Genomic DNA, 57,671 nt, shown 5'->3' on the forward strand with positions numbered 1-57,671 from the left:
GATTTACTCCACTTTTTCTAAATGCTGCACGCCATCTTTTTCCACATGATTGAACACGCTTTAAACCTAAAATATCTATATTAAATCCACATTCTTCGAATATTTTTCGTGGAAATTTTCCATTTTTATTTTCCATAATAAATAATCTTTTAAATTCATCAGTATATGTAATTCCTTTACAACTAACCTTTTTTACAAATTTATTTTCAGATAGTATCGCTATTTCATTTTCAGTAAATATTTTTTTACTCATTACAGTTCTCCTAATATCAATTATTCTTTATTTAATTATACACAAAAGTACCCTACGGGATAGACTTTTTTTAGAGTGTCTATTCTATAGGGTACATTTTATACATCAATAGCCTAGATTTTTTTATTGATTCACCCCCGGGGGTCATGAACAAATTGTAAACAATGCAAAAGTTTGAGTAACCAAAAAGCAAACTACAATTCCAAACAACGTAGGAAGTAGGAAGGAAACCAAAGTCCATTTTAAACTACCTGTTTCTTTTCGTATAGTTAAAAGGGTGGTACCGCAGGGGAAATGCATAAGTGTAAATATCATTACATTTATTGCTGTAACAATAGTCCAACCATTAGCAATTAAAAGATCTCTTAAAGTTGAAAGACTTTGAAATTCTATTAAAGCACCAGCAGACATATAGCTCATAATTATAATAGGTATTACGATTTCGTTAGCTGGAAGTCCTAGTATAAAGGCTAAAAGAATATATCCATCCATACCAATGGCTTGAGCAAATGGATTTAAAAAGTTGGCACATATTTGAAGAATACTGTTATCTCCCACATAGGTATTTGCAAAAAACCATAGTATTAAACCAGCAGGGGCAGCTACTATTATAGCTCTAGCTAAGACAAAAAGAGTTCTATCTAGTATTGATCTTACTAATATTTGTCCAACCTTTGGTTTTCTATAAGGTGGAAGTTCTAAGGTAAAAGAGGATGGCTCTCCTTTTAATAATGTTTTAGAAAGTAATTTAGAGGATAATAAAGTAGCAATTATACCTAGAATTATTACAAGAGTAACTGTAAGTGCTGCTATAACACCATTAAAAGAGCCTGTAAAATTACTAGCTATAAAAATCATAGTTATAGAAATTAAAATAGGAAATCTACCATTACAGGGAACAAAGGTATTTGTAATAATTGCTATAAGCCTTTCTCGAGGAGAATCTATAATTCTACAACCAATTACTCCAGCGGCATTACAACCAAATCCCATGCACATAGTTAAAGCTTGTTTTCCATGGGCACAAGCTTTTTTAAAGAAATTATCTAAATTAAAAGCAACTCTAGGAAGATAACCTAAATCCTCTAAAAGAGTGAAAAGTGGGAAGAATATAGCCATGGGAGGAAGCATCACAGATATAACCCAACCTAATGTCCTATAAACTCCTAAAATTAAAGGGCCATGAAGTTTTTCTAACCCCCTGGACATAAAAAAAGCAGTAAGTTTTTTTTCTAAATTATTAAACATATTAGCAAGCATTTCTGAGGGAACATTTGCACCTTCTATAGTTATCCAAAAGGTTAAAGCTAAAAGTGCTATCATAACAGGTATTCCAAATTTTTTAGAGGTTAAAATATCATCTATTTTTCTATCAAATTCATTATAGGATTTATCTTCAAAGGTAACTACTTCTTTGCTTATATTTTCAGCAATACTTACCATAGTTAGAACAATATCATCTCTTAAATCTTTATCTTCCTTGCGATTTAAAGATAAAAAATCATAATCAAAATTTAAGTATTTATTCATAGAGTTTAATATGTTTTTATTTTCATCTAGCAATTTTAAAGCTATCCACCTATTACTTAAACTACTATTATTAAATTCATCTATTTTATTTTCAAGACTTTCAATTCTTTTTTCTATGTCATCGTTATAGACTATTTTCATAGGGTCGTTTTCTATCTTTCCATAGGAAACTTTATATATAGCATCCATTAAATCTTCAAGTCCTTTACCATTTCTAGCACTAGTTGCAACTACAGGAACTCCTAAAAGGTTTGATAACTTATCTATGTCTACGTTAATCTTTTTTCTTTCAGCCTCATCTATAAGATTTACACAAACCACTACTTTATCTGTAATTTCAAGAACTTGTAAAACTAAATTAAGATTTCTTTCAAGGCAGGTAGAATCTGTAACAACTACTGTAGCATTGGGATTTGCAAAACAAATAAAGTCCCTTGCAATTTCTTCTTCCACAGAACTTGATAGCAAGGAATAGGTACCTGGAAGATCTACTAAAACAAAATTTTTATCTTTAAATTTATAATTGCCAAGGGCAGTGGTAACAGTTTTACCTGTCCAGTTACCTGTATGCTGTTTTAATCCAGTAAGGGTGTTAAATAAAGTACTTTTTCCAGTGTTGGGGTTTCCTGCTAGAGCAATTACAATATCCTCTGAAGGATTTATTTTGTTACCTAACATCTGTGACAAAGCATTTATATTTGATAAATGATTTATGTTACTCATTTATTACCTCCATTATATTAATTGCACTAATATTTTAGAAGCTTCTTCGGAACGAAGAGCTATAACAGCACCTCTTATTTCATAAGCAGTAGGATCTCCTGAAGGGCTTTGTCTAAGACATTGAACTTTTGTACCTTGTATTAAACCTAAATCCAACATTCTTCTTCTAGAAATTCCATCAGATATAAGTTTCATAACAGAAACAATGCTACCAATAGGAGCTTTATTCAAGGGTAGTAAAGTATTTTTCATAAAAAAACCTCCATAAAAATTTTTTTAACTAACTACGACAAACTAAAATTTAGCCTCGTGAAAACTTTTATATATATTTCTAATATATTATAAATTTATAAATTTGGTTACACATATATATAAAATATAGATTAAAAATTGAAAGGTGATTTTATGAATAAAAATAAAAACTTTTATACTGTAAGAGGATATGAAATATTAAAGAAAGATAAAAACCTTTTAACCAATAGCATGGAGGATTATTTAGAAATGATATATAGAAACAGCTTAATATCTGGATATACTAGAATAAAAGAACTTTCTGAGTCCTTAAATATAAGACCTTCTTCTGCCACTAAGATGGTGCAAAAGCTATCAGAGCTTGGGTTTGTTAATTATGAAAAATACGGTATAGTAGAGCTTACAAAAAAAGGGGAAGATATAGGAGGATTTTTATTAAAAAGGCATAGCATAATAGAAAGTTTTTTGAAAAATATAGGAGTAGAAAAGGATATATTGGTTAATATAGAACTTATAGAACATAGTGTAACAGAGGAAGCCTTAGAAAAAATAGATTTATTTAATAAATTTTTAGAAGAAAATAGAAATGTAAAAGAAAGGTTTGAAAATTTTATAAAGTGAAAAAAATAGACATTTTTCTTGACTTTTACCTATATCCATTATAAAATTATCAGTGAAACATGGTGAAAATTGAAAAATTAATAATATTAAACATGCCCTCAAGATATACTATATATACCTCAAAAGTTCAGAGAGAGTAAATTAATACTCCATCTGAACTTTTTATCATTTGAAAAATCAATATAATTAAATTTTTTAACCGGAAAAGTTTCTGTTTATAATTATACCATTACGTCCCCTTGCATAAACTTCTATTCTATTAGGAGTAGGTGATATAGACACTGGCGGAGAAGTTAAAAATCCTCCAAGGTTTTGCCAATTACTCCAGCGTGATCCGTTCCAGTTTTTATAAATTAACTGATTATTTCTTCCTCTAGCAAAAACATCAATTCTGTTTCTACCTCTTGAAGAAGCGCAAGGAGCAGAAGACAAGTTTCCACCTAGGTCTTCCCAATCACTCCAACGTGATCCGTCCCACCATTTATGGATTAAGGTATTGTTTCTTCCTCTAGCAAAAACATCAATTCTATTTGGTCCCCAAGATACACATCCAGGACCAGAAGTTAAATTTCCACCTAGGGCCTCCCAATCATGCCAACGTGATCCGTCCCACCACTTATGATAAAGCTGATTGTCAGTTCCCCTTACAAAACAATCTAGTCTATTAGAAGCCCAAGAACATATAGAAGGAGCAGAAGTTAAAACTCCACCTAAAGACTCCCAATCACTCCAACGTGATCCATTCCACCATTTGTGATACATGGCATTATCAGTACCCCTTACAACCACATCAATTCTATTTCGTCCCCAAGAAACTGCTGAAGGAGAAGAAGTTAAAACACCACCAAGATCCTCCCAGTTACTCCAACGAGAATTTTCTCTCCACTTATGGATAAGCTGTCTATTAGAGCCTCTTGCAAATAAATCAAGTCTATTAGGAGCCCAAGATGAAACACCTAAACCAGAGGTAACTCTACCTGAAATTACTCTCCAAGGTCTCCATCTTCTATTAAGTTCCATTGCTTCCTGTTGTCTATAAAAGCAATCTCCACAGTTCATATTCCAATAATACATATTTATTATACATCCCCCATGACTTACTACTCTATTATAATATTCTATAATTAAGCTTTGGTTACAAAATAATAAAATTACGATGTAATTTTTACTTTGTAACTATTTAACAACTAATAATCATATATTAAATTAGTATGCACTATATTATGGGAGGAATTAAATGGAAAACATAAATAAAAGCATCTTTAGGAAATATGACATAAGAGGAATATATGGAGAAGAAGTAACAGAAAATTTTGCAGAACTATTAGGAAAGACCTTTGGAAGTTTTTTAATAAGAAAGGGAGAGAAAAAAGTTATAGTAGGTATGGATAATAGAAAATCCTCACCTAGTATTAAAAAGAGTCTAATAAAGGGATTAACTAGCACAGGAGTGGATGTTATAGATATAGGAATTGTAGTAACACCCATATTTTATTATGCTACTTATTTATATAAAATAAAAGGTGGAATAATGGTTACAGCCAGCCACAATCCAGCAAAATATAATGGATTCAAAATACAGTTTGAAGAAGGCACTATATATGGGGAAAAACTTTTAAAATTAAGAGAAGAGATGGTAAAAGGAAATTTTATTAAAGGAAATAGATATGGGTATATAATAGAAAGATCCCCTGTAGAAGAATATATTAAAAATATAGAAGAAAAAATAAAATTAGGGTCTAAAAAATTAAAAGTGGTTGTAGATTGCGGTAATGGAACAGCAGCTTTATTTGCTCCAGAAATTTTAAAAAGACTTGGGTGTGATGTAATATCTCTATATTGCACTTCCGATTCAGATTTTCCTAATCACTTTCCAGACCCTACAGTAGAAGATAATTTAATAGATTTAATAAAAAAAGTGAGAATAGAAAAGGCGGATTTAGGTATAGCTTATGATGGAGATGGAGACAGAATTGGAGTAGTAGACGAAAAAGGAGATATAATTTGGGGAGATATGCTTATGATACTTTTTTGGAGAGAAATACTTCCTAAATACCCCAATATAGATGCTATAGTAGAAGTAAAATGTTCAAATGCTCTAGTAGAAGAAATAAGAAAGCTAGGAGGAAAACCTTTCTTCTACAAAACAGGACATTCACTTATAAAAGCTAAAATGCAGGAAATTGATGCTCCTTTTACAGGAGAAATGTCTGGTCATATGTTTTTTAGAGATGAATATTATGGTTTTGATGATGCTCTTTATGCCTCAGCACGACTTTTAAGAATTCTATCAAATACTGACAAAAGTTTAGGAGAACTTTTTTATGATATTCCTCAATATTTTTCCACTCCAGAGATAAGAGTACCCTGTAAGGATGAAGAAAAGTTTGAAAGGGTAGAAAGGGCTAAAAAGTACTTTGAAGAAAAAAATATGGACATAATAACCATAGATGGAGTTAGGGTCAACTTTGAAAATGGATGGGGACTTATAAGAGCATCCAATACAGGGGAAGAGCTAATATTAAGATATGAGTCAAAAAATAAAAATGAATTAAAACTTATTAAAAGAGAACTTAGAAAAGCTTTAGGATAATAAATACAATAATAGAGTGGAATTTCCAAATATGGAAGTTTCACTTTGTTTTTTAATTGTGGTAATATGATATGGAATTATTAGATTGTATACAAAAAGATTAAATTGTATAATTGTAAAAAGATTAAAGGATTTAGTAGATAATATATATTTAAGGGGACTTTTGGCTTTTATGGTAATAATACTTTGTAAAAAGTTGATAAGTGTCTTTAAAAAAATCTTGAGAACTTATAATAAAAATTGTAAACTGTAACTATGCTATTTAAGTATACAGAAAATTATATAAATAAAAAGGTAGATGAGATACATGGAAGAACTATTTTTTACAAATGCAGTTAACATATCTAAAGATGTATGTAAAAATAAGTTAAAAAAAGGTGACATAGCAGTGGATGCTACTATGGGGAATGGCAACGATACTCTTTTTTTATGTAAATTAGTAGAAGAAGAGGGTAAAGTGTATTCCTTTGACATACAAATGGAAGCTCTAAAGAGTACTGAAAAGAAACTATACCAAAATAATATACATTGGGCAGAATTAATATTAGATGGTCATGAAAATATGGACAAGTATCTAAAAGAAGAGCCTAAAATAATATTATTTAACTTGGGATATTTACCTGGAAATTCTAAGGAAGTAACTACTAAAAAAGATACTACTTTAGAAGCGGTGAAAAAATCCTTAGATCTTATAAAAAAAGAAGGAGTGATAATTTTAGTAATATATCCTGGACATGAAGAAGGTATGTTAGAAAAAAAAGCATTAATAGATTTCTGTAAAGGAATATGTCAAAAACAATTTAATGTGATAAAACTGCAATTCGTCAATCAAATAAATAATCCACCAATGATGATTTGTATAGAAAAAAGAAAGTAAGCAGGGTTTTAAGTATTAAGGAGGAAAAAATGTATAAACGTATGTTGAAGGAGCTTATTGAGATAGAGGAGATACAAAATCTTATGGAAAAGCTGTATTCTATTGTAGGAATATCTCATAGCATATTAGACTTGGATGGCAATTTAATAGTTGGCATAGGTGAAAAAGGTATTTATAAAAGCAAAAATACTAAGGAATACTTTAGTTATAATCAAAAGTATGATAAAAAAGAGGAATATTTTTTACTAACTTGTAAAGAAGGCACAAAAAAAATTGTATCACCTATAAAAGTAAAAGAAGAAAGAATAGGATATATAGTTACTGAAGATTTTTTTATAAAAGGGGAAGATAAAGAGCATTGTAAAACTTGCATAAGAGAAGACTTAGAATACATAAATTATGTAGAAAAAATACCTGTTATAAATGAAGAACAGGTTAAAAATACAATAATATATCAAAGAGATTTAATAGAGCTTATAATAAATAAGAAGATAACTGATTTATCTTATGAAGAAAATGCATATGCAAAAATGAGACATAAATTTTTTGCCAATTTATCTCATGAATTTAGAACACCTATTACAGTAATATTAAGCTCCCTATATATGTGTGAAATTTTTTTGAAAAAAACTCAGGAAGATATATTAGATATAAAAGTTACTACATATTTAAAAAACATAAAGAAAAATGCATATAGATTGTTAAGACTGATTAATAACTTAATAGATATGACTAAAATAAATTGTGGAGAGCTTATTTTATTTAAAGAAAACAATGATATTGTAAATATAGTGGAGGAGACTACCTTAAGAGTAGCAAAGTATGTATATAGTAAAAATATAGATATAGTTTTTGATACAGATGTAGAGGAAAAAATAATAGCTTGTGATAAGGAAAAAATCGAAAGAATAATATTAAATCTTCTATCAAATGCAGTAAAATTTACTCCCCGGGGAGGCCGTATATTGGTTCAAGTAGAAAATACTAATGATTTCGTAAGAATTTCTGTAGAAGATACAGGAATAGGAATTCCAGAAGAAGAAAAGGACTTGATTTTTGAGCCCTTTACCCAAGTAGATAAGGGATTTTCAAGAATAGCAGAAGGAAGTGGCATAGGATTACCCATAATAAAATCTTTAGTGGAAATGCACAAAGGAATAATATGGGTAGAGAGTATTTGTGGAGAAGGAAGTAAATTTTTTATAGAGCTTCCCAACGTAACTTTAGAAGATTGTAATAATGCTAATGGAAAGGTTCAATTTTCTGGTGGAGAAGAAAATACTCACATAGAATTTTCAGATATATATTTTTAGCAACTAATAATTAATGTATATATATAATTTATCTTGTATTATAATATAAATAGAATAAAACTAGGAGTGTGAGTAAAATCATGAAAAGAATACCCTATGGCATTTCTAATTTTGAAGTTTTAAGGGAAGAAAATTATCTTTATGTAGACAAAACATCTTACATAGAATTATTAGATAAATATGCTCCTTATCAGTTTTTCATAAGACCCCGAAGATTTGGAAAAAGTCTTTTTATATCCACATTAGAAAATTACTATGACATAAATAAGAAAGATAAATTTGAAGAATTATTTGGTGATTTATATATAGGAAAAAATCCTACAAAAAATAAAAATAAGTTTCTAATTTGGAAAATAAGTTTTGCAGGTATAGATGCAGGACACGGAGAAGAAGAACTTAGAAAGAGTTTTAATTCAAAAGTTATTTTATCTGCAAGAAAGTTTCTAAATCAATACTCAAATTTATTACAAGAAAATACTATTCTAGACGAAGTAGATAGTGCTGAAATTGTAGTGCAATATATATCACTTTTAGCCAGTAAAATAAAAATACCTATATTTGTTTTAATAGATGAATATGATAATTTTGCTAATGAACTAATTACAGGAGGAAAACAAAGTACCTATGAAAGTATTCTCCATGGTGAAGGCTTTGTTAAAGTGTTTTATAAGGCATTAAAAGATGCAACCATGGATAATTTTAATAGAATATTTATGACTGGAGTAAGTCCTATAATGTTAGACGATTTAACCAGTGGATTTAACATAACTAGAAACTATACTTTAGATGAAAACCTTAATGCAATGATGGGCTTTACAAGAGAAGAACTTTCCAATATTATGAATGAAGTAAATATAAAGGATACAGAACTTAGAGTGAAAATATGTACTGATATGACTACTTATTATAATGGATATAAGTTTAATAAAAAAGCTGATAGTGTATTCAATCCAGATATGTCTATGTATTTTTTAGATAATTATCTAGCATATAATGAATATCCAGAGGAAATGATAGATAATAATGTAAAAACTGACTATGGAAAAGTTAATCAATTAGCTTATAATTTCAATGATATAGAGGCTTTAGAGGAGATAATGACTAAGGGAGAAACCTCTACTATGCTTGTGGATAGATTTAATATTCATACTATGTACAGTGTAAAGGAAAATTTTAAATCCCTATTATTTTATCTTGGAATGCTTACAATAAAGGGTCAAGGACCACTTGGTACTGTACTTAGGGTACCTAACTATGTGATAAAAACAATTTATTGGGAACAATACTTTCAAAGAATGAATTTAGAATATAATATTCAGCCTAAAGATGTAAGAATAGCAGTTAATGAAATGAGATCATATGGAAACATTGAGCCTTTAGCTGAGATTATAGGTGAAATATTAGAAGATTTATCTAATAGAGATTTAATGCAAATGGACGAAAAGCACATTAAAATGATGTTTTTAACTCTTTTTGGGATAGATGGTACTTATTTTATACAAAGTGAAGCTGAAAATAACAAAGGTTATGTGGATATAATGCTTAAAAGAAAAATTCAATATAAAGACATAACCAAATTTCAGTGGATTATAGAATTAAAATATATAAAGGAAAGTGAAAGAAATACCTTAGAGAAAGTTAAAGAAGAAGGATTAAATCAACTTAAAGGTTATGCAGAAAGTAAAGTAGTTAAAGAACAACTAGGAGATGAAGGATTAAAAAAAGCTCTAATTATTGTAGTAGGTAAAAAAGATATTTATATTGTAGAACTATAATAGTGAATTGTCACTCCCACTTTAAAGAAGATGGTGGGATTATATTTGGTAGTCATTGAATAAAAAGCTTTAATTAAAAAAATGAGTTGTATTAAAATAAAATTTTAATACAACTCATTTTTTTAATCATAGAAATTCCCCAAGGAATTTCCTCCATAATTATTCATTATAAAAAGTATTTCACACTTTTTATTTCCCGCAGCAGTTTTTATACTTTTTTCCACTACCACAAGGGCATGAATCATTTCTCTTTACTTTATTAGGATTTTCTATGGTTTTAGAAACCCCAAAGTTAAGTTTTAAATCTGTAAGTTTGTTTTTTGGGAATATTATGTTCCATTCAGGTAAATTGAAGAAGTTTTCCACATTACCTTGAAGCATGTCTATGTATAACTTTTCAAAATTTATATCTAATTTAACATTAGTGTCTTCAGTTAAATTTTCTAAATCAATTGCTTCTTTTAAAGAAGAATTTATTCCATCTAAGAAACCTACAAAAGATATAGTTGAAACATCAAATTTTTCTGCTAAGCTCTTAACAGAACCTTCTATAACTTCAGTATGATTTTTTAAAACAACAGGTATTATCTTTTCTTGAACAGAATTTAATTCCTTCCAAAATTCGTCTTCCCCTTTAGTTTGAACAAAAAACACAACAACTTTTTTCCATTCAGTATATAAACTCATATTCTATTCTCCTTTTATTAAGTATATTACCAAGAATATTATAATACATAAAAATAGTTTAACACAATATGAAAAAAAATCAATAAATAATGTAAAAAGGATTATGGTATAATAGCTAATAAATGGTAGGATATACAAAGCATTTGTTATAAAAAGGAGAAATTACTATATGGAAAAATATAAAAAAGTTAAAAGAGAAAAAATAATAGAAATGGATATGTTAAGGGCAATATGTGCTATAGCAGTAGTTATAATACATACCTCAGGGTACACTCTTATAAATAGTGTAAAAGGATCTGTATCTTATAATGTTTCCCTTTCACTAAACCAAATAACTAGATTTTCTGTTCCTCTTTTTTTATTTCTATCTGGACTTGGATTAGGTATTTCTTATAAAAGAGATGAAAGTTATTTTAAGTTTCTAAAAAAAAGAGTTTTTAAAATTATTCCTCCCTATATATTATGGGGAAGCTTATATTTAATTTTAATACAAAAAAATTATGATTATAGAAGTTGGGGAGAACTTTTTTTAAAAGGAGATAAAGTATTTTACCATTTATATTACATACCACTAATAATGACTTTATACATAATATTTCCTATATTTTATCCTTTATTTAAAAGGATAGAAGGAGTTATTTTTTGTCTTTTAATAAGTCTTGGTGCTACCTATTTTGGACACTATTATAATATTCCAGATTTAACTTTAGACATTTTTTCTAAAAGAAATGCGATTTTTTGGAACGTTTATTTTGTTAGCGGCGTCTATATTAGTAGAAAGGTAAATAATCTAATTAGAAGAACAAAAACTCATAAAGTGAAAATAATGATAATATTAATAATATGTGTAATATGCCTAATAGGAGAAAGTTTTATAGGTTTAAAAAGTGGAAAATCCTTAGACTATTCTACGACCTTTATAAGACCTAGTGTAATGATATATTCCTATATTGTAATGCTTTATGTTTTTTCTAAAAGTTATAGGAAGTCTATAGGAGTAAAAATTTTAAGGGAAATATCTAAAAGTTCTTTTAGTATATATTTGATTCATCCTATGGTTCTTTACTACTATATGAAAATTTTTTCAAAAAATAATTTAAATATGGGAACGCTTTGGTTTTTAGTTTCGTCTATATTAGTGAGTACAGGAATTCCATACCTATTGTGGAATATAAAAGACAAGTTTGATAAATTATCATATGTTAGTAATGAATAATGAATATGAAGTATATAAGTAATGGAGTTAAGAAAAATTTAATAATTAAAAGGTATTATAATTATTAAAGCCTTGTTCCAATATATTACTATATATGATAAAATAATAAAATAATCTTAAATGTTCTAATTTACCCTTGAAAAACTACTATAATAATTATATAGTAATTTTATATGACTTAGGGTGGGTTAATATATTTATCCAAATTAGTTAAACTAAAAAATTATATATATTAATTTACTTAATATGAGGAGGAATAATAACTATGAGTAAAAAAAGCCATAAAGCGCTAGCAAGTGCTACAGTAATGAGCTTAGTATTAACTTCAACATTAGCTGCAACAAATGTACAAGCAGCAGCAGAAGTAACAAGAATGCCAGGTGCTGACAGATATACAACAGCACAAACAGTTGCAAAAAAGTCCTTTGGAAAGGCTGAAAATGTTATATTAGTTAATGGATTAGGATATGCGGATTCAGTATCTGCTACACCATTTGCAAAATTAAAAAATGCTCCAATCCTTTTAACTGATGCTTCAGATAAACCATCAGCAGATTTAACTGCTACTTTAACTGAACTAGGAGCTAAAAACATCTATATAGTAGGTGGAAAAGGCGTAGTTACAGAAGCAATGGAAAAAGAACTTGCTAAAAACTACAAAGTAGAAAGAATCGGCGGAAATTCAAGATATGAAACAAACGCTGAAATAGCTAAAAAAGTTATAGCTGAAACTAAAGCTGAAAAAGCTATCCTTGTAAATGGACAAGATGGATACGCTGATGCTTTATCAGTAGCTTCAGTAGCTGCAACTAAAGGATACCCAGTTATATTTGGAAACAAAAATAACGTTCCTACAGTTGTAAAAGATGCTGTTAAAGACGTTAAAGAAGTATTAGCAGTAGGTGGAGAAGGTGTATTACCAGACGCTGTTATCAAAGGATTAGAAGCTAAGAGAATAGCTAAGGGTGCAGATAGATTCGACACTAACTTAAAAGTATTAGAACACTTTAATGCAGATTTCAAATTTGACAATATATTCGTAGCAGCAGGTGGAGATGATAGTACATCAAAATTCGCAGACGCTCTTGTAGCATCAGCAGCAGCTGCTAAGCACGGTGCTCCAGTTGTATTAACAGGACTAGGTGCTAACAAAGACAACGTTGATAAATCCGTTAAGTACGTTAAAGGAAAAATGGGAGACAACACTAAGGTTACAATAGTTGGTGGAACAGCTTCTGTAAGTGAAGCTATAGAAAAAGACCTTAAAGGTGAAAAAGAATCAACTGGTAAAGCTGATGTTCAATCAATAGAAGCTTTAAACCTTAACCAAATAAAGGTTGTATTTGATGGAAAAGTTGATGAAGATACAGCTGAAGACGTAAGAAATTACGAATTAGATGGAACTCAATTAAAGGGAGAAAGCAAAAAAGGTGAAAAAGATGGAGATGCAATAGCAGATCTTCAAGATGATGAAAGAACTGTTATAATCACTTTAGCTGAAAAAGAAGGACAAGAAAAAGAAAAGACTTTAAAGGTTAGAAAAGGTATTTTAACTGCAGATAAGTCAAAACTTGTAAAAGAAAAAGAAGTTAAACTTAAATTTAAAGATACAACAGCTCCAACAATTAAAAAAGTAGAAGCTAAAGGTAATAGAAAAGTTACAATAGAATTCTCAGAAGCTATATTTGTTGATGAAAATACACAATATGATGCTCTTAATAGATTAGCTGAAGAACTTGAAATAAATGATGAAACAATAAACAAAATAGGTTTTGAAGCTGATTATTCAGAAGTTAAGAATTCAATAAAAGCAAAAGATGGCGGATTCTATGTAAATAAAGTAGAATACTACCTTGAAGAAAAATTACCAAGCGGAACTAATAAATTATACACTCCAGACGGAAAAGATGGAGAATATTTAGCAGATGCTTCAGGTTGGATTATAAAAGAAAAGACAATAGACTTCAAAATCGGTGAAGTAACTGGAAAACCAAAAGTTAAGACTGTAAAAGGTGGAACTGACGGTAAAATATATATAAACTTCGATAGAGCAATGGATAAAAAATCTCTTAAAGAATGTGAAATTAGATTAAACGAAGACAAAGTTAGTGCAGATAAGATAGAACTTAAAGAAGGCGACACTCAAATAAAATTATCAGGAGTAGAAAATGTTAGAACAGGATCTAACACTATCGAAATAAATGATAAATTAAAAGATGCTTATGGAAATAAGATAGAAGACGAATTAAGAGTAACATTTACTGCATCAAAAGATGAAGTAAAACCAAAGGTTAGCCATGTGTTAACAGTAGATGATAATACTATAAGAGTAATCTATAGTAAAGATGTATCAGAAAAAGTAGCAAAAGAAAGAAATAACTACACATTAAGAGATTCAAAGGGTAATAAAGTTACAATAGATGAAGTTGAAAAAATAGCTGGAGATACTTATGATGTAATTTCTAGTGAAAAATTAGATGGGTCAAAATATACTTTAAAAGTTGAAGATGTTATAGATTTAGCTGGAAACGTAATGGATGACTACACAGCTACAATTAAAGGATCAGAAGTTACTCCAATAGTTGATGAAGTTGTAAATATGGGTAAAGCTGACAAGAAAGAAAGAATAGCTATTCTATTTGGTCAAGAAATGAAGACATCAACTACAAATAAAGTTGAAAACTATAAATTTAAAGATGCAGATGGAAAAGTTAGAGATTTACCATCCGACACTAAGATAACAACATCTAAAGATGGTAAGGCTGCAAGACTTGAATTACCAGAAGCTTATGTTATAGGTAAGAAGGGTGAAAAGGTAGCTAATAAGTCAGCATCAAACATAGTTACAGCAATTGTAGTTACAAAGAATGTTGAATCAGCAAGTGGAATAAAAATGGATGCAGATGAAACTCATGATATAAAAGCTTCATCTATAAGCACAGTTAAAATGGATGCAGAACCAATGACTCTTAAAAAGGATACTGGTGATACTGTATCAATAGAACTTAAATATACAGGTTCTCTTGATAAATTTGGAGAAGAAAAAGACTATCAATTTAAAGCAGGAGACAAAACAATAACTGCAAATAAAGTTAATGTAAAAGGTGACGTTATTGATGTTAAATTTACAAGTGCAGATCAAGATTTAATTGAAAGAGCAGGAGTAGATGTACAACTTGTAAGTGTTGGAAAAGTTACAGACTTTGCTGGAAGAACTATTGAAAAAGAAGACTTAAGCAAAGATAAGTTCCAAGGAATATACCACAATGAAATAGCTCCAGAATTATTATATGAAAAAAATTCAGGATGGATAAAGGTTGAAAAAGGTAATGCAGCTGGAGATAAAGATTGGGCAGTTAACATTGCAGAAGGTAAAATAACTGTTAAATTCAATACAAAAATAGATAAAAACTCAGCACACAAAAATGACTTTACTTTCATAAGTAATCAAAGCTCAACTTTAGAAGTTAAGAGTGCAGAAGTTAAAGATAACACAATAATCTACACATTAACTGACGAAGGTACAGAAAGATTACAAAAATTAGGAAAAGATAAGTCAGACTTAACTCACGAAATAACAGTAAAAGCACAAAGCAGCCAAAGAATAGAAAGTAAAGAAGACTTAGATGGAAACAGCAAGAAGTTTGAATTAAAAGATTCAGAAAAAAATAATGACAAACTTAAATTTAAAGTTACTGTAACAGAAGCAGATACAAAAGTTGACCAAGCTTCAAAAGAATTAAAAGAAGCTAAAGACGCTTTACAAAAGGTAATAGACACAAAAGTAGAAGATAAAGCAAACTACACAGAAGAATCATTCAAAGCTTACGAAGAAAAATTAGCAGCAGCTAAAGAAGCTTTAAATGAAAAATAAGTTGCTAAAGTAAATGCAGCTAAAGATGCTTTAGATAAAGCTATAAAAGGATTAGCTAAAGTTGGTGAGGAAACTAAAGTTAATCATAAATTACAAGTTAAAGACTCCATAGAAATTGGAAAGAAATCAATGGTTGTAGTACAATTACTTGGAGATGATAATGGTAAGTATGAAGTTTACTATGGCGACAAAAAAATGGATGATTTAGGAGAGGGCGTATTTGCAATAGATTTAGCAGAAGCAGTAACTGAAGAAGTTGCTAAAGGAAATGTTGAATTTAAAGCAGTAAAGTAATTGTAATTTAAATAAAATAGTTTATTATGTGGATACTTTATCCACATAATAAACTGATTTAAAATTTTATATGGAATCCAAAATTAACGTGGACTATTAAGTAGGGGGTATAAAAAATAATGGCTAAGAAGAAAATGTTGAATATCCTGTCCAATGCAGCAGTAGGTGTATTAATAGCTACAGCACTAGGAACAGGTGTATATGCTAAAGTTACAGATGTAATTGTAAATTCTAAAGGTAAAGACTACAGCTATGATTATAAAGAGTTAAAATCTTCATATGCAAAATCATCTTTAGGAATTGAAGGAGCAGGACAATTATTTGATGATTATTCTGCTAAGTTAAAGGATGGAAGTCTAAAAGCATATAATGATGATAAAAATGGATATATTGAGTATGGTGCAATTAGAAAAGCAGCAGCATTACAAGAAAACTTTGACTTAAATACTTATACTGAAAGTGAAGTTGCTAAAACTAAAGCTATAGAAGTTGAAGCAGTAGCTAAAGTGTCAGTTAAAGATGGAAAAATCTTTATAGACGGAAAAGAACAAGAAGCTAAAATAAAATCAGTAAAAGCTATTGATGCTAGCAAGATAAGTGTAACACTTGAAAATGGTAAAGTATTAACTATAGATTTAGAAACTCCATTAGTAGATGGAGCTACACACGTAACATTTACACATAGTGGACAAAAGTTCGTAGATGTTGAATTAGAATCTCCATATGTTGCACCAGTGGAAAAAGAATATGCACTAAATATTCAAGTTAATGATGTTCCTCTTGTAGCAGATGGAAAAACTGTAATGCAAGTAACTGCAGAAATTAAAGGAGCAGATGCTAAAAACTTTAAAGGAATGGCAGAATTTGTTTCTAAGCAAGGTTTACCTTCCGCTCAAAAAGAAGCAGCTTTTGATAATGGAAAGGTAACATTTAATGTTACATTACCAAACTCAAAAATAGATATACAAGATGAGATAAAAGTAAGAATTAAATCTCATGATCCAATTGCTAACAATGAAAACCTAGTTGGACTTGAATCCAAAGTAAAAGCATTAACATATGCTGGACAAGGTGCAGAAGATAAAGAGGATAATGAAACTATAATTAAAACATATTCAATAGATAGAGTAGCTTCTGCTGACTTAGCTGATAGAGTTGTAGTATATGTTGGAAACGTAAAAGAAACTCACATAGAAGAAGTAAAGAAAGCTATTTTAGATCAAGTAAAAGTTTATACAAAAGATCCTATGACAGGTGTTGAAGGTAAAGACATTAATCTTGTTGAGGTTGTAGAAAGCACTCCAGTTAAAGGAGGATATGCTTTTACTGCATTAATAGAACTTCCAGGATATAGTAAAGACTTAAATGAGTATGAAAAAGTTGAAAATAAAAATATACTAATTGATAACCAATATAATTATTATCATGTTTTAGCACCAAAATCTAATATAAGATTGTCTGAAATGACTAAAAATGCTACAAACAAATTTATGTTAGTAGACAAGTTAAAACCAGAAGTTAGAGACGTTATAGCTTCTAAAAATGAAAAAGGTGATAACAAATTACCTAAGGATAGTTTATTGGTAGTATTCTCAGAACCAGTTAGCAGATTAACAGCAGAAAATCCAAATAACTATATACTAAATGGTAATAAGTTAACTGCAAAAGATGTTAATAGCATTAAAGTATTAGATGTAACTGATAATGTTAAATATGCAGAATCAAATGGCAAAGAAAGAAGAAGTGTAATAGTTTCATTAAATTCAGCTTTTGCTAGAAAACAATTAAGATCTGGAAAGAACTTGCTACAAGTTAGATCTATAGCTGACTGGGCAGGTATGTATGATTTAAGTGATAACAATAAAATTACAACACAGGACTTTGTATTTGACTATGTAACACCTATAGCAAACACAGGTCTTGAAATGGAAATGGAATCACCTGAACAATTTGTGTTAACATTAAATGATCCTTTATACACAGATGTTAATGCTACTAAAGAATATAAGCTTAATGATAAAGGTGCTTTAGAAGTTTCTTTAGGAACTACAATAATTCCAGAAGATAAGTATGAAATTACTTATGTAGCAGAAGAAGATGCATATATATTAGAATTAAAAGACGACTGGACAAAAATCTTAGTTGCTCCAAGAACTTACCACAATGAAACATTTAAAGTAAAAACTAAGAACGCATATGATGTATATGGAAAAGAAGTAAAGGCATTTGAAGTTAAAGTAGTAATACCAGAAGACACTACTTCACCAAAGATTGCTGAATATGAAATAAAAGACTTAAAAGTGGATACTAGCAAAACAGAAACACTTACAGGTAAGATTAATATTACAATGACTGAACCTGTACAATTATATGAAAATGCTGGTAAAGAGGTAGTTCCACCTATTACACCAAGTAAAGAACAAGAACAAGGAAAAGGTGTACCTGTACCTACTTTTGAATATGTAAAAGTATCTGATGGTGAAAAACTTTCAGCAGGTGATAAGGTTACAGGAAAGTTAATAGAAATTGAAACAAATCATGATAAGAACTTTACTGTTGAGCCAAGTGAAAAACTTGAAGAAGGAGATTGGAAACTAGTTGTAAGACAAATTTCTGACGATGTTGGAAATACAATGGCAACAGAAGAAATCTCATTTAAAATTGTTAAAGCAGATGATGTACCAGTAGTTAATAAAGAAGATAATGTAGTAGATCCATATATCATTTGGGCATTTGCAGATGACAATAAAGTAAATAACGATAAGTCTGTAAATGACTACGTATATATACTATATAGTAGACAAATGTCAATAGATGCTATAAGATCAGCAACTTATGATATAAACGGTAAGCAAGTAACACAAGATGCTGATATTACTGCAGAAGATGTTGTTCTTTATAGACAAAATGAAGATGATACAAATCCAAAATACAATGTGTTCTACGGAGAAAATGGTAATAAGGATCAATGGAAAGGTCAACTTGTAACAATTAAGTTACCAAAAGACTTCATTGTAGGTGGAGACGACATTGATGGAGATAACCCTGGAGATAAAAATAATAAGTTCAGAAAGAATGTTTTAACTGTACCAACTAAATTCGAAGCAATAAATGATGGAGTAGATACTACTGTTGAAACATTAAGATTTGATAACAATGGTGGTAGCAACCAATTTGAGTTAAAGTTTGAAACTAAGATAACAGATGAAATGAAGTTACCACAAATAGCTAAAAATCTTGAATATAAAGACATTGAAAGCTTCCGTAAACTTTTAGCAGCTAATGCAGCTAAAGGAGAAAAAATAGAAGCAGTAGAAGATGCTAAAAAAGGTGTAGCATCTGCAAAAGCAGAAGCTGCAGCAGCAGATAAAGCGGTAGAAGATGCTAAAAAAGCAGTAGAAGATGCTAAAACTAAAGATAAAGCAGCACAAGATAAAGCGGCAGATGATTTAAAGGCTGCTGAAGCAGAAAAAGCTAAGGCAGATAAAGCAGTAACAGATGCTGAAGCAAAACTAGCTGAAGCAGAAAAAGCAGTAAAAGATGCTGATAAAGCAGCAGAGGATAAAGCCAATGCAGAAAAAGCAGCAAAAGATGCAGTAGCAAAAGCAAAAGCAAGCAAACTAAAAGCAGATGTAGACGCAGCAAAAGCATTAGTAAATGCATTAGCTGATGATAAGCTTAAGGGTGAATTAAATACTAAACTTGATGCAATAAAAGTTGTAGCAGGACCAGTAGTAGGAAAAACAGATAAAGAATTAGTAGATGAAGCAGCAGCTAAAGTTGTTGACATCAACAACCTAAAAGAAGAACCAACAGTTGATAATGTAAAAGCAGCAGTGGAAGCAGCAGTAGGTGCAGGAATAGAAGTAGAAGTTAAAGAAGTTAAAGCTGGAGAATATAAAGTAACTTTAACAAAAGAAAAACAAACAGCTGAAAAAACAATAAAAGCTGCTAAAAAAGCAGATGATGCAGTAGATACAAAAGCAATAGATACAGCAATAGAAAAAGCAAATGAAGCTAAAAAAGATGTTAAAGAAAGTAAAGATGGAACAGACGTTGAAAAAACTGCAAAATGGGTAACAAAAGATGTTAAAGAAGCCTTAGAAGCTGCAATAACAAAAGCAAATGAAGCTAAGGGAACAGTAAAATCAGAACAAGAAGTAACAGCAGCAGCAACAGAATTAGATAATGCAGTAGCAACATACAATAAAGCTAAAGCAGATGGAACTAAAGCAGATGCACCAGCAAAAAAGAGTGATGCGAAAGAAATCACAAAGACAACAGTAGGAATATTAGAAGGAAAAGTAGTAAAAGATGTTGCAACAGGTACAAAAGTAAGCGCTTTAAAAGCAGCTTTAACAGTATCAGATAAGGCTACTGTAGAAATACTTGATGCTAAAGGTGGAACTGCAGTAGCAGATCAAGATAGTACAGATGTAACTGCAACAATGGTAATACAGGTAACAGCAGAAGATGGAACAACAGCTGAATATACTATAGCCATACAATAAAAGTGCGAAACGTTATCCTATAAGTAAGAAAGTTTTAAAATTTTCTTACGAAAAGGATAGAACTTAAAAGTTCTAACTGTTCTACTAAAGTAATAAGTGAAAATCTTATTTAAAGCAAACAACCAAGTAGCTTTAAGTCTAAGTCCCCTACACAAGTTTTATACTACTATGCAAAACTTGTGAAGCTAGGTAAGGTCGTAATCCGTGAAAGTCGGATGCGGGGCTCCTTAAAAGATTACTATGGTAAACATAAGCTAATCCATTAAGATGCGATTTATATGTATTTTATACTGTTAAATATTTTTGTGCTTGTGGCTTGGTATAAAACAGTTAAGATGAAGTACTTAACTGGTTTTGGAATAATTGGTTGTTAAACTAAAACATTATAAATCGTTAGTGGATACCTAAGGTAATCAAAAATAGGGATAGGTAGAATGGAACGTTTGATGCTGTATATGAAGAGGTTTAGTAGAACCTAGGACACATATACGGGCTCAGCAGGTTCATAGTAGCTATGATACTCAGCCGGAAGTCAAATTAATTTTGAAATACTTCTATGGTAACATAGGAGAAGGATAAAACTGAGTGAGCCAAGGAACCTAGTCGGTAATAGAAAAGTGGAAGTTAAAACAAATATAAGATTTTAGAATTAATTTAATTAATGAACGGAATTAATTTAATGATATTTAAAGTTAGACGGTTATAAATTAAACATTTCAAAATTAAACCATATCCAAATTCATAAATATAGCTAGATCATATCACTAGTTTAAAAATAAATAAATCATTTCAAATTACTATTAAGTAAGGTATTAATACCTTACTTAATAGTAATCTCATTACATAAGAGAATTACTAGATTAGCAGACAGATTCATAAAAACTATATCAACTAGGACAATAGAAAATATATTTATACACTTCCTATTATCGAGCGAACGCCTTATGCGATGAAAGTCGCACGTAGGGTGTAGACCAAGCGAAATCCTATGCATTTAGGATAGTGAGGTATAGCAAAGGAGAAAATACAGATAATTTAGGTGTGGAACTAATAAGTGAAATAACAAAACATGGTGTAAAAAGAACTTTAGCTACTATGCAAAAAAGTCATCTTATAATTAAAGGTGATGTAACAGAAACAGCAGAACTTAAAGTAGCTGATAAAATGGTATCTGTAGAAAAGGGTGATGATAACCTAAAAGTAGCAAATAAAATAGTTAAGGCTTTTGAGGATGATGAAGATTGGACTGCTGAGAAAATATATATAGTAAGAGCGGGAGAAAATCCATCATCAAATGTAACATTTACATCTAAAAAAGTTAGAGAACATGTAGATAATTTAGGTGAAAGCGGACATGGTATAGTATTTTCACAAGCAAATGAAGAAACAGGAGATACTGGTATTTCAGAAGTTAAAGAAATATGTAATGTAACTGTAACAAAAGGTGCTACTAAAAATGGAGAGATAAAAGTTAGTATAAAGGATACTAAAAACAATAGAACTTTATCAAGTGTTTCTATAAATGTAGCAAAAGGCGATGATACTAAAAAAGTTGCTGAAGCTATATCAAATGCATTTAAAAATGATGCTCAAAGCAAAAGATTATATAAGATAGAATTACAAAAAGATAATTCTAGAATAGTATTAACTCAATCGGTAGCAGACAACAATATTAATACGGCAGTGAGTATAGACAAATAGTTTACTATTTGGGCTAAAAATAAGAAAAAAGGTTGAATAGATTTAATTTATTCAACCTTTTTAATTAAATATTATTATAAAATTTAATTAAATAATGTTGTAAGTACTTATTATGTAATGTATAATTTATGTTAACTTCCAAATTTCTATTGTCGATGGAACGCCTTATGCGATGAAAGTCGCACGTAGGGTGTGGTCCAAGCGAAATCCTATGCATTTAGGATAGTGAGGGATAGCAAAAATGATAAAAATTATGTTGTAAGTAATATAAAAGCTGATAATCCAGAAGATTTAAATAGAATTTTAAAAGCAGAAATGGAAAATTATCCAAATACTATAGAATTTAAAGTTAAAACTGAAAAGATACAAGAAACATTTAATAATTTAGAATCAGCATATGATGATTATTTTAAAGAAAATAGAACAAAATATCCTAATATTAAGTATGGGATAAAATTAAAAAGTCCAGATGGTAAATATAATCCAGCAGATGAATATGTAGATGTAATATTTGAAGCTAAATATGTAGTTTATGGAACAGAAGAAGAAATTCCAGCAGAAAAACTTAGGAGCTACGAAGACGAAGCAGAAAAAATAGCGAAGGACTTTGTAAATAAAGAAATAGAAGGTAAAAATTTATCTGATGCAGAAAAGGCTTTAAAGATAAATGATTATTTAGTAAAAAGAGCAGCATACCATCATGAAGGTGTAAATACATACTATGTAGAAGACCATATCGCATATGGAATTTTAAGTGATCGAAAAAAAGGTGTTTGTGAATCCTATGCAAAAGCATTCCAATTACTTGCAGAGAAATCAGGATTAACAAGCATTTACGTTACAGGACAAGGAAAGAACCCTAATAAAGATAAAGGAGAAGCTCATGCATGGAATATGGTGAAAATAGATGGTCAGTGGTATAGTATAGATACTACCTGGAACGATATTGGGGAAGGAAGTAGATATGATTACTTCTTAAAGTCAGATGATGATATGAAAGCTACTCACACAAGATCAACAGATTTTAATTATCCTACAGGAAATGGAACAAAAGATTTTGTTGCAGAATTAAAATTAAAATAAAAGTAAGCAAGCTCAGTTTCTTTCGTAAGGATTCCAAGAATCATGAACAAATTATAAACAAAAATAAATAAAATATTAATTAGTAAAGCTTAAAAGGATAGTCTGTTTTGACTATCCTTTTTTTAAATTTCATTATAAAGTAAAAAATTTTTGTAAAAAATAAATATTTAGACTAAAGATTTTCTAATAAACACGATAATTATAGTAGAAGAGATATTAAATGATTCGATTTCAGATATACCTAATGAAGTTTTATATGATTATTATAAAATAAAGAAAAAAGGATAGTCCGTTAAGACCATCCTTTCGTGAGTTTTATTATAATGACATTTAAAAGGCTAAGAAGATTTTAAAGTATCCATATATAATAAATCACTCAGCGCCATTAATCCTAAGTAATGGCATAACATAGGAAATCAATCCATGAGGGGGATGAATTCCTACAAAGTGTATTATAAATCAAATATCAACAAAAGTCATTATAAAATTGAAGGAAATTGAGTAATACTAATACATATATTACTTAATTAGGTTTATATGGAAGTGATATAAAAGTAAAAAATATATTCATTGAATGCAAAAATTGCTATATCAAAATAAAATTTTGATATAGCAATTTTTTATGAAATTTATATAAAGTGATGTTTAATAATTAGGATATATATAGTAATTTATATTAAAAATACTTATAAAATAAAATCTTATATATTTAGGATAGTGAGGGATAGCAGAGTATCAGCAGATAGTGGTAAACATGAAATTGAATCCACTGTATACAATTTATATAAAGTAAATTCTAATAATTACGATATATATAATAATTTATAATTAAAATTTTAATAATATTGTACGTTCATTAAAATCCTTATAAAATCATATATTTAGTTTATATTATCGATAGAACGCCTTATGCGGTGAAAGTCGCACGTAGGGTGTGGACCAAGCGAAATCCTATGTATTTAGGATAGTAAGGGATAGCAAAGAAACAGAAGAGAAAGAAAAACAAGAACAAGCTGAAAAGGAAAGACAAAAGAAATTAGCTGATAATCAGTCAGTGCAAAAAGCAAAGGATAATTTAAATTTAACTAATTTAAATTATGTAAGTTCTAACATTAATTTACCAAAGGATATTGACGGAGTTTCAATTACTTGGAAATCTAATAACACTAGTGTACTTGATGAAAAAGGAAATGTTACAAGACCATCAGCAACAAAGGGAGATACTTTAGTAACTCTAACAGCTACATTAACAAAAGATGAAGCTAAAGATACAAAAGATTTTATAGTAACTGTTAAAGCTAAAGATTTTACAGATGAAGAACTTGTAGATACGGCTCTTGGTAATTTACAAATAGAAGGAAGACTTGATTCTGTAGTAGATAATTTAAAGTTACCAACTAAAGATGGTAAAAATGCTGTAGATATAACTTGGAATTCAAGTAATGAATCAGTAGTTTCAAGTGCTGGTGTAGTTACAAGAACGGATAAAGACGAGAATATTACATTAACAGCTACATTAAAAAAAGGCTCTATTACAAAAACTAAAGAATTTAATATAGTAGTTAAAGCAAAAGAAAAAGATACACAAGAAGATTTAAAACTAATTGCAAATTCCTTAGAAATAACTAATAAAGATAATATAGAAAAAGACATTAATCTACAAACTTCTTTAGATGGAGCAACTATAACATGGAAATCAAATAACGAAACTGTAATAACTAATACAGGAAAAGTTTCAAGACCACAAATAGGAAAATCAGATGAAAAAGTAACATTAACTTCTACTATAACTAAAGATGGTAAAAGTGAAACTAAAGATTTTACCCTAACTGTTAAAGCTGAAAAACAATTAGTAGCTAATAATAAACAAGAGTTTAACCAAATTTTAAAACAAGCAATAATAGACTGTAAGCCTACAGTTGATATTAGCTTACCAAACTATGATTCTAATAGTAGTGAATATAATTTTGATGATTATCAAAAATTACTTGTTGAAATTGGTGAAATGGATTTTGGAAAGCCAGGGGTATCAGGTAGATCTAAAAATGACGGAAAAGGTTGGATAATGACAGTAGAATTTGAATATAAAAAAGATGCAGCTGAAGTTAAAAGACAAAAAGAAGCTACAATAAAGAAAGCTAAAGAAGTTGTAAAAGATGTTATAAAGCCAGGAATGACTGATTTTGAAAAAGAGTTAGCATTACATGATTATATAGTAAGAACTGCTGATTACAATGTAGAAAACTATAACAAAGGCAAAACTACTTTAGAAGATCATACAGCTTACGGAGTATTGGTGGATAAAATTGGTGTTTGCGAAAGTTATGCTAAAGCTATGAATTTACTTTTAAAAGAAGTTGGAATTGATTGTAAATACGTTACAGGGTTTTCTAAGCATGACGGAAAGAAAGGCGGCGGACATGCTTGGAACATGGTTAAGTTAGATGGAGAATGGTACAATCTAGATGCTACATGGAATGATCCAGTTTCTGATAGAAATGGTGCTGAAAGTGTAAACAAAGACAATACTTCACCAGCAACAGTTAATCATACTTATTTTAATCTTCCAGATGATATTTTTAACAATGATCACATAAGAGGAGATTTTGAAGAAAAGAATTATCCAAAATGTACAGCTACAAAATACTCATACCACAATATGGATGTAGATGAATACACAGCTGACGGAAAATTAATTGAAAAAGTTACAACTAAAGATGAATTAGATGCAAAAATATTAGAAGCTTTAAAAAATAAAGAAACAACTTTAAGTTTAAGAATTAAAGGCTTTAAAATGACCCAAAAGGAATTAAGTGAAGAATTTAAAGCAGTTGCAGAAAAAAATAGAGTGGGTAGATTTAGTTGGACTACAAGTGCACCAGATGATTACCATGTTAACTATACTATAGAGTGGTAATTTACACTTAACAGCCCCGGGGTCATGAACAAGTTGTGAACAATACTAATCTAATTAAATAATCAATGTAGAATTGCTATATCAAAATTTTATTTTGATATAGCAATTTTTTTATGAAATTTATATAAAGTCATATTTAACAATTACGATATATATAGTAATTTATATTAAAAATACTTATAAAATAAAATCTTATATTAGTATCTATTGTCGATGGAACGCCCTATGCGGTGAAAGTCGCACGTAGGGTGTGGACCAAACGAAATCCTATGTATTTAGGATAGTGAGGGATAGCAGTGAATCAGCAGACAGTGGTGAGCATAAAATAGAATCCGCAAAAATAGGAATATTAGAAGGAACAACACTTAAAGATATTCCAACGGGTACAACTATAGAACAATTAAAAAAAGCATTAACAGTATCAAAAGGAGCTAATATTCATTTTGTAAAAAAGAATGAACAAGATACTCCAGAAATAAAAGACCTAACAGAATTAGTAACTGATGAAATGGAAATAGTAGTGGAATCAGGAACACAAACAGTATATACAATAGAAATAATTTAATAGAATGATCGGAAACATTTCAAACTTAATTCACATCAAAACAATTTAAATTCATAAAATATCCAGGACACATCACTGGCTAAAAAATTAAATACATTTCATAAAAGACCAATCCTTTTGGGGTTGGTCTTTTTCACTGCAAGCACCCTAGTATGATGAAGACTTGTATGTAAAAAGGATATTTATACTGTAGAACTATAAATGGTTAAATTTATTACCTAATACTCATTATTGATAAAATCATGAAATTAAAGTAATATGTATATACAATAGTTTAATACCATATAAATATAATATTTTAAGAGGAAATTTTGAACTATATACTTATTTGGGCACTTTGTATATAGGGAGTTAGTAGTGCAACCGACCTTGATTAATCAGGGTCGGTTTTTATTTTTAAATAAAGCAAGAAATAACTAGGAGGGGGTATATTGAAAACCTTTGACAAAATAATTAAAGGCAGAAAAAATATCATAATTATTTTGACGTTTTTATTTCAGATATTATTATGCTCAAAAACTGTATTAGCAGCAGATGTAGATGTTATAGATAATGTTAAAATAACTAATGAAAAGGGGGTAGTGCAAGGTGGTTATAGACCAGGTGATAGAATAAAAATTGATGTAGATTGGTCTATTAAATCAGAAACAAAAGCTGGAGATACCTTTAGTTTAAAGATACCTAAAGAATTACGAGGATTTAATGGTACAATTCAGTTAAAGGATAAGGAAGGACGTAATTTTGGTACAGGAGTAGGAAAAGGTGATATAATTACTTTTACATTTTCTGATATTGTTGAGAAATTGGAAAACATATCTGGGTTCTTCTATATTCAATCAGAAATTAAGTATATAGAGAGGCAAGGTGAAATAGAAGTTCCATTGGTGTTTGAAGTAAATGGTAAGGCTATTAAAAACTCAATTATTGTTGATACAGGAAGTACAAATTCTGGAGGAAGTCCTAGTAAAATAACAGAAATGTTTCAAAAGTGGGGCAGAATTAATGAGAATGATGATAATATAATAGACTGGGTTTTACGAGTAAATTATAAAGGTGAACAACTATATAACATCACCATAACTGATATGATTAGTAAGGGACATGAATTTGTTGATGGTAGCTTGGAATTATATAAGGGATATACTAATCATCGAACTGGAAATATAGATAATCAAACTAAAGTTCCATTAAAATATCCTGTTAATTTTTCATCTTCGCCCTCTGGATTTAAATTAAAGCTTTATAATGAAAGTGAAACATATACATTGTATTATCAAACAAAAATTGTAGATAAGAGTATATCTGACTTTAGAAATAAAGCAACCTTAGAAGCATATAATAAAAAGCCAATTATTAAAGAAATAATGGTAAAAGATTTTTCTAGTGGTGGAGGTGCTTCAGGTGATTTAAAGAAATATAAAGGGAAGTTAAAGCTTATTAAGCAGGATAAAACCACCGGAGAATTATTAGAAGGTGCTGTGTTTGAATTAATTAATGATGAAAATAAAGTAGTAACAACACTTACAACAAATAGGAAGGGTGAGGCTATTACTAATGAGGTTTTAGGTGGAATATATACACTTAAAGAAATAAAGGCACCAAAAGGGTATAAAATAGAGTTAGAGTCTGAAGAAATTACTTTAAATTTTAAAGAAAATAAAGAGATTAAAAAGATTGTAACAAACAAAAAAGTAACACCATGGACTCCAATAGAGCCTATTAAAGGAAGTATAAAAATAACCAAGGTGGATAAAGATAATTTAGATAAAGTATTAGAAGGAGCAGAATTTACACTTAAGGGTATATCAGAATACAATAAAAACATTAAACTAATAGGAACTACTGATAAGAATGGATTATTAGAATTTAAAGATATACCATATGGAAAATATACGCTTAAAGAAATAAAGGCACCAGAAGGATATAGAATATATGAAGGAGAACAAGAAATAATAATAAAATCACAAGGTAAAGTAGTAGAAGTTAAAGTAGAAAATAGGAAATCAAAAACAAGTTCAGGTTCAGGCTCAAGAAACCCAGATCCAGAAAAACCGAATTCAGAAAAGCCAGATACAAAAGAACCACCAGTAGATAAAGGCGATGAATTACCTCCTCAGGAGTTAGATGTTATTAAAGATAAATTAAAAGATAAATTGGTAGATAAAGATAAAAAACCATCTGTAAAAGTAAATGAAGTAGAGAAAAAGGATTCTAGTGTAAATATACTGCTTGGAAAAAAAGAAGTTAAACCAAAGAAAAGTGTAGATGTACTTCCAAAGACGGGAGAAAATGGTCCAATATTTAACTATGTTTTGGGATTGCTTTTAATTGTAGGTGGATTATATTTAAGAAAAAGATGAAATATAATTAAAGAATAATCAATTAATCTCTATAAGATATTTTGCATATATTATAGAGATTTTTTATGCTTTCGTTAGACACAGAAGTAAGGCTTATTGCAGAAATAAATAATCTATTACATAAAAATACAATAATGGTAGACATTGATTTTAATACAATAGTATAATATAATTAAACAAAGAGTATTAAATAATCGTGATTTCCACGATAAAGGCAAAACTATTGAAAGATAGTGACGCAAAGCTATAGGGTCTGTAAAATGACAGCCAGTTATCGAAAGGAGAATTTTTATGAAGAAGTTTTTTAGAGGATTTCTAACTATCGTTTTTTTATTTTCATATTCAAACATTTGTTATGCTAAGAATATAAGTTCCAATATAGAATTTATTAATAAAAATATTTCAGCAGTTAATAGCTTATGTGCTTCTACTAATACACAAAATTGCAGACAAGCATCATCAATACAGCAACTTAAACCATTATTAAAAACAGCCATGGAAAATAGAGAAGTTAATATAGTGATAAAATATACTGGTATGGATTGTTATAACAAAAGAAATGTAGATATAAATAAAATAAAAGATATTACAGAAAAACTATTAGATGAAGACCATTATTTAAAATATTCAATTATAGGATATCGTATTGGAACATCAGGATATTATGGAAATGTAAATATTAAATTTAATTTTGACTATTTAACCACAAAAGCTCAGGAAGAATATGTAGATAAAAGGGTTGAAAGTATATTATCAGATATAATAACTGATGGAATGAATGATTATGCAAAAGAAAAGGCTATACACGATTATATAGTAGCTAATGTTCAATATGATACATCCTTACAAGAATATAGTGCTTATTCAGCATTAGCTAAAGGAAAATCAGTTTGCCAAGGATATTCTCTTTTAATGGTTAAAATGCTACAAAACGTAGGAATTAAAAGTATAATTGTAGAAAGTATACCTATGAATCATGCTTGGAATATGGTTTATATAGACAATAAATGGTATCATGTAGATGCTACTTGGAATGACCCTATTCCAAATGTGCCTAATAGAGTTTTATATGACTATTATAATCTTACAGATTATGAAATAAGTCAAAATATAAATGGAAAAATGCATGTATGGAATAGATATGAATATCCATCAACTAAACATTGATGGAAGTTTATAATACTTGGTTAAGTGATTATATAGATGATTATAATATAGTAGTTTATTAAATGAATACAAAAAGGAACCAATGTTAATAAGTTGGTTCCTTTTTTATGAAGTTAATTAAAGTTGCTTATATAATTGTGTAAATAATTCGTACATAAATTTTTGTTCATGGTGTATATGGTGTAGAAGTGTCTGCCAAACCTTATCTTCTTTTTCATATTCCATGATATTACATAATAAATTTATAAAATACATATCATATTGGAAAAACTCATGGATAATTTTTTTGATTTCCATTATTACATAAGGATTAGCAGGTCCATGGGAAAAACATCTTTTTTTAAGGTTTTCTACTTTCTTATTAAGTTTTGAAAAATCAGAATTTACCTTTTTAAGTTCATCTAATAGTTTTTTAGGCAATTTTTTATTAGTAAGTTTTGCTACCGTCTCTATAAATATTGGGTGTTCACTAGAAATATCTGTCCATAATAATAATTCATTAAAAACACAGGTTAAATTTGTGGCTAAAGTATAACAGTACAATTGTATCCTCCTATAAACATTATACATACATATTATATGTAAAAACTTATTAATCCGTTACAAAATAATTGTAAGGAAAAAAATATATGAATAAAATGTCAATTTTTATGTTGTGTTTTTATTAAATTATTATATAATTTAATTACATGGTAAAATTTACAGGAATTTGCCATTAATTATTATTAAAATATTTAAAATGGGAGGGAAGTTTCAATAATTATCGATATATTAATAAATCAATAATATAGGAGTGCGGTGCAAAAGTGAAAAATTTGAATCTAAGCAAAAGACTTATCCTATCTTTTACTCTTTTAATTATAGTGATAATCACAAATGGTATTGTTGGTATCAGATCTGTAAATAAAATGGATTTTAACGCTAATGAAATTGCAGGTTCTATGGATGCAATAAATAGAATTAGGCATATAGAGACCCATTTGATTGAATCTAAAGCAAGTACAATAATATTACTTAACGAAAAAGATGTAAATAAAATTAATAGATTAAAAGAAGAGTTAAACAGTTTAAGTGAAGAAACTAATGAAATAATAAGAGAATGTATTAATTCACAAGATAGTTGGTTTAAAGGAGAGGCAGAAGTATTTAAGGAGTTTCAAAATAAACTAAAAGTATACAGGAGTACTAGAGATGATATATGTAATTTAGTTCTACAAAATAATTACAATAAAGTGTTAACCCTTAAAGAAATACATAAAAATCAGTGGATGGAACTTAATGAACTTATAAATAAGATAATAGATATAAATATTAAAGGTGGAGATAAGAAAAAAATAGACAACCACATAATTCATAAAGATTCTGTATACATAGTAAGTTTTACAATGGTTTTGGGAGTAGTATTTAGCGTGTTTTTTGTTATAAATTTATATAAGTATATAATGAAAAATTTAAGAAAAGTAATAAAATTTTCTCATAGAATTGCAAAGTATGATTTTTCAGAGGATATTGTTACAGAAAGAAAGGATGAGTTTAAAGATATAGGAGATGCCCTTAATATAGCTCAAGATAATGTAAAAAAACTTATTAGTACAATAGTTTTAAAGTCAAAGGAACTGAGTAAGTTTAGTGAAGAACTTTTTGCCACCATTGAGGAAATGAATGCAAAGTTTAGTGAGATAGATAAAGATACAAATAAAATAGCAAGAGAAATGCAAGAATCTAGCTCTGCAACAGAGGAAATTTCTGCATCTGTTCAAGAAGTAGATTCTAGTATTAATATACTCACTCAAAAAGCAGTTGATGGAAGTAATGTTTCTATTAAGTCCAAAGAAAGAGCAGATAAAGTTTATAAAAATGGAGAATTAGCAGTTAAGGAAACAGAAGAATTATTTAATAAAAATAAAGAAAAAATATTAAAAGCAATAGAAGAAGGAAAGGTTGTAGAAGATATAAAAGTTATGGCAGATACTATAGCAAGTATAGCGGAACAAACAAATCTTCTTGCATTAAATGCCGCAATAGAAGCTGCAAGAGCAGGAGAGAACGGAAAAGGATTCGCAGTAGTTGCTGATAAAGTAAGGGAACTTGCTGAACAGTCATCAGAATCTGTGCTTAATGTAAAATTAACCATAGAGAAAGTAAATAAAGCTTTTAATGAGCTATCAGAAAACTCAATATTAACTTTGAAATTTATAGATTCTAAAGTTAGAAGCCAATTTGATGATTTTTCTCATATGGGATATCATTATTATAAAGATGCTGAGTTTACATCTAAAATGTCAGAGGATATAGCCTCTATGGTAGAAGAAATAAATGCCATAACAAAGGAAGTAAATATTTCAGTGCAGGGAATGGCAGATATGGTACAAGAATCTTTTAAAAGTTCATATTCTATTGAAGAGAGTATAAAGGAATCATCTGATGCTATGGAGCAAATAGCAATAACAGCACAAACACAATCAGAACTTGCACAGAATTTAAATGAAATTGCTGAAAGGTTTATATTATAATATTTATAAAGATAAAAACAGTTACTATTGTGTTTAAAGAATAGTAACTGTTAATTATTTAACTTATTTGTAGGTAGTTAATTATAGTCCTATAGAACACATAGGGATAGTTACAAGAAGTAAAACTAATATAGGGAATATAATTTGAGTCATAGCTATGTCAAAATAACCTTCTTTATGAGTAAGTCCACATATGGCAAGAAGAGTAATTTGAGCTCCTTGATGTGGCAAAGTATCAAATGTACCTGATGCAATTACAGAAATTCTATGGACATATTCTAAATTAACTCCCATATTAATGTATGTGTCTTTTAAGGACTCAAAAGCAATTCCTAAACCACCAGAGGCTGAACCAGCAGCTCCAGATGCTATAGCTACAGTGATTGCAACAAATAACATAGGTGACATTTTCATAGTTTTTAATTTATTAATAATTTTTTCGAAGCCGGGTGTTTCTTTTACAACACCTGCGAAACCAACCACTATGGCTGTATTTAATATAGCTGTAGCTGAATTGATAGCTCCCTTATTTAAGGTATTTATCCATTCTGAAGGACTATCTATACGCTTCCAAAGTAGAACAATTGCAGAAATAATTCCTATTGTAACCGCACCTTCCACAGGTAGCTCTATAATATTGAAGCATATTAAGATTAATATGGCGGGTATTGCAGACATTATTGGATTTGGAAGGTCTTTATTATTTTTTGAAATATTTTTATCATCTATATACGGAATTATAGTAGGATCTTCATAAAAAGTATACCCCTTTTTAGTTAATTTACTTGATCTATATTCAAACCAAACACAGATTAAAATTAATTGAGCTAGAGCTGATGCTATAGCAGGTAACAAAGCTGCGGTGGAGCTTGTTTCAAGATATCTCATAGCAATTATATTTTGAATGGATGGACTTCCAGGACCTGTCATAGACCATGTCCATGCCCCTGCTGATATAGCAGCTGGTATAAGTCTTCTTGATAAATTAGCACTTTTAAATAGCTCAATTGCTATAGGATACATAGCAAAGAAAACTACAAATCCACTTATTCCGCCATAAGTTAATAATCCAGTAATAATCATTATTAAAGGTGCTACAAATTTTCCATTGGTTATTTTAATAAGGCTATGTGCAATGGATTCAGCAGCACCAGTTTCTTGCATTATAGAGCCAAATACTGCACCTACAAAGAAAACTAGAAAGAACTTTTCTACATAATTTGCTGCAGCATTCATATATGGTCCAAGCATTGTGTCGAACATTGGAAGTTTTGAACAAACTATTACAAACAATGATACAAGAGGACCTAAAATTAAAGCACTAACTCTTTTAAATGCTAATATTGTAAATAGCACCAGAGCAATTATAATAATCCATATATCCATAATAAAACCTCCATTATTTTTATTGGATATTCAAACTATTTAACTAAAAAATGTTTTTTAAAAATCCTGTACAAATAGAATGTACAGGATTTAAGAACATGTAAATTATATTATCTAAAAATACTACCACTTATAATCATTTTTTGTATTTCATTTGTTCCTTCATATATTTGAGTTATTTTAGCATCTCTCATCATTCTTTCAACATTGTAATCTTTCATATAACCATTTCCACCAAGCATTTGCACTGCTTCAACAGTAACTTTCATTGCAAGATCCGTACAAGCAAGTTTTGCCATTGCCGCAGAAACTGAATAAGGTTTTCCTTCATCTTTATCAAGAGCAGCTTTATATAGTAAGTATCTAGCTTTTTCAATTTCAACAGCTAATTCAGCCATTTTAAATCCTAAGTATTGATTTTTATAAATAGGTTTTCCAAATTGAACTCTTTCTTTCATATAGTTTTTTGCTATTTCAAAAGCACCTTCTGCTATTCCAAGGCCCTGAGCTGCAACCCCAATTCTTCCGCCATCAAGTGTACTTAAACCTATTCCAAGTCCTTTACCTTCTTCTCCAATTAGATTTTCAGCTGGAACTTTACAGTTATCATAAATAACATCTGATACTTGGGCAGCATTTATACCACACTTATTTTCAACTTTACCTATTGATATTCCAGGGAAGTCTTTTTCAACTATGAAAGCTGATATTCCTTTAGGTCCTTTACTTTTATCTGTTATAACAAACACTACAAAAGTATCTGCAACAGGTGCATTTGTTGAAAAACACTTAAGTCCATTTATTATATAATGATTTCCTTCTTTAATTGCAGTTACGGAACCATTAGCTGCATCAGAACCAGCTTCTGGTTCTGTTAAATTAAAAGCACCAATTTTTCTACCTGTTGATAGATCAGGAAGGTATTTTTTCTTTAATTCCTCAGAAGCATTATTGTATATAGCACCACTACAAAGAGACGCATTTACTGAATAACTAATTCCAAGGGATGCATGTACTTTTGAAATCTCTTCAACAGCTAGTACATATGACATGTATCCTCCACCAGTTCCACCATATTCCTTTGGGAAGGGGAGTCCTAATATACCCATTTCACCTAATTTTTTATAAGCTTCCATAGGGAATTCTTTATTTTCATCATTTTCAATTGCTATAGGTTTAAGTTCATTTTCCGCAAATTCTTGCACCTTTTTTCTTAATAGTTCTTGTTCTGGTGTTAAATTAAAATTCATATATAATTCCTCCTTAAAAATAAGTTATATTTATTACTTTAATCCCATAGGTTTATCAAAGAAGATTCGACTATCCATAAGTTTAGGCTCGCCTTCCATTTTAGGTTTAAAATCCATTAAATCCAATATATCTTTTTGTAGGTCAACTCCGGGAGCTATTTCTGTTAGATATACACCATCATCTTTAAGTTCAAATACAGCTCTTTCGGTTATATACATTACAGGTTGCTTTGTTTTTTGGGCATATTCTCCACTGAAAGTTATTTGTTCAACTTGATTTATGAACTTTTTAGCTTTACCTTCTTGCAGTATATTTAATTTTCCGTCTTTTATTTCTATTTTTAATCCGCCAGCTGTAAATGTTCCGCAGAAGAATACTTTTTTAGAATTTTGAGTTATATTTATAAAACCACCACATCCAGCTATACGAGGACCAAATTTACTTACATTTATATTACCGTTCTTATCTGTTTGGGCAAGACCTAAGAATGCTAAATCTAATCCTCCACCATCATAAAAATCAAATTGATAAGCTTGGTCTAATATTGATTCTGGGTTAATACATGCACCAAATGCAGTTCCACCTTCAGGAACTCCACCTATGGCACCTGCTTCTACAGTTAAAGTCATATATTCTCCTATACCTTCTTCATTTGCTACTAAAGATATAACTTCTGGTATTCCTATTCCAAGGTTTACAGTAGTACCGGGTTCAAGCTCCAAAGCAGCTCTTCTTGCGATTACTTTTCTTTGATTCAATGGGGCTTTTTCTACAGTACTTACAGGAATTCTTACTTTACCAGTTCTTGCTGATTCAAACTCACATCCAAAACATTGTTCATGGTCTTCAGGTTCGGCAATTACAACTCCATCTACATATATTCCTGGTATTTTTACAAGACGTGGATCAAGTGTGCCACATTCCACTACTTTTTCCACTTGTACTATAACAATTCCGCCAGTATTTTTAGTGGCTTGAGCTATGGATGTAACCTCAAGGCTAGCTACTTCATTTTCAAGGGTTACATTGCCTTTTTCATCTGCAAAGGAACCACGTAAAAAACATATATCTATTGGGAATGATTTATATAATAATCTTTCTTCGCCTTTAATATTTATAACTTCTACAATATCCTTTTTTGTTATTTCATTTAATTTTCCACCTTGTAATCTTGGATCTACAAAGGTATTTAATCCTACATGGGTTATTGTACCTATTCTTTTTCCAGCAATATCCCTAAATAACTGAGAGAGTGTTCCTTGAGGTAAGTTATAAGCCTCTATTTCATTATTTATTGCCATCTTTCCAAGGGAAGGTGATAAGTTCCAATGTCCACCTAAAACTCTTTTTGTCATACCGGCATGTGCAAAACGATCTGCACCTTTTCCGTTTCCATCTCCTTGTGCCGCTGCATACATTAAAGTTAAATCTTTAGGACTAGATGTTTCAAGAAAACGATTTTCAAGTGCCTTTGTTAAGGCCTCAGGGCAGCAACTACCTACAAATCCTCCAGTTACTATTAAATCGCCATCTTTAACTAAATTTGCGGCTTCATTAGCTTTTAAAAACTTTACCCCCATAGATAATCAAATCTCCTTTCATAACTTTTATGAATATGATTTCTAGCAATTTTTAAAATTAGATTTTCTCTTTTCTAGAAAGGCCTTCATACCTTCTTTTTGGTCTTCTGTTGCAAAACATAACCCAAATATATCCGCTTCATATTTATAGGCTGATTCTGTATCCATATTCATACCATCATTTATAGCTGCTTTTGCTAAGCTAACAGCATATGGTGCTTTACTCATTATTTTTTTAGCTAATTCTCTTGCTTTGTCTATTAATTCATCAGCTTCATAGACTTTGTTGACAAGTTGTATACGATAAGCTTCATTAGCATCTATCATATCAGTAGTAAATATAAGTTCTTTGGCAGTTCCTTTGCCAACTAATCTTGGAAGCCTTTGGGTACCTGCAAATCCAGGTGTTATTCCTAAGTTTACTTCTGGTTGTCCAAATTTTGCATTTTTAGAAGCAAGTCTTATATCACAAGCCATACATAATTCACATCCACCACCTAGTGCATATCCATTAACAGCAGCTATTACTATTTGAGGCATATGCTCAATATCAGAGAATACTTTTTGAGCAAGTCTTGCTAAAGCTCTTCCTTGTTTTGCATTTAGATTTTGCATTTCAGTTATATCTGCTCCTGCAACAAATGCTTTTTCGCCTGCTCCAGTTATTATTACAACCTTAACATCATCACTTTCAGAGATGTCTTTTATAGCTGCTCCTAATTCGTTTAAAGTTTCACTATTTAAAGCGTTAAGAGATTTAGGTCTGTTGATAGTTATTTCTACTATACCATTCTCCTTTTTTAAAATAATGTTTTTCATTAGAACCCCTCCTATATAATAAAGTTTTTAAAGAATATTCTGTATTTTGATTATATTTTGTTTTTGTATTACTATATTACTATAGCATGATTGTATTTATATTAACAAGTACTTACTTTTTTGTTAGCTGGTTACTTCAATGTAACCATTTTAAGCTTTATCATAATTTATGGAGGGGATTACTTGTGAAAAAAGTGACAAAGGATGTTTATGTTTGTGGTGTTGAACTTACTACAGATATATTAGGTGGTAAGTGGAGAATAATGATACTTTGGTACCTAAGAAAGAAGAGTCTTCGTTTTGGACAATTAAAGAGATCCCTAAAGGGTATAAGTGAAAAGGTATTAAGTCAGGAATTAAAGCAGTTAACCGAATTGGGGCTTATCGATAAAAAGGTGTATTATCAAAAACCACTTAAAGTAGAGTATAGTTTAACGAATTATGGTAGGACATTTCTGCCTACACTTTACTCTATATTTGAGTGGGGAGCACATTATGCTGAGATATTTAATATACCATTAATTATAGATGAAGCTACTATAGATGAAGTTTTAAATGAAAAAGAAAGATTCTTATTAAAATATAAAAATAATAAATTGGAATCTGTGAATTAATTAATATTTTAATGGAAAAGGAATTAGAAAAACATAAAATTATCTGACAAAGTAAAAGTAAATGTGGATAAAATGTATAAAGAAGAGACAGCCAAGCTATCTCTTCTTTTCTTATTCATTATCTAAAACTGTAAGTTTTTCTTGTCCTATTTTGTAGAATTTATAAATATTTTTAAGTTCTATCATGATAATTTCCCATTTTCTTAAATATTGGTACTGTCACCTGCCTTTATAAATAATAAGATATATTATATAATAATGTTCATCATTTTAATGTTAACAAGATATTCTTATGTGATATTTTGCTAAATCGTAAAGGAATATTAAATATTTAAAAGAAAGGGATGATTAAATGGATTTTGATTATTTTAATCAGATTATAGTATTGTACGGAAGTAAAATAATATTAGCAGTTGCAACATTAGTTGTAGGATTATATGCAATTAAAAAGATAGTAGGACTTTTATCTAGAAGATTTTCTAAAATAGGATTAGAAAAATCTCTACAGTCTTTTTCAATATCCTTTACTAGTATAGGATTAAAAATATTACTTGCTGTAACAATTGCTTCAATGCTAGGAGCAGAAATGACTTCTTTTGTTGCAATTCTTGGTTCTGCAGGATTAGCAGTTGGACTAGCATTACAGGGAAGTTTGTCAAATTTTGCAGGAGGAGTTCTTATTCTAATATTAAAGCCTTTTAAAGTAGGAGATTACATAGAAGCTGCAGGTCATAGTGGAACTGTATCTGAAATACAAGTTTTTTATACTATATTAAATACGCCAGATAATAAAAAGGTAATAATTCCAAATTCCAATATATCTAATGGCAGTGTCACAAATTATTCTGCTAATTCTACAAGAAGAGTAGATTTGATTTTTAGCATAGATTATGATGAGAATATAGAAAGAGTAAAAAAGGTTTTAATAAATATTATAGAGAGCAATTCTTTAATATTAAAAGAACCAGATCCTCAAATATTAGTGGGAGAACATGGAGATAGTTCAGTAAATTTATATGTTAGAGTTTGGTGTGAAAATAAGGATTATTGGAATATATATTTTGGATTAATGGAAAAAGTAAAAGTAGAATTTGATAAAGAATCTATAAATATACCATATCCTCAAGTAGAAATACAATATAAAGGACAAAAGGCACAGTAGTAGTGTCTTTTTTTACGAGTTAAATGTTAAATAAATAACATGAATATTCTGGATTTTATCAGGAAAATATTATAAAATATATAGTATAATCCTGTATTCTAAAGAATAAGAAAGGGGAATTAGATGAATACACTTAGAACTTAGCTCAACATTGATTAAGTATTAACAATTAAATAGGGGGAATTGAGATGAATTGGGAAGATATTTACAAAAGTAAGCTATTATCATCAAAGGAAGCTGTTTTAAAATTAAAATCTGAAAACCACGTAGCAGTTGGACATGCTGCTAGTGAACCTAGACTTTTAATGAAAGCTTTAGTTGATAATAAGGAAAGTTTTAGAGATTTAAAACTTTATCAAATGATAGCTTTAGAAAAGAGTGAATGTGCTAAAAAAGGTATGGAAAAACATTTTAGTTATAATTCTCTTTTTGTAGGAGGAGGGAGTAGGGAAGCTATAAATGATGGAAGAGCTGATTATATTCCTTGTTTTTTTTCAAGGATACCAAGACTTTTTAGAGAGAACTATATAAAATTAGATGCGGCATTAATACAAGTTGCACCTCCAGATGAGCATGGATTTTGTAGCTTTGGTGTTTCTTCTGATTATATAAAACCTGCAGCAGAATGTGCAAAACTTGTTATTGCAGAAGTAAATGATAAGATGCCAAGAACTTTAGGGGATAATTTTATACATGTTAGTGACATAGATTATATAGTTGAAAATTCTCGAGAGATACCAGAGCTAAAACCTTCTAATATAGGTGATATAGAAAGGGCAATAGGAGAAAATTGTGCATCTCTTATAAATAATGGAGATGTTTTGCAATTGGGCATAGGTGCAATTCCAGATGCAGTACTTTTATTTTTAAAGGATAAAAAGGATTTAGGAATACATTCAGAGATGATTTCTGATGGGGTGGTAGATTTAGTAAAGGCAGGGGTAATAAATAATAAGAAAAAGACTTTGCATCAAGGGAAGATAATTGTTAGTTTTTTAATGGGAACAAAGAAATTATATGATTTTGTGGATAATAATCCTATGGTGAGAATGTACCCTGTGGATTATGTTAATAATCCTGTAGTTATTAGTAAAAATGATAATATGGTCTCTATAAATTCCTGTATTCAAATAGATCTTATGGGTCAAATAGATGCAGAAACCATAGGCTTTACCCAAATAAGTGGTGTTGGTGGACAAATAGATTTTATAAGAGGAGCAGGTCTTAGTAAAAATGGAAGGTCTATCATTGCAATACCTTCTACTGTAGGAAATGGAAAAATATCTAAAATAGTTCCTCTATTAGATAAAGGAGCAGCAGTAACTACCACAAGAAATGAAGTGGATTATGTAGTTACTGAATACGGAATTGCAAGACTTAAAGGTAAAAATTTAAGGGACAGGGCCCGAGAACTTATTAAAATAGCTCATCCTGATTTTAGAGAGGAATTAAAATTAGAATATAAGAATAGATTTAAAGAAGAGTTTAAAAGAATAGGATAAATACTAGTAAATAGGAGCTGTTATATTAGTGATTTTTTAAATCGCTATTAACAGCTCTTTTTTTTAAGAAAATATTAAGGTTTAATTAATGTGTTATTCATGGAAAATTTTGATAAGCTGTGATAAAATTATTTCATATATGAAGTAATTTGTACTTAACATAGGAAAATACATATAAAGAAAGGATAAGTATGGAGGATAAAAAGATTTTTGAATTATTAAAAGATATAACAAATCTTTCTAAACTTATGAATAGAAAGTTAAATGCTAAAATGGATGGAAAGAAGATAAGTCCCTATCCTATGATTATACTAAATCAACTAGATAGTAAAAAACCTACAACTTTAACAGACATAAGAGAAAAATTGGGTATACCTAATAGCACTATATCTACAGTTCTTGATAAGCTTTTAGAAAAAGGATTAATAAGAAAGGAAAAAGACGAAACTGATAAAAGAAGAACCTTTCTTTATCTTACAGAAAAGGCCTATGAAGAAGAAAGAAAGATAATAAAACAGCATGTTGAAGTATTTAAGGAAGTTTTATCTAAAGCTACGGATGAGGATTTAAATACTTTAATAAATAGTACTAAGCTTTTTATTAAATTAATTGAGAAAGATAATAAGGAGGACGAGTATAAATTATGAAAAAAAAGTTTAAATTAAACAAAAAATATCTAATATTTGGAGTAATAGCTGTAGTTATAATATTAGTAGCATTTTCAACAATTAAAGGGAAAAAGGATAATTTCACACAAGTAAGCACAAATACTGTTAGTAAAAAGAATTTAAATAAAGTTGCTACAGCAACAGGAAATGTGGAGGCAAACCATAGAAATGATATAGCTTTAAATCCATCTCTAAAAGTGATTAAAGTAAATGTTAAAGAAGGACAAATGGTTAAAAAAGATGATGTATTAGTGGAACTAGATTCTAAAGATTTAAAAACTCAACTGGAGAAAGCTGAATTAAACCTAAAGAATGCCAATGATACATTAGCACAATTTCAAGGAGCAGAGGTGGAAAATCAGAAAAAGACAGCATCAGGTTCTTTAGTACAAGCAAGACTTGCATTAGAAAATGCTAAAAGTACCCATGAGGATTTATCAAAGAAACTATCACAAAACAAGAAATTATTTGAAGGAGGATATGTCTCTCAAAATGAATATGATGCTTCTGTAAAAGCGGCAAAAGAGGCTGAAAATGGAGTTAAAAATGCAGAAGCAGCATTAAAAAATGCAGAAAATAATTTATCAGGAATAGACATATCTACAAATAATAAAATAATATCTCAAAGAAATCAAATCGCAATGATTCAATCAGATATAAAATCCATAAAGGATAAAATAGAAGATTGCTATATAAAAGCAAATGTTTCTGGAAAAATAGTTAGAATGGATGCAAAGGAAAATCAATATCCTAATTCAGGAGAAATGATAGTAATAGATGATGTTTCTAAGTATAGAGTTAATGCAGATATAAATCAATATGATGCAGTTAATATTAAAAAGGGACAAAAGGTAAATATAAAAATTAAAGGTATAGATAAAGAGTACAAAGGTAAGATAGAAGAAGTAGGAGAAATTGCAGAAAAGAAAATAGCTAAAAGTGGTGCTGGAGCAGATGCAGAGCATAAATTAAATATAAAAGTAGCTTTAGACAAATCTGATAGTAAGGTAAAATCAGGTTACGAAGCAGATTTAGAAATTATATTACAGGAAAGAAAATCATCTTTAGCTATAGGATTTGATGCTATAAGACAGGATAAAAAGGGAGGAAAAAAATACACATACGTATTAGATCAAGATAATGTTGTAAAGAAAAGAGAAATAAATACAGGATTAGAAACGGAATATGATGTAGAAATTTTAGGCGGATTAAAAGAAGGAGAAAAATACATTATAAATCCTCCAGAAAATCTAAAAGATGGAGAAAGAGTTAATCCTGCAGGTGAATAGTAGGGGGTGGAGAAGTGATTATAAAACTTGAAGACATTGAAAAAATTTATGATACAGGAGCCATTAAACTAAAAGCCCTAAATAAAATAAATTTATCTATTGATGAAAAAGAATTTGTAGCTATAATGGGTGCTTCAGGCTCTGGAAAGTCCACCATGATGAATATATTAGGTTGTTTAGACAATATATCTTTTGGGAAATATTATTTAGATGGTGTGGACATTTCCTCACTAGACAGTAATGAGTTAGCAGCAATAAGAAATAAGAAAATAGGTTTCGTATTCCAAGCATTTAACCTACTGCCAAAACTTACTTCTATAGCTAATGTTGAATTGCCTATGATGTATGCCGGAGTACCTAAAGAGGAAAGAAAAATTAAAGCTCAAAAAGCATTAGAAAGAGTGGGACTTGGAGATAGGATATATCATAAGCCTACAGAATTATCTGGAGGTCAAAAGCAAAGAGTTGCCATAGCCAGAGCTTTAGTAAATGATCCTTCTATATTATTAGCAGACGAGCCTACTGGAAATTTAGATAGTAAATCAACAGTAGAAATTATGGGGATTTTTCAGGAGCTAAACAATGAAGGAGTTACAATCGTTATGGTTACTCATGAAGATGATGTGGCAATGCATACTAAAAGAGCAGTAGTTTTTAAGGATGGAAACATAATTTCAGATAAATTAATAAATGAAAGTGAAAGAATTATAGTTGGGGGGCAGAAAGTATGAATATATTAGAAGGTTTTCAATCTGCCCTACAGAGTGTAAAATCTAATAAACTGAGATCTTTTTTAACTATGTTGGGTATAATCATTGGTATATCTTCTGTAATAACTATAGTATCCATAGGAGATGGGGCCAAACAATTTATAACAGGAGAATTTGAAAATATAGGGACTAATCTTATAAATATGAAGATGAGTTCTTCTCCAGACATTACCATAGAAAAAAGAGATTATTTTACCATGGATGATGTTAAGCTTTTAAAAAATAAAATATCAGAAATTGAATATGCATCACCTGAATTGGGGTTATTTGGTAAAGCTAAAGTAGAAAATAAAATGAAACAAGCAAGCATAATGGCAACAAATGAGGATTCTAAAAAGTTTTATAATTTAAAGATGATGCATGGAAGATATTTAAATGAACATGATTTAGACTCAAGAAGGGCTGTTGCAACAATAGATGATAGAACAGCTAAACACCTTTTTAACAGAGTAGATGTAGTGGGAGAAAAAATAAAATTTAATATTGGAGATAAAAATATAGATTTAAGTATAATAGGTGTTTTTAAAGATCCTAGAGGAAATATGGGAGATGCTTTTGGTGGTAGTAATATGCCAGGATTTTTAACAATGCCATTAACTATAGTAGATAGGCTAACAGAAGATACTGATATACGTGGGGTTTCTGTTATGTTGTCTGATATGAAGAATGCAGATCAAGTATCCAATAAAATGATAAGACTTATTGAAAATAAACATAAAAATAGGAATAAGTATACAGCGGAAAAAGGATTTAAAGAATTAGAAAGTATTAATAAGGTGTTAGGGGTAATAACTATGGTCCTAGGGGCTATAGCTGCAATTTCTCTTTTAGTTGGAGGAATAGGAGTTATGAATATAATGCTTGTCTCTGTTACAGAGAGAACTAGAGAGATAGGTATAAGAAAAGCAATAGGAGCTAAGACTCGGGATATAAGGATTCAATTTCTAATGGAATCTATAATACTTTGTCTAATCGGAGGAAGCGTAGGAACTATACTTGGTATATTAGTGGGAAAATTTGCAGGAAGTCTTATAAATATTCAGATTGTAGTATCATTGAAAGTTATATTAACAGCCTTTGGATTTTCTTCAGCAGTTGGAATATTCTTTGGACTTTATCCAGCAAATCAAGCTGCACAATTAAATCCAATTGATGCACTAAGGTACGAATAAAAGAGAGGATGAGAATATATGAAAAAAATTAAAAAAGTTATATTATGCCTCTTAGTTATTAATACAATATGTATTTTCCCTAAATCACAGGGAACTATAGTAAAAGCTAAAGAAAATAAAGGTGACGTTGGACAAATTCTTGATTTGGATAATTTAATGGAAAAGGCCGTAGAAAACTCCATAGAAGTTAAGAATAGAAAGAGTACTATAGAAAGTTTAGAAAATGGATTTCAGGATAATATAAATGGAACAGATTCAGTATATGAAAGAATAGAAAAAAATGAACGATTTAAAAAACTTCAAAATAAAAGTGAAAGAACAGAAGATGAACAAAGAGAATATGAATACTATCAAAGAAATTTTGGAATCCCAATAACAGGAGAATATGAACTTTTTCAAATGCTTCAATCAGCTAATAATCTTCCTGTATTAGGCGAATTTGAGATGTTTCAAAATAAAAATGCCCTAGAAGTGGATAAAAATTCTGTAAGACAAAGGGTTTATGAAGGATATGGAAAATTTTTAATGGAAATGGATAAATTAAAACTTGCAAAGGATAAATACAAAAATGTAGAAGATGAATACAAAAAATCGGAAGTATCCTACAAAACTGGAGTTCTTTCTAAAACAGATTATTTAGCTAAAAAAGCTGAGTATTTAAAGGAAAAAGGAGAATTTTCAAATATAGATAGGGAATTTCAAAAATATAATATGGAATTTAACAAATTAGTAGGAGAACCATTAGATAAGAAATACTCAAGTTATAAAAAGGATTTTAATTTAGATAAATCCACATTAAAATCTCAAGATGAGTATATAAAGGAAGCTTTAGAAAATAGAATGGAAATAAAAAATGGGGAAGAAAATATTTTAGTAAGAAGATTTGAAAGTGGGTCAGCAAAGGCAGTATTTTCTAGTGAACATAATAGAGAAAGAAAACTTGCAGAACAAAAGATACAAAATGCAGAAGATGAATTAGAGCTTAAAAAGCTAGACATAAAAATGGAGATAAATTTACTATATAATGATTTTGAAATAAAGCTTGTAAGGTTAAAAAATTTAGAAGAGGGTTATAAACAAGCTAAAAAAGAATATGATGAATCCTATAAAAAATATAGCTTAGGAATGTTAAGTAGGCTAGATTTTAATAGAAAAAATGCAGAATTTATAGAAAGCAGTATGGATTATAAAGAGGCGGAAAGAGAAGCATATATTGCAAAACTTAAACTAGAATTTGCAGCTTCTGTAGGAACGGATTCAAAGAAAGTATTCTATCAATAAAGGGGGATAAGAATGAAGAAAGGAAATATAACAGCTTTAATTTTAGCAACACTTTTATTTGCTAATTCATCCACAGTGGTTTTTGCCATGAATAATGCTGAAAATAATTCCCGGGAAATAGAAAATAAAGAAGAAATTAAGGTTATAACTATACTGGGAAAAGATAATGAAGAAGAATTAAATCTAAATATGAAAGAAGTTATGGAAAAATTAGAAAAGGATAATTCAGAATTAAAGCTTATGGAGGGGAAAATAAATCTTTTAAATAGGCTTTATGATAGAGATTTAACTTTATCTCAAAGTATAGATAATGATAGGGATATTTCAATAAATTATAACAATGTATCCTTCAGAAGGCAACAAATGCTAAACTTTAGGCAATCAGCTTTAAATGTAAAATCTGCAAGAAAAGATAAAGAAGATAAAGTAAAAGAAATAAAAAGAGAACTAGAAAGAAACTATTTAAATGTTTTAAATTGTAGAAGAGATATAAAAAATACAGAAGAAACTTTAAATAATTTAGATATGCAAATAGAGAAATTACAAAGATATATAGATGAAGGTAAGGCAAGCTCTACTTCTATAGAGCCTTTAAAAGTGCAGAAAACTCAACTTAGCTCATCTCTTAATCTGCCAAAACTTCAAGAGCAAGAATCACTTTTAAAGATAAAACAGTATTTAGGGTTAGATCAAACTAAGAATATTAAACTTAATTTAGAATATGCTAATAAAGAATTTAAGCTATATAATCCAGAGAACATAGATAAAATCATAAATGATAGTATTGAGAAAAATTTTGGATTATATAAAATGAATGAAGAACTAGAATTTCTAAAAGTGGAAAGGCATATTTATGAAAAATACGGAAGAAATACAGAGGTAGAGTCAACCAATATAGATATTAGAATGAAAGATATGCAAAATTCTATAGAAGATTATAAATTAAATTTGAGAGTTAACTTCTGGTCAGCTTATTATAATTTAAAGGGAAAAGAAGAAGCGGTAGATGTGGCAAAAGCAAATTTAGCTCATTCAAAAATGAAATACGAAGAAACAAAATATAGATCTGATCAAGGATTAGAAGATAAAGTCCAATTAGAGTCAGCTAAATTAGACTTCGAGAAAAAGAAAATAGAAGAAGAAAAAGCAATAAATGAATATATGATTACTGTACAGAGCTTTAAAGATACTTTAGGTATAGAAGAATAATTATATAAGTTTTGAAGTAAAGAGGTTATGTATAGCCTCTTTATTATTTTTATGGGAAATGATATACTTATTAGCATAATTTACTTATACATTGGGAGGAAGAATTATGAAAAAGAAAATATCCATTATTTTAGCTATAATATTTATATTAGTTACATTTTCATCCGCTTTTGTTATGTTTAAAGGAAATAGAAAAGATTCTAAAGTTAATAGCAGAGAAAGTAAACAAAGTAATGTAGATTTTTATGTAAAATATGCCTATGCTGACATAGATATGGATCAGATTATTCAAGATATAGATAAAAAAGATGATGATACTTCAGCAGACTATATTTTTATAAGATTTAGTGCAGAAGTTATTCAAAACAATGATGAAACTTCTATAGGCAATCCTAATAATTACAAATTAAATGGACAACCTCTTCCAAAAGGCAGTGAGGCTTTTATAAGAAAGGAAATGCCACAACTTTTAATATTTAAAATTCCTCAAGGAACCTTAAAAAACAAAAATTCAGGACATACCATTGAAATTAGTAAAAATGTATTAAATGACAAAGATAAAATAATAGGGGAAACTAAATTATTACTTCCATATAGTGAACCTATTAAAGATGAGGCACAAAATAAGAAGGATGATAATAAAGAAAAAAATAATAAAGGGCAGGATGTCAAAAATGGACAAAATAAAAATGTATCTAATGTTCCTAAATATAAAGTAGAAGTAGGAAAAGGTATACCTTATAATACATTAGTCCTTGTAAAAATTCAGGAAGGAAAAGCTGAAGATTATAAAGTAAGTATAGACAATGTAGGTCTAGAAATAAAAGAGAATAATGAAAAACAGAAGGTTTATGTAGGCTATGTAAAAAAAGATTATAGTTATAGTGAAGTTTTACAAAAAGTAAAAGTTGAGAAGATAATTAAAAAATAAGTTTAAAATATCTCCTAGCTAAAAAAGTTAGGAGTATTTTTAAATACACTGTAATTAATTACATAAGTAATATATAATATATATGTTGGAATTATTTATTTACATAAAGGAGGACTATTTATGTTTGCTAAGAAAAGTAAAAAAGCAATTATATCTACGTTAATAACTAGCTTTATATTTGCACCATCAGTAGGAGGAATTTCAAAGGTAGGAGCAAAGGCAGAAGTTGTGAGGATGCCGGGACTTAATAGATTTATTACAGCTCAAAATGTAGCTAAGCAAAGCTTTGGACAGGCTGAAAATGTAATATTAGTTAATGGTCTTGGATATGCAGATGCAGTAAGTGCGGCCCCTCTTGCTAAAATATTAAAAGCACCTATCTTACTTACAGATGCTTCAAAAAAACCTTCTGTGGATTTGCTAGAAACTCTAAGTAAACTAGGAACTAAGAAGGTTTACATAATAGGAGGAGAAGGTGTTGTAACTAAAACTCTAGAAACAGAATTAGCTAAAAGCTATGCAGTGGAAAGAATAGCGGGAGCCCCTAAAGATGGTAGATATGGAACTAATGCAGCAGTTGCTAAAAGAGTTATAGAAAAAACAAGTGCTAAAGGTGGAATATTAGTAAGTGCTGAGGGTTATGCAGATGCACTATCAGTAGCATCAATAGCTGCAAGTAAAGGATATCCTGTATTGTTTGCTAATAGAGAAGAAATGCCTAAAATAGTAAAGGATATTGCTTCAAATCTTGATGTAAAAGCTGTTGGAGGGGAAGGAGTTCTTCCTAATAAAGTTTTAGAAAGTGTAAATGCCAAGAGAATAGCTGAGGGAAAAGATAGATTTGAAAGCAATTTAAAAGTTTTAGATTATTATAAAGATGATTTAAATTTTAAGAATATATATATAGCAGCAGGTGGAGATGACAGCAGATATAAATTTGCTGATGCATTGGTTGCTTCTGCCGTAGCAGGAAAAGATGGAGCACCATTAGTATTAAATGGTCTTGGAACAAATGCTGAAAGTAGAAATTTTGCCAATGAATATATAAAGGATAATATGACAAAGGATGTAAAAGTTACAATAGTTGGCGGCGGAGCTTCTATAGATGGATTTATTGAAAGTGAGCTTTTAGCTAAGGCACAAAAAATAAATGAAGACTTAGGAGAGGCTGAATCCGAAGACATTGTTGAAGGAGACAAGCAAGAGCATGAAGACCAAGTAGATACAAAAGATCCAACAAAAGATGAATCAGAAAAGGAACCAGAGAAAGAAAAACCAACTACAGAAGAACCAGAAAAAAAACCAGAAGAAGAAAAACCATCTAAAGAAGAATCAGTAAAGCAAGGATTTATAGGTATTTCAAAAATAGAAGCCACAAGCACAAAAGAAATAAAGGTAGTATTTGACGAAAAAGTAGTAAAACATAATGCAGAAATATCAATCTACTATGAAATGGATGGAAAAGATCTAACTTATGATAAATGTGATATAAAGTTATTAGACGATGAAAAAACTGTAGTAATAACCTTTAAAGAAGAACTTAAAAAGGGTACTAAAAAGAAATTTAAAGTAAAAGAAGGATATATAGAAGCAAAAAATACTGGATACCCAGCACAAGAAAAAGAGGTAGAATTAATATTTAATTAAAATTATGGAAGGAGTCGTAGATAAATTTCTCTACAGACTCCTTATCTTTAAATTTGCATAAAATCAATGAAATGATGAATAAGTTCTTTCAATATTAACAATAAGTTAAAAAATAATATGTTGACTTTAAAGAGAAAAAGTTGTTTAATAAAACTGACTGGTCAGTATATAATTACTGTACTGCCTTATGCAAATCTATAAAAAAAAGAGGGAGAAGGGATGAATTTTTTTAAGATAATAAAAAATGATATTAAAAATATTCTAAGCAATAAAATGCTTGCAATAACACTAGTTGTAGTAATGTTACTTCCACTTTTGTATGGTGGTCTTTATTTAGCAGCCTTGTGGGATCCATATGGGCAAACAGAAAGTATACCAGTAGCAGTTGTAAATCTTGACCAGGGAACAGAAAAAGAAGACATTTTCTACAGATTTGGAGGAGACTTAGAGGATGCTCTAAAGGAAAATGACGATATAGGTTGGCAGTTTGTAGAAACCGTTAAAGAAGCAGAAGAAGGTCTTATGGGAGATAAATACTATGCTATGTTAGTTATCCCAAAAAATTTTAGTCAACAAGTAATGGATGTAGAACATGGTAAACTAAAAAAGCCTAAAGTAGTATTTAAGGCAAATAAGAAAAAGAACTACATAGTTGGGCTTATAGCTGATAAGGCCGCTGGTGCTGTGGAAAAGGGAATAAAAGAAAAAACAGGGGCGAAATTTACCGAAATCATTGTAGATAATTTAGAAACCCTAAGAGATGGTCTAGAAACGGCAGCAGATGGAACCTATACTATGAAAGACGGAATAACAGAACTTAAAGACAAAATTCCATCTTTGGACAGTGCACTAGAGAAAATTGAAGATGGTTCTTCTACATTAGAAGAAAAACTAGGAGATGCAGAGGATGGAGGAAACAAGCTAAAAGAGGGTATAGGTACTTTAAAGTCAAAAGTTCCTGACCTATTAGACGGAATAGATAGGCTTCATAATGCCACAGTTAACTTAAACGAAAACGTAAAAGATGCTTATGATGGAAGTACCCGTTTAAGAGACGGAGCTTTAGGACTTAACGATAAACTTCCAGATTTGTCTGATGGTGTGGACAGCATATTTGAAGGTTCTACGGCTTTAAAAGAAGGTATTGGACAAGTTGACGATAAGATGCCAGATTTAATAGATGGTGTTGAAAAACTTAGAGATGGTGCTCGTGATCTTAGAAATGGAATTAGTAAAGTAACAAAAGGCATAGAAGATAAACTAGGTGATGAAAAGGACAAGAAGAAAAAGTCTGAAGAAGAGGAAAGTAAAAAACCTAAGAAGAAATTAGATGAGCAAGTAGTCAATAAGTTAGTAGAAGGAATAGCTCCAGCAATACCTATTGCCAAGGGTAAAATACCTCAGTTAGCAGGTGGACTAGAACAGGTAAATGGTGGACTAAAAGTTTTAGAGAGTATGGCATCAAGCCCAGAGCAAAAACAGATTATGCAAGGACTAATAAATAATATAAAACGAGATAAAGAAGATATAAATAGTTTACTTGAAGCTTTCAAGCTAATAGAAACTAGGGAAGATGAAAAAGTTAAATATGGACTTTTACAACTTTCAAAACTTCTTGTTAGGAAAGATATTGATGGAGAATATTGTGTTATAAAGAATACAATAGATGATTTAAATAATGTTGAAAAGTTAGTAAAACAAATAGCTTCTGGTTATGGAGTTGATATTGAAGTTGTGCCGGTAGAAAAGTTACCACCACAACTAATACCTCTAAAACAATTATATATGGGAGCTAATCAGATTTCTACAGAATTAAATAAAATATATTCAAATCCAAAACTTAAAGTATTAAAAGATGGATTAAATATGTATCAGGTAATGTATCAAATGGAGAGCTATGATAGAACAATAATACCTAAATTAACAGGAATTATTGATGGTCTTAATGCATTATATGAAGGTTCAAACAAGTTGTATAATGGATTAGATACTTTATATGATAAGACAATAGGTTTACAAGATGGTATAGGACTTTTATACAACGGTTCTAAAGACTTAAATAACGGAGCTGATAAGTTCCAAGGTATAGTTCCAGTATTAGTAGGTGGAGTTTCTCAGCTAACAGATGGTACTAGAGATCTAAGTGATGGACTATTTAAATTAGAAAAAGGTACAGGCACTCTTTCAAATAAAGTTAAAGAATTAAATGAAAAAGTACCAGATATGCAAGATGGAATAAATCTACTTTATGATGGTACCTTTGATTTAACAGATGGTCTTTCAAAGTTGAAAGAGGCATCAGGAAAACTTAATAATGGTGTTTCAAACTTAAAAAATAAAATGCCAGATCTTCAAGATGGTGTGGATAAACTATATGAAGGATCTAGTACTTTAAATTCAAGTCTTGCTAAGGGAGGAGAAAAGATATCAGATAGGTTAGTAAGAAGCAGTAAACTTATGGGAGATTTTGTTGCTAATCCTATAAACTTAGATGATACTCCAATATTTGATGTAGATAAGTATGGTATTGGACTTGCACCAAACTTTGTATCTCTTGGATTATGGATGGGAGCTCTTATGATGTTCTTCCTAATTACAGATAAAGTTCAAGAAGAAAAGGTTGGAAAAGGCAGAAATGCTTCTATAATGTTAGGAAAGTACCTATTATGTGGTGCTATTGGAACTATTCAAGCAATATTACTAAGCTTGGCTGTTATAAAATTAGGGCTAAACCCTGTAAGTAATTTAACCTATATAGGATTTAATATATTCTTATCTTGGGTATTTGTAGCAGTGGCTATAACATTAGTATTCTTACTTGGAGACGTTGGAAGACTATTACTTGTTATAATCTTACTATTACAGTTAACATCTTCAGGTGGAACATTCCCAAGGGAATTGTTGCCGAGATTCTTCCAAGTAGTAAATCCATATTTACCATTTACTTATTCAATATCAGGAATGAGAGAGGTAATTTTAGGACCGAATCCAGCGGTTTTAAGAAGAGATATTGCAGTATTAACAGCTGTATTAGTTGGATCTCTAGCTATAGGTATAGCTTTTAAAGGACGTATGGATGATTTCAAAAGAAAAAAATCACAAGAAAAAAATCAAATTATAGATGAAGGAAGTAGTATAAGTAATTAAAATTAATACCAGTTATAACATTCTTTATAAGATTGCTTATAACTGGTATTTGAATAAAATCGTACTTTATAAGAGAGGTGAAGGGCTAAAAGCCAATTTCATGAGAAAGAAAAAAATAACTATAATATTATTAACAGCTTTTTTGACAACTACAATAGTTCCAGCATTTGGAGTTACAATGCAGGGAAATAATTTCATAAATTCTAAAGTACATGCTTATGATTTAGAAGAGGGAATAAAATTTCCAGATAAAGCACTAGAAAAGGTTATAAGAGAAAAAATCAATAAACCAGTGGGGCCTATAGAAAAAAGTGATTTATCTAATATATCAGAATTGGATATAAGAAATAAAGCGATAAAAAGTATAGAAGGAATTCAATACCTTACAGGACTTCAAACTATTGATGCGGCAAATAACAAAATTCACGACCTGTCCCCTATAAGTGATTGTACATCTCTTAGTAAAATAAACTTTTCTTATAATAAAATAGAGGATATATCAACACTTAAAAATTTAACTATTTTAGAGAAGGTTTATTTAAAGGACAATGAAATTAAGAGAATAGATGCCCTAGAGGATTTAAAGGAGTTAAAGGAATTAGATTTAAGTAGTAATGAAATAAAGAATTTAAAGTCACTAACTTATTTAAATAATCTTAAAACTTTGACTATGGCTGATAATGGATTAAAGAATATAGATGATTTAGGATCTTTAGAAAAGCTTGAAAGTTTAACTCTTAGTAAAAATAATATTTCTGATATAAGTGCTATAAAGGTTATAAGAAATTTAACTAAGTTATATATAGATGATAATCAAGTAGAAGATGTGTATCCTCTTGTGGGAATGGATTATTTAGAGAGAATAAATTTAGATAAAAATAAGATAAAGAATATAGAAGAGTTAGAAGCAAATAAAGATAATTTGAAGTGGGTTAAGTATAGAGGAAAAGAAATTACAGATATAGGTACTTTAAAATATATAGTTGAACAAGCAAATGTGGTAGTTAATTTTAAAGATAAAAATTTAGAAAGAGAAGTAAGAAAGAAAATAGAAAAGCCACTAGGAGAGTTAAGGCTCGCAGATGTTGAGTATATAAAGGAGTTAAATTTATTTGCTAAGAATATAAAAGATATTTCTGGAATGGAATACCTAAGGGGACTAAGATGGGTAAACCTGGGGAAAAATAATATAAGGGACATAAGCCCATTAAAGGATTTAGAAGATTTGGAAGGGCTATATCTTTATAAGACAAAGGTTTCAGATATAACTCCATTACAAGGACTAGAGAATCTTAAGAAACTACAAATTACAGCTACAAATTTATCAGAATTACATCCTCTTAAAAACTTAACTAATTTAGAAAGACTTGAGTTAGGAGAAAATAAAATATTTGAAGTAGAGGACTTACAAGGACTTATTAAATTAGAAGTGTTAGACTTAAGTGATAATTATATAAAAGATATATCTTCTCTTAAAAATCTAACAGATATAAAGGAACTTAAACTTAATAAAAATAAAGTAAGTGATATAAGCATTGTAGCAAATATGAAAAATCTTCAAAGGTTATATATAAATGACAACAATATAACTACTCTAAAATATCTTAAAGATGCAAAAGATCTTGTATGGCTTACTGCAAACAATAATAAAATAACTAGTTTTGAAGGATTAGAAAATCTTTTAGATATTAAAGAAATACATGTGGATAATAATAAAATATCTAAATTAGATCCGCTTAAAAATCTAAAAGAACTAGAAACCCTAAGTGCTAGAACTAATGTAATATCTGATTTAAAGCCAATAGAAAACTTAGATTATATTAAGAATCTTTACTTATATGAAAATAAGATATCTGATATAAGTCCGTTAAAGAATATGACAGGAATGTTAAGATTATATTTAGATAAAAATAATATTAAAGATATTTCTGTAGTAAGTAATATGAAAGATGTTACTACTTTAAGTCTAGGAGATAATAATATAATTAATATAGCTCCAGTTGCTGGATTGGAGGATCTTGCTACTTTAGATATTGGAGATAATGATATAAAGGATATAACAGTTCTTTATAATCTACCATCTTTAGAGAAATTAGTTGTAACTAATAATGATAATTTACCAAAACATCAAATAAATGCTCTTTCAAAAGACGTGAAGGTAGTTTATTAAGACTATCTGTGTAATTTAGTGTATTAACTAACGGAGGTGAAACTGGTTAAATACCAGAAAGCATATGAATAAGAAAAAAATTACTATAATAACTGCTGTAGCTTTAACTTGTGCTCTTAGTTTTTCTGTTTTAGCTTCTTATCCTAATGAAGATAAGGCTTTAAGTAAAGGTGGAGTGGGAAAAGTTTTTGCTTTGGCAAGTTTAAATGAAAACAATATAAAATTCCCAGATAAAAATTTAGATATTGCTATAAGAGAGGCTACCAATAAAGAGCCTGATGCGACTCTTACTAAAAACGATTTTAAAATGGTAACCAAGCTTAATTTAAAAAGTAAAAATATAAAAGATATTTCAGGATTAGAGTTTTTTGAAAATCTTCAAAGTTTAGATTTAAGTAATAATGAGATAAAAGATTTAGGATCTTTAAGTGGTTTGAAGTATTTAAAAGAACTAACCCTATATAAAAACAAAATAACAGATGTAAAAGCCTTAGACGGCCTAAAGAATTTAGAAAAGCTTAATCTAAGAGATAATAAGGTTAAGAATATAGAAGGATTAAAAGGTTTAGAAAAATTAAGAGAATTAGATTTAGGTAAAAACTCTGTATTTCAACCAAAGCCTCTTAAGGATTTGAAGAACTTGAGAATACTTAATTTAGAAAGTAATGGTATAGGCAATGCAGAGGATTTAGAAGAATTAAAGCAAGTAGAACATTTAATTTTAAGTAATAATACTGTTGATGATGTGGAACCACTACTTACATTAACTAATGTAAATAAGCTTTATTTAGATGATAATCCAGTTACACATATAGGAAAGCTTAAAGACATGACAAATCTAAAGAGACTTAATATAAACAACGATAGCATAGAGGATTTAGCAGAGCTTAAGAAGTTTAAAAATCTTCAGTGGTTAAAGTTTAAAAATCAGGAAATGGTATTGGATAATAAGAAATTAAATGATTTACTAGTAGATCCAAATAAAGAAGTTAAATTTGCAGATAAGAATTTAGAATTTGCTATAAGAGATAAAATAGAGAAACCAAAAGGAGCAATAAAAAAGGCGGATTTGCAAAGGGTAACTCAACTAGATTTATGGGATAAAAATGTTACGAATCTAGCAGGTATAGAAAACCTAATAGATTTAAGGGTTTTAAATGCTGGTAAAAATAATATAAGTAATTTGGAACCATTGAAATCTATGGACAACTTAGAAAATTTATATTTAACTAAAACTAAAGTTGTAAGTCTTGAACCTTTAAGAGGATTAACTAATTTAAAAGCATTAGTTATAAATGAAACAAATGTATCTGATTTAACTCCTATTAAGAATTTAATTAATTTAGAAAGACTTACACTAGGAGATAATAAATTAGTATCCCTAGCGGGAATAGAGAATTTAGTTAACTTAGAATCTCTAGATATAAATAAAAATAATGTAAGTAATTTAGCTTCAATTAGAGATTTAACTAACTTAAAGTCATTAAATATTAATGAAAACAATGTAACAGATTTAAGTGTAGTTACAAACTTAAAGAATCTAGAGAGAATTTCTTTAAATAAAAATGGAGTGACTAGTCTAGGAGCCTTAGCGGCATTACCAGAGCTTGAATGGGTTACAGCTAAGGAAAATGGATTAACAAGCACTGTAGGATTACAAAATGCGTTAAAGCTTAAAGAACTATTTTTAGATAGTAACCAAATATCTGATTTATCATCTTTAGCTAATTTAACATCTTTAGAAACTTTAAGTCTAAGAACAAATAATATAAGTGATGTAAGTTCTCTAAGTGATTTAACAAGAATGAAGAATTTATATTTGCATAAAAACAATATAGGAAGTATTGCTCCACTTGCAAGTATGGAAAATTTAACAAGACTTTATGTTGGTAAGAATAATATTTCAGATATAAGTGCAGTAGCAAACATGAAGAATTTAAAAACACTATCTATTGGAGAGAATATGGTATCCAATATAGGACCTGTATCAGGATTACAAAGTTTAGAGACTCTTGATGTAGCAGATAACTTTATTACAGATGCTAGCCCAGCTATAGGATTACCTAATCTTAAGGATATAATGCTTCTAAATACTAAAGTTCCAGAAGCTCAAATAAATGCGTTCCCAGATAGCGTAACAGTGACCAAATAGGCGACAAATAGGGGACGGTTAATAAAAACTAAACCTCAAAAGCAGGAATTGCTTTTGGGGTTTAATTTTTTCGAACAAAGAAGAGGGGGAAAGGTA

40 protein-coding genes and 2 riboswitches are annotated in these 57,671 nt (G+C 29.4%); of the genes, 30 read left to right on the forward strand and 10 right to left on the reverse strand.

The genetic code is table 11. From position 1 onward, the window contains the following. The 3 genes from B5D21_RS09165 to B5D21_RS09175 all read right to left on the reverse strand — a co-directional run. Positions 1-253, reverse strand: a 253-nt coding sequence (locus tag B5D21_RS09165; protein WP_341405762.1) for an HTH domain-containing protein, incomplete at its 3' end; no start/stop codon positions are given. 144 nt (positions 254-397) lie between these two features. Further along, positions 398-2,506 (reverse strand): ferrous iron transport protein B, encoded by a 2,109-nt coding sequence (gene feoB, locus B5D21_RS09170; protein WP_011098754.1) that lies wholly within the window; start codon positions 2,504-2,506, stop codon positions 398-400. A 12-nt stretch (positions 2,507-2,518) separates the two neighbouring features. After that, positions 2,519-2,758 carry a FeoA family protein gene (locus B5D21_RS09175; protein WP_035111078.1) on the reverse strand — a complete coding sequence of 80 codons (240 nt, stop codon included), beginning with the start codon at positions 2,756-2,758 and terminating at the stop codon, positions 2,519-2,521. 153 nt (positions 2,759-2,911) lie between these two features. On the opposite strand from B5D21_RS09175, the gene B5D21_RS09180 reads away from it, so the two are divergent. Next, a complete protein-coding gene (locus B5D21_RS09180; protein ID WP_035111079.1) occupies positions 2,912-3,379 on the forward strand; it encodes a metal-dependent transcriptional regulator in 468 nt (155 codons plus the stop codon). A 195-nt stretch (positions 3,380-3,574) separates the two neighbouring features. Here the strand turns inward: B5D21_RS09180 and B5D21_RS09185 are convergent, their stop codons facing one another. Further along, positions 3,575-4,438: a PLL family lectin gene (locus B5D21_RS09185; protein ID WP_052042370.1), complete on the reverse strand. Its 864-nt coding sequence runs from the start codon at positions 4,436-4,438 to the stop codon at positions 3,575-3,577. Between the two features lie 178 nt (positions 4,439-4,616). Here B5D21_RS09185 and B5D21_RS09190 point away from each other — a divergent pair, with 178 nt between their 5' ends. The 4 genes from B5D21_RS09190 (at position 4,617) to B5D21_RS09205 (ending at position 9,937) form a co-directional block, all read left to right on the forward strand. Next, entirely contained in the window at positions 4,617-5,972 is a 1,356-nt protein-coding gene (locus B5D21_RS09190) for a phosphomannomutase/phosphoglucomutase (protein WP_011098757.1), read from the forward strand. A gap of 307 nt (positions 5,973-6,279) precedes the next feature. Then, entirely contained in the window at positions 6,280-6,849 is a 570-nt protein-coding gene (gene mnmM / locus B5D21_RS09195; protein WP_035124685.1) for a tRNA 5-(aminomethyl)-2-thiouridylate-methyltransferase MnmM, read from the forward strand. 29 nt (positions 6,850-6,878) lie between these two features. Continuing rightward, positions 6,879-8,162 carry an ATP-binding protein gene (locus B5D21_RS09200; RefSeq protein ID WP_071193318.1) on the forward strand — a complete coding sequence of 428 codons (1,284 nt, stop codon included), beginning with the start codon at positions 6,879-6,881 and terminating at the stop codon, positions 8,160-8,162. Between the two features lie 80 nt (positions 8,163-8,242). Continuing rightward, positions 8,243-9,937, forward strand: coding sequence for an ATP-binding protein (locus B5D21_RS09205; RefSeq protein ID WP_035124687.1), 1,695 nt, complete (start codon positions 8,243-8,245; stop codon positions 9,935-9,937). Between the two features lie 189 nt (positions 9,938-10,126). On the opposite strand, the gene B5D21_RS09210 is transcribed toward B5D21_RS09205, so the two are convergent. Continuing rightward, the gene (locus B5D21_RS09210; protein WP_011098761.1) at positions 10,127-10,624 is read right to left on the reverse strand and encodes an SEC-C metal-binding domain-containing protein; all 498 of its coding nucleotides are present in this window, start codon (positions 10,622-10,624) and stop codon (positions 10,127-10,129) included. A 169-nt stretch (positions 10,625-10,793) separates the two neighbouring features. Here B5D21_RS09210 and B5D21_RS09215 point away from each other — a divergent pair, with 169 nt between their 5' ends. The 10 genes from B5D21_RS09215 to B5D21_RS09255 all read left to right on the forward strand — a co-directional run bounded on the left by B5D21_RS09215 (position 10,794) and on the right by B5D21_RS09255 (position 30,312). Continuing rightward, complete coding sequence (locus B5D21_RS09215; RefSeq protein ID WP_011098762.1) at positions 10,794-11,840, forward strand: acyltransferase; 1,047 nt, start codon at positions 10,794-10,796, stop codon at positions 11,838-11,840. A gap of 265 nt (positions 11,841-12,105) precedes the next feature. Beyond that, the gene (locus B5D21_RS09220) at positions 12,106-15,714 is read left to right on the forward strand and encodes a cell wall-binding repeat-containing protein (RefSeq protein WP_035127537.1); all 3,609 of its coding nucleotides are present in this window, start codon (positions 12,106-12,108) and stop codon (positions 15,712-15,714) included. 129 nt (positions 15,715-15,843) lie between these two features. Continuing rightward, entirely contained in the window at positions 15,844-16,008 is a 165-nt protein-coding gene (locus tag B5D21_RS14085; protein ID WP_155274205.1) for a hypothetical protein, read from the forward strand. 119 nt (positions 16,009-16,127) lie between these two features. Continuing rightward, positions 16,128-20,519 carry a hypothetical protein gene (locus B5D21_RS13940; RefSeq protein WP_035127539.1) on the forward strand — a complete coding sequence of 1,464 codons (4,392 nt, stop codon included), beginning with the start codon at positions 16,128-16,130 and terminating at the stop codon, positions 20,517-20,519. A gap of 1,002 nt (positions 20,520-21,521) precedes the next feature. Continuing rightward, positions 21,522-22,220: a hypothetical protein gene (locus B5D21_RS09230; protein ID WP_011098766.1), complete on the forward strand. Its 699-nt coding sequence runs from the start codon at positions 21,522-21,524 to the stop codon at positions 22,218-22,220. Positions 22,221-22,445: 225 nt separating this feature from the next. Beyond that, on the forward strand, positions 22,446-23,303 hold the full coding sequence (locus B5D21_RS09235; protein ID WP_052042368.1) for a transglutaminase domain-containing protein: 858 nt from the start codon (positions 22,446-22,448) through the stop codon (positions 23,301-23,303). A gap of 934 nt (positions 23,304-24,237) precedes the next feature. Further along, positions 24,238-26,220, forward strand: coding sequence for an immunoglobulin-like domain-containing protein (locus B5D21_RS09240; protein ID WP_011098768.1), 1,983 nt, complete (start codon positions 24,238-24,240; stop codon positions 26,218-26,220). 283 nt (positions 26,221-26,503) lie between these two features. After that, positions 26,504-26,785 carry a hypothetical protein gene (locus tag B5D21_RS09245; protein WP_035124693.1) on the forward strand — a complete coding sequence of 94 codons (282 nt, stop codon included), beginning with the start codon at positions 26,504-26,506 and terminating at the stop codon, positions 26,783-26,785. A gap of 295 nt (positions 26,786-27,080) precedes the next feature. Then, a riboswitch (cyclic di-GMP riboswitch) is annotated at positions 27,081-27,163 on the forward strand. Between the two features lie 53 nt (positions 27,164-27,216). Next, on the forward strand, positions 27,217-29,145 hold the full coding sequence (locus tag B5D21_RS09250) for a SpaA isopeptide-forming pilin-related protein (protein WP_011098770.1): 1,929 nt from the start codon (positions 27,217-27,219) through the stop codon (positions 29,143-29,145). 203 nt (positions 29,146-29,348) lie between these two features. After that, positions 29,349-29,424, forward strand: a riboswitch (cyclic di-GMP riboswitch). Positions 29,425-29,436: 12 nt separating this feature from the next. Beyond that, a complete protein-coding gene (locus tag B5D21_RS09255; RefSeq protein WP_011098771.1) occupies positions 29,437-30,312 on the forward strand; it encodes a transglutaminase domain-containing protein in 876 nt (291 codons plus the stop codon). A gap of 117 nt (positions 30,313-30,429) precedes the next feature. On the opposite strand, the gene B5D21_RS09260 is transcribed toward B5D21_RS09255, so the two are convergent. Then, positions 30,430-30,855 (reverse strand): DUF2935 domain-containing protein, encoded by a 426-nt coding sequence (locus B5D21_RS09260; protein ID WP_035124696.1) that lies wholly within the window; start codon positions 30,853-30,855, stop codon positions 30,430-30,432. Between the two features lie 263 nt (positions 30,856-31,118). Between B5D21_RS09260 and B5D21_RS09265 the strand changes: the two genes are divergently transcribed. Continuing rightward, on the forward strand, positions 31,119-32,825 hold the full coding sequence (locus B5D21_RS09265; RefSeq protein ID WP_011098773.1) for a methyl-accepting chemotaxis protein: 1,707 nt from the start codon (positions 31,119-31,121) through the stop codon (positions 32,823-32,825). A gap of 81 nt (positions 32,826-32,906) precedes the next feature. On the opposite strand, the gene B5D21_RS09270 is transcribed toward B5D21_RS09265, so the two are convergent. From B5D21_RS09270 to B5D21_RS09285, 4 genes are all read right to left on the reverse strand, one after another. Beyond that, positions 32,907-34,211, reverse strand: coding sequence for a GntP family permease (locus tag B5D21_RS09270; protein WP_011098774.1), 1,305 nt, complete (start codon positions 34,209-34,211; stop codon positions 32,907-32,909). A gap of 110 nt (positions 34,212-34,321) precedes the next feature. After that, positions 34,322-35,461 (reverse strand): acyl-CoA dehydrogenase family protein, encoded by a 1,140-nt coding sequence (locus B5D21_RS09275; protein ID WP_011098775.1) that lies wholly within the window; start codon positions 35,459-35,461, stop codon positions 34,322-34,324. Positions 35,462-35,494: 33 nt separating this feature from the next. Then, entirely contained in the window at positions 35,495-37,042 is a 1,548-nt protein-coding gene (locus B5D21_RS09280; protein WP_011098776.1) for an acyl CoA:acetate/3-ketoacid CoA transferase, read from the reverse strand. A 42-nt stretch (positions 37,043-37,084) separates the two neighbouring features. After that, the gene (locus B5D21_RS09285) at positions 37,085-37,861 is read right to left on the reverse strand and encodes a short-chain-enoyl-CoA hydratase (RefSeq protein WP_011098777.1); all 777 of its coding nucleotides are present in this window, start codon (positions 37,859-37,861) and stop codon (positions 37,085-37,087) included. A gap of 185 nt (positions 37,862-38,046) precedes the next feature. Here B5D21_RS09285 and B5D21_RS09290 point away from each other — a divergent pair, with 185 nt between their 5' ends. From B5D21_RS09290 to B5D21_RS09355, 14 genes are all read left to right on the forward strand, one after another. Continuing rightward, on the forward strand, positions 38,047-38,475 hold the full coding sequence (locus tag B5D21_RS09290; RefSeq protein ID WP_052042369.1) for a winged helix-turn-helix transcriptional regulator: 429 nt from the start codon (positions 38,047-38,049) through the stop codon (positions 38,473-38,475). A gap of 352 nt (positions 38,476-38,827) precedes the next feature. Then, positions 38,828-39,637 (forward strand): mechanosensitive ion channel family protein, encoded by an 810-nt coding sequence (locus tag B5D21_RS09295; protein ID WP_011098779.1) that lies wholly within the window; start codon positions 38,828-38,830, stop codon positions 39,635-39,637. 188 nt (positions 39,638-39,825) lie between these two features. Beyond that, entirely contained in the window at positions 39,826-41,139 is a 1,314-nt protein-coding gene (locus B5D21_RS09300) for an acetyl-CoA hydrolase/transferase family protein (RefSeq protein ID WP_011098780.1), read from the forward strand. A 191-nt stretch (positions 41,140-41,330) separates the two neighbouring features. Next, positions 41,331-41,786: a MarR family winged helix-turn-helix transcriptional regulator gene (locus tag B5D21_RS09305; protein ID WP_011098781.1), complete on the forward strand. Its 456-nt coding sequence runs from the start codon at positions 41,331-41,333 to the stop codon at positions 41,784-41,786. After that, positions 41,783-43,096, forward strand: coding sequence for an efflux RND transporter periplasmic adaptor subunit (locus B5D21_RS09310; RefSeq protein WP_011098782.1), 1,314 nt, complete (start codon positions 41,783-41,785; stop codon positions 43,094-43,096). The genes B5D21_RS09305 and B5D21_RS09310 overlap by 4 nt, the downstream gene beginning before the upstream one ends. A gap of 14 nt (positions 43,097-43,110) precedes the next feature. Further along, complete coding sequence (locus tag B5D21_RS09315) at positions 43,111-43,827, forward strand: ABC transporter ATP-binding protein (RefSeq protein ID WP_011098783.1); 717 nt, start codon at positions 43,111-43,113, stop codon at positions 43,825-43,827. After that, positions 43,824-45,038 (forward strand): ABC transporter permease, encoded by a 1,215-nt coding sequence (locus B5D21_RS09320; protein WP_011098784.1) that lies wholly within the window; start codon positions 43,824-43,826, stop codon positions 45,036-45,038. The genes B5D21_RS09315 and B5D21_RS09320 overlap by 4 nt, the downstream gene beginning before the upstream one ends. Positions 45,039-45,056: 18 nt before the next feature. Continuing rightward, positions 45,057-46,319 carry a TolC family protein gene (locus tag B5D21_RS09325; RefSeq protein WP_035124701.1) on the forward strand — a complete coding sequence of 421 codons (1,263 nt, stop codon included), beginning with the start codon at positions 45,057-45,059 and terminating at the stop codon, positions 46,317-46,319. Between the two features lie 12 nt (positions 46,320-46,331). Then, on the forward strand, positions 46,332-47,528 hold the full coding sequence (locus B5D21_RS09330) for a TolC family protein (protein ID WP_011098786.1): 1,197 nt from the start codon (positions 46,332-46,334) through the stop codon (positions 47,526-47,528). Positions 47,529-47,634: 106 nt separating this feature from the next. Further along, the gene (locus B5D21_RS09335; RefSeq protein WP_035127541.1) at positions 47,635-48,459 is read left to right on the forward strand and encodes a hypothetical protein; all 825 of its coding nucleotides are present in this window, start codon (positions 47,635-47,637) and stop codon (positions 48,457-48,459) included. Positions 48,460-48,579: 120 nt separating this feature from the next. Continuing rightward, a complete protein-coding gene (locus tag B5D21_RS14090; protein ID WP_011098788.1) occupies positions 48,580-50,106 on the forward strand; it encodes a cell wall-binding repeat-containing protein in 1,527 nt (508 codons plus the stop codon). A gap of 219 nt (positions 50,107-50,325) precedes the next feature. Next, entirely contained in the window at positions 50,326-53,253 is a 2,928-nt protein-coding gene (locus B5D21_RS09345) for a YhgE/Pip domain-containing protein (RefSeq protein ID WP_011098789.1), read from the forward strand. Positions 53,254-53,353: 100 nt separating this feature from the next. Then, a complete protein-coding gene (locus tag B5D21_RS09350; protein ID WP_035124708.1) occupies positions 53,354-55,423 on the forward strand; it encodes a leucine-rich repeat domain-containing protein in 2,070 nt (689 codons plus the stop codon). Positions 55,424-55,487: 64 nt separating this feature from the next. After that, on the forward strand, positions 55,488-57,575 hold the full coding sequence (locus B5D21_RS09355) for a leucine-rich repeat domain-containing protein (RefSeq protein WP_011098791.1): 2,088 nt from the start codon (positions 55,488-55,490) through the stop codon (positions 57,573-57,575). Positions 57,576-57,671 lie beyond the last annotated feature (96 nt).

Source organism: Clostridium tetani, assembly GCF_900167265.1.
Taxonomy (GTDB): domain Bacteria; phylum Bacillota; class Clostridia; order Clostridiales; family Clostridiaceae; genus Clostridium_G; species Clostridium_G tetani.

What these genes read in the sequence shown, in the direction of transcription:
- B5D21_RS09325 (WP_035124701.1), top strand. Translation starts at nt 45,057, where the DNA reads ATGAAAAAAATTAAAAAAGTTATATTATGCCTCTTAGTTATTAATACA.
- B5D21_RS09345 (WP_011098789.1), top strand. Translation starts at nt 50,326, where the DNA reads ATGAATTTTTTTAAGATAATAAAAAATGATATTAAAAATATTCTAAGC.
- B5D21_RS09310 (WP_011098782.1), top strand. Translation starts at nt 41,783, where the DNA reads ATGAAAAAAAAGTTTAAATTAAACAAAAAATATCTAATATTTGGAGTA.
- B5D21_RS09275 (WP_011098775.1), bottom strand. Translation starts at nt 35,461, where the DNA reads ATGAATTTTAATTTAACACCAGAACAAGAACTATTAAGAAAAAAGGTG.
- B5D21_RS09280 (WP_011098776.1), bottom strand. Translation starts at nt 37,042, where the DNA reads ATGGGGGTAAAGTTTTTAAAAGCTAATGAAGCCGCAAATTTAGTTAAA.
- B5D21_RS09215 (WP_011098762.1), top strand. Translation starts at nt 10,794, where the DNA reads ATGGAAAAATATAAAAAAGTTAAAAGAGAAAAAATAATAGAAATGGAT.
- B5D21_RS13940 (WP_035127539.1), top strand. Translation starts at nt 16,128, where the DNA reads ATGGCTAAGAAGAAAATGTTGAATATCCTGTCCAATGCAGCAGTAGGT.
- B5D21_RS09185 (WP_052042370.1), bottom strand. Translation starts at nt 4,438, where the DNA reads ATGAACTGTGGAGATTGCTTTTATAGACAACAGGAAGCAATGGAACTT.
- B5D21_RS09205 (WP_035124687.1), top strand. Translation starts at nt 8,243, where the DNA reads ATGAAAAGAATACCCTATGGCATTTCTAATTTTGAAGTTTTAAGGGAA.
- B5D21_RS09350 (WP_035124708.1), top strand. Translation starts at nt 53,354, where the DNA reads ATGAGAAAGAAAAAAATAACTATAATATTATTAACAGCTTTTTTGACA.
- B5D21_RS09180 (WP_035111079.1), top strand. Translation starts at nt 2,912, where the DNA reads ATGAATAAAAATAAAAACTTTTATACTGTAAGAGGATATGAAATATTA.
- B5D21_RS09255 (WP_011098771.1), top strand. Translation starts at nt 29,437, where the DNA reads ATGAAGAAGTTTTTTAGAGGATTTCTAACTATCGTTTTTTTATTTTCA.
- B5D21_RS09175 (WP_035111078.1), bottom strand. Translation starts at nt 2,758, where the DNA reads ATGAAAAATACTTTACTACCCTTGAATAAAGCTCCTATTGGTAGCATT.
- B5D21_RS09335 (WP_035127541.1), top strand. Translation starts at nt 47,635, where the DNA reads ATGAAAAAGAAAATATCCATTATTTTAGCTATAATATTTATATTAGTT.
- B5D21_RS09300 (WP_011098780.1), top strand. Translation starts at nt 39,826, where the DNA reads ATGAATTGGGAAGATATTTACAAAAGTAAGCTATTATCATCAAAGGAA.
- B5D21_RS14085 (WP_155274205.1), top strand. Translation starts at nt 15,844, where the DNA reads ATGGTTGTAGTACAATTACTTGGAGATGATAATGGTAAGTATGAAGTT.
- B5D21_RS09295 (WP_011098779.1), top strand. Translation starts at nt 38,828, where the DNA reads ATGGATTTTGATTATTTTAATCAGATTATAGTATTGTACGGAAGTAAA.
- B5D21_RS09320 (WP_011098784.1), top strand. Translation starts at nt 43,824, where the DNA reads ATGAATATATTAGAAGGTTTTCAATCTGCCCTACAGAGTGTAAAATCT.
- B5D21_RS09285 (WP_011098777.1), bottom strand. Translation starts at nt 37,861, where the DNA reads ATGAAAAACATTATTTTAAAAAAGGAGAATGGTATAGTAGAAATAACT.
- B5D21_RS09355 (WP_011098791.1), top strand. Translation starts at nt 55,488, where the DNA reads ATGAATAAGAAAAAAATTACTATAATAACTGCTGTAGCTTTAACTTGT.
- B5D21_RS09270 (WP_011098774.1), bottom strand. Translation starts at nt 34,211, where the DNA reads ATGGATATATGGATTATTATAATTGCTCTGGTGCTATTTACAATATTA.
- B5D21_RS09200 (WP_071193318.1), top strand. Translation starts at nt 6,879, where the DNA reads ATGTATAAACGTATGTTGAAGGAGCTTATTGAGATAGAGGAGATACAA.
- feoB (WP_011098754.1), bottom strand. Translation starts at nt 2,506, where the DNA reads ATGAGTAACATAAATCATTTATCAAATATAAATGCTTTGTCACAGATG.
- B5D21_RS09190 (WP_011098757.1), top strand. Translation starts at nt 4,617, where the DNA reads ATGGAAAACATAAATAAAAGCATCTTTAGGAAATATGACATAAGAGGA.
- B5D21_RS09210 (WP_011098761.1), bottom strand. Translation starts at nt 10,624, where the DNA reads ATGAGTTTATATACTGAATGGAAAAAAGTTGTTGTGTTTTTTGTTCAA.
- B5D21_RS14090 (WP_011098788.1), top strand. Translation starts at nt 48,580, where the DNA reads ATGTTTGCTAAGAAAAGTAAAAAAGCAATTATATCTACGTTAATAACT.
- B5D21_RS09305 (WP_011098781.1), top strand. Translation starts at nt 41,331, where the DNA reads ATGGAGGATAAAAAGATTTTTGAATTATTAAAAGATATAACAAATCTT.
- B5D21_RS09220 (WP_035127537.1), top strand. Translation starts at nt 12,106, where the DNA reads ATGAGTAAAAAAAGCCATAAAGCGCTAGCAAGTGCTACAGTAATGAGC.
- B5D21_RS09330 (WP_011098786.1), top strand. Translation starts at nt 46,332, where the DNA reads ATGAAGAAAGGAAATATAACAGCTTTAATTTTAGCAACACTTTTATTT.
- mnmM (WP_035124685.1), top strand. Translation starts at nt 6,280, where the DNA reads ATGGAAGAACTATTTTTTACAAATGCAGTTAACATATCTAAAGATGTA.